52 protein-coding genes and 1 riboswitch are annotated in these 55,160 nt (G+C 45.6%); of the genes, 50 read left to right on the top strand and 2 right to left on the bottom strand.

Annotation, left to right across the window (positions count from 1 at the left end):
- Positions 1–268: 268 nt before the first annotated feature.
- The 20 genes from ylyA (at position 269) to sirC (ending at position 20,091) form a co-directional block, all read left to right on the top strand.
- A complete protein-coding gene (gene ylyA / locus MOB98_RS13575) occupies positions 269–643 on the top strand; it encodes a sporulation-related RNA polymerase-binding protein YlyA (protein WP_268362003.1) in 375 nt (124 codons plus the stop codon).
- A 102-nt stretch (positions 644–745) separates the two neighbouring features.
- Positions 746–1,210, top strand: coding sequence for a signal peptidase II (gene lspA / locus MOB98_RS13570; RefSeq protein WP_268362000.1), 465 nt, complete (start codon positions 746–748; stop codon positions 1,208–1,210).
- Position 1,211: 1 nt separating this feature from the next.
- Positions 1,212–2,123 carry an RluA family pseudouridine synthase gene (locus MOB98_RS13565; protein ID WP_268361998.1) on the top strand — a complete coding sequence of 304 codons (912 nt, stop codon included), beginning with the start codon at positions 1,212–1,214 and terminating at the stop codon, positions 2,121–2,123.
- Between the two features lie 181 nt (positions 2,124–2,304).
- Positions 2,305–2,850, top strand: a complete 546-nt coding sequence (gene pyrR / locus MOB98_RS13560; RefSeq protein WP_268361996.1) for a bifunctional pyrimidine operon transcriptional regulator/uracil phosphoribosyltransferase — start codon at positions 2,305–2,307, stop codon at positions 2,848–2,850.
- Positions 2,851–3,023: 173 nt separating this feature from the next.
- A complete protein-coding gene (gene pyrP, locus MOB98_RS13555) occupies positions 3,024–4,331 on the top strand; it encodes a uracil permease PyrP (protein ID WP_268367109.1) in 1,308 nt (435 codons plus the stop codon).
- Between the two features lie 145 nt (positions 4,332–4,476).
- The gene (locus MOB98_RS13550) at positions 4,477–5,391 is read left to right on the top strand and encodes an aspartate carbamoyltransferase catalytic subunit (protein WP_268361991.1); all 915 of its coding nucleotides are present in this window, start codon (positions 4,477–4,479) and stop codon (positions 5,389–5,391) included.
- The gene (locus MOB98_RS13545) at positions 5,375–6,661 is read left to right on the top strand and encodes a dihydroorotase (protein WP_268361989.1); all 1,287 of its coding nucleotides are present in this window, start codon (positions 5,375–5,377) and stop codon (positions 6,659–6,661) included. The genes MOB98_RS13550 and MOB98_RS13545 overlap by 17 nt, the downstream gene beginning before the upstream one ends.
- Positions 6,658–7,752, top strand: a complete 1,095-nt coding sequence (locus MOB98_RS13540; protein ID WP_268361986.1) for a carbamoyl phosphate synthase small subunit — start codon at positions 6,658–6,660, stop codon at positions 7,750–7,752. Before MOB98_RS13545 ends, MOB98_RS13540 begins: the two co-directional genes overlap by 4 nt.
- Positions 7,737–10,952 (top strand): carbamoyl-phosphate synthase (glutamine-hydrolyzing) large subunit, encoded by a 3,216-nt coding sequence (gene carB / locus MOB98_RS13535; protein ID WP_268367108.1) that lies wholly within the window; start codon positions 7,737–7,739, stop codon positions 10,950–10,952. Before MOB98_RS13540 ends, carB begins: the two co-directional genes overlap by 16 nt.
- On the top strand, positions 10,949–11,719 hold the full coding sequence (pyrK, locus tag MOB98_RS13530) for a dihydroorotate oxidase B electron transfer subunit (RefSeq protein ID WP_268361983.1): 771 nt from the start codon (positions 10,949–10,951) through the stop codon (positions 11,717–11,719). The genes carB and pyrK overlap by 4 nt, the downstream gene beginning before the upstream one ends.
- The gene (locus tag MOB98_RS13525) at positions 11,719–12,654 is read left to right on the top strand and encodes a dihydroorotate dehydrogenase (RefSeq protein ID WP_268361980.1); all 936 of its coding nucleotides are present in this window, start codon (positions 11,719–11,721) and stop codon (positions 12,652–12,654) included. Before pyrK ends, MOB98_RS13525 begins: the two co-directional genes overlap by 1 nt.
- Entirely contained in the window at positions 12,623–13,342 is a 720-nt protein-coding gene (gene pyrF, locus MOB98_RS13520) for an orotidine-5'-phosphate decarboxylase (protein ID WP_268361977.1), read from the top strand. Before MOB98_RS13525 ends, pyrF begins: the two co-directional genes overlap by 32 nt.
- The gene (pyrE, locus tag MOB98_RS13515) at positions 13,339–13,971 is read left to right on the top strand and encodes an orotate phosphoribosyltransferase (RefSeq protein ID WP_284439654.1); all 633 of its coding nucleotides are present in this window, start codon (positions 13,339–13,341) and stop codon (positions 13,969–13,971) included. The genes pyrF and pyrE overlap by 4 nt, the downstream gene beginning before the upstream one ends.
- A 144-nt stretch (positions 13,972–14,115) precedes the next feature.
- Positions 14,116–14,221: riboswitch (SAM riboswitch) on the top strand.
- A gap of 161 nt (positions 14,222–14,382) precedes the next feature.
- Positions 14,383–15,084: a phosphoadenylyl-sulfate reductase gene (locus MOB98_RS13510; protein ID WP_003238646.1), complete on the top strand. Its 702-nt coding sequence runs from the start codon at positions 14,383–14,385 to the stop codon at positions 15,082–15,084.
- 11 nt (positions 15,085–15,095) lie between these two features.
- The gene (cysP, locus tag MOB98_RS13505; protein ID WP_268361973.1) at positions 15,096–16,160 is read left to right on the top strand and encodes a sulfate permease; all 1,065 of its coding nucleotides are present in this window, start codon (positions 15,096–15,098) and stop codon (positions 16,158–16,160) included.
- 48 nt (positions 16,161–16,208) lie between these two features.
- Positions 16,209–17,357, top strand: coding sequence for a sulfate adenylyltransferase (sat, locus tag MOB98_RS13500; protein WP_268361971.1), 1,149 nt, complete (start codon positions 16,209–16,211; stop codon positions 17,355–17,357).
- Positions 17,358–17,369: 12 nt separating this feature from the next.
- Entirely contained in the window at positions 17,370–17,963 is a 594-nt protein-coding gene (cysC, locus tag MOB98_RS13495; RefSeq protein ID WP_268361969.1) for an adenylyl-sulfate kinase, read from the top strand.
- A 98-nt stretch (positions 17,964–18,061) separates the two neighbouring features.
- On the top strand, positions 18,062–18,835 hold the full coding sequence (gene cobA, locus MOB98_RS13490; RefSeq protein WP_268361967.1) for a uroporphyrinogen-III C-methyltransferase: 774 nt from the start codon (positions 18,062–18,064) through the stop codon (positions 18,833–18,835).
- A 1-nt stretch (position 18,836) separates the two neighbouring features.
- Positions 18,837–19,622, top strand: a complete 786-nt coding sequence (gene sirB, locus MOB98_RS13485; protein ID WP_268361965.1) for a sirohydrochlorin chelatase — start codon at positions 18,837–18,839, stop codon at positions 19,620–19,622.
- Complete coding sequence (gene sirC / locus MOB98_RS13480) at positions 19,603–20,091, top strand: precorrin-2 dehydrogenase/sirohydrochlorin ferrochelatase family protein (RefSeq protein WP_268362005.1); 489 nt, start codon at positions 19,603–19,605, stop codon at positions 20,089–20,091. The genes sirB and sirC overlap by 20 nt, the downstream gene beginning before the upstream one ends.
- Positions 20,092–20,128: 37 nt before the next feature.
- On the opposite strand, the gene rqcH is transcribed toward sirC, so the two are convergent.
- Positions 20,129–21,841, bottom strand: coding sequence for a tRNA modification protein RqcH (gene rqcH, locus MOB98_RS13475; protein ID WP_268358667.1), 1,713 nt, complete (start codon positions 21,839–21,841; stop codon positions 20,129–20,131).
- Positions 21,842–21,961: 120 nt separating this feature from the next.
- Here rqcH and MOB98_RS13470 point away from each other — a divergent pair, with 120 nt between their 5' ends.
- From MOB98_RS13470 to spoVM, 17 genes are all read left to right on the top strand, one after another.
- Positions 21,962–24,634, top strand: a complete 2,673-nt coding sequence (locus MOB98_RS13470) for a calcium-translocating P-type ATPase, SERCA-type (RefSeq protein ID WP_268358668.1) — start codon at positions 21,962–21,964, stop codon at positions 24,632–24,634.
- 82 nt (positions 24,635–24,716) lie between these two features.
- Positions 24,717–25,592 (top strand): YicC/YloC family endoribonuclease, encoded by an 876-nt coding sequence (locus MOB98_RS13465; RefSeq protein WP_268358669.1) that lies wholly within the window; start codon positions 24,717–24,719, stop codon positions 25,590–25,592.
- Positions 25,593–25,668: 76 nt separating this feature from the next.
- Positions 25,669–25,938: an extracellular matrix/biofilm regulator RemA gene (gene remA / locus MOB98_RS13460; protein WP_003154355.1), complete on the top strand. Its 270-nt coding sequence runs from the start codon at positions 25,669–25,671 to the stop codon at positions 25,936–25,938.
- A gap of 7 nt (positions 25,939–25,945) precedes the next feature.
- Positions 25,946–26,560, top strand: coding sequence for a guanylate kinase (gene gmk / locus MOB98_RS13455; protein ID WP_268358670.1), 615 nt, complete (start codon positions 25,946–25,948; stop codon positions 26,558–26,560).
- Between the two features lie 3 nt (positions 26,561–26,563).
- On the top strand, positions 26,564–26,767 hold the full coding sequence (gene rpoZ / locus MOB98_RS13450; RefSeq protein ID WP_003221520.1) for a DNA-directed RNA polymerase subunit omega: 204 nt from the start codon (positions 26,564–26,566) through the stop codon (positions 26,765–26,767).
- A gap of 80 nt (positions 26,768–26,847) precedes the next feature.
- Entirely contained in the window at positions 26,848–28,068 is a 1,221-nt protein-coding gene (coaBC, locus tag MOB98_RS13445; protein ID WP_268367107.1) for a bifunctional phosphopantothenoylcysteine decarboxylase/phosphopantothenate--cysteine ligase CoaBC, read from the top strand.
- Complete coding sequence (priA, locus tag MOB98_RS13440; RefSeq protein ID WP_268367106.1) at positions 28,065–30,482, top strand: primosomal protein N'; 2,418 nt, start codon at positions 28,065–28,067, stop codon at positions 30,480–30,482. The genes coaBC and priA overlap by 4 nt, the downstream gene beginning before the upstream one ends.
- A gap of 26 nt (positions 30,483–30,508) precedes the next feature.
- The gene (gene def, locus MOB98_RS13435; RefSeq protein ID WP_268367105.1) at positions 30,509–30,991 is read left to right on the top strand and encodes a peptide deformylase; all 483 of its coding nucleotides are present in this window, start codon (positions 30,509–30,511) and stop codon (positions 30,989–30,991) included.
- Between the two features lie 4 nt (positions 30,992–30,995).
- Positions 30,996–31,949: a methionyl-tRNA formyltransferase gene (fmt, locus tag MOB98_RS13430; protein WP_268367104.1), complete on the top strand. Its 954-nt coding sequence runs from the start codon at positions 30,996–30,998 to the stop codon at positions 31,947–31,949.
- Positions 31,936–33,279, top strand: a complete 1,344-nt coding sequence (gene rsmB / locus MOB98_RS13425) for a 16S rRNA (cytosine(967)-C(5))-methyltransferase RsmB (protein WP_268360652.1) — start codon at positions 31,936–31,938, stop codon at positions 33,277–33,279. Before fmt ends, rsmB begins: the two co-directional genes overlap by 14 nt.
- 3 nt (positions 33,280–33,282) lie before the next feature.
- On the top strand, positions 33,283–34,374 hold the full coding sequence (gene rlmN / locus MOB98_RS13420; RefSeq protein ID WP_268367103.1) for a 23S rRNA (adenine(2503)-C(2))-methyltransferase RlmN: 1,092 nt from the start codon (positions 33,283–33,285) through the stop codon (positions 34,372–34,374).
- 6 nt (positions 34,375–34,380) lie between these two features.
- A complete protein-coding gene (gene prpC, locus MOB98_RS13415) occupies positions 34,381–35,145 on the top strand; it encodes a protein-serine/threonine phosphatase PrpC (protein WP_268360655.1) in 765 nt (254 codons plus the stop codon).
- A complete protein-coding gene (gene prkC, locus MOB98_RS13410; protein WP_268360657.1) occupies positions 35,139–37,085 on the top strand; it encodes a serine/threonine protein kinase PrkC in 1,947 nt (648 codons plus the stop codon). The genes prpC and prkC overlap by 7 nt, the downstream gene beginning before the upstream one ends.
- A gap of 14 nt (positions 37,086–37,099) precedes the next feature.
- Positions 37,100–37,996 (top strand): ribosome small subunit-dependent GTPase A, encoded by an 897-nt coding sequence (rsgA, locus tag MOB98_RS13405; protein WP_268360659.1) that lies wholly within the window; start codon positions 37,100–37,102, stop codon positions 37,994–37,996.
- 4 nt (positions 37,997–38,000) lie between these two features.
- The gene (gene rpe / locus MOB98_RS13400; RefSeq protein ID WP_268360661.1) at positions 38,001–38,654 is read left to right on the top strand and encodes a ribulose-phosphate 3-epimerase; all 654 of its coding nucleotides are present in this window, start codon (positions 38,001–38,003) and stop codon (positions 38,652–38,654) included.
- A gap of 70 nt (positions 38,655–38,724) precedes the next feature.
- Positions 38,725–39,369 (top strand): thiamine diphosphokinase, encoded by a 645-nt coding sequence (locus tag MOB98_RS13395; protein WP_268360663.1) that lies wholly within the window; start codon positions 38,725–38,727, stop codon positions 39,367–39,369.
- 69 nt (positions 39,370–39,438) lie between these two features.
- A complete protein-coding gene (gene spoVM, locus MOB98_RS13390; RefSeq protein WP_003221545.1) occupies positions 39,439–39,519 on the top strand; it encodes a stage V sporulation protein SpoVM in 81 nt (26 codons plus the stop codon).
- A gap of 73 nt (positions 39,520–39,592) precedes the next feature.
- Here the strand turns inward: spoVM and rpmB are convergent, their stop codons facing one another.
- Positions 39,593–39,781, bottom strand: a complete 189-nt coding sequence (gene rpmB, locus MOB98_RS13385; protein ID WP_003221548.1) for a 50S ribosomal protein L28 — start codon at positions 39,779–39,781, stop codon at positions 39,593–39,595.
- Positions 39,782–40,059: 278 nt separating this feature from the next.
- Here rpmB and MOB98_RS13380 point away from each other — a divergent pair, with 278 nt between their 5' ends.
- From MOB98_RS13380 to ftsY, 13 genes are all read left to right on the top strand, one after another.
- Positions 40,060–40,422: an Asp23/Gls24 family envelope stress response protein gene (locus MOB98_RS13380; RefSeq protein WP_003238605.1), complete on the top strand. Its 363-nt coding sequence runs from the start codon at positions 40,060–40,062 to the stop codon at positions 40,420–40,422.
- Between the two features lie 15 nt (positions 40,423–40,437).
- Entirely contained in the window at positions 40,438–42,099 is a 1,662-nt protein-coding gene (locus MOB98_RS13375; protein WP_268360665.1) for a DAK2 domain-containing protein, read from the top strand.
- 138 nt (positions 42,100–42,237) lie between these two features.
- Entirely contained in the window at positions 42,238–42,900 is a 663-nt protein-coding gene (gene sdaAB, locus MOB98_RS13370) for an L-serine ammonia-lyase, iron-sulfur-dependent subunit beta (RefSeq protein WP_268360666.1), read from the top strand.
- A 23-nt stretch (positions 42,901–42,923) separates the two neighbouring features.
- On the top strand, positions 42,924–43,826 hold the full coding sequence (gene sdaAA, locus MOB98_RS13365; RefSeq protein WP_268360667.1) for an L-serine ammonia-lyase, iron-sulfur-dependent, subunit alpha: 903 nt from the start codon (positions 42,924–42,926) through the stop codon (positions 43,824–43,826).
- The gene (gene recG, locus MOB98_RS13360; protein ID WP_268360669.1) at positions 43,804–45,852 is read left to right on the top strand and encodes an ATP-dependent DNA helicase RecG; all 2,049 of its coding nucleotides are present in this window, start codon (positions 43,804–43,806) and stop codon (positions 45,850–45,852) included. The genes sdaAA and recG overlap by 23 nt, the downstream gene beginning before the upstream one ends.
- 108 nt (positions 45,853–45,960) lie before the next feature.
- Complete coding sequence (gene fapR, locus MOB98_RS13355) at positions 45,961–46,527, top strand: transcription factor FapR (protein ID WP_003221561.1); 567 nt, start codon at positions 45,961–45,963, stop codon at positions 46,525–46,527.
- Positions 46,528–46,540: 13 nt separating this feature from the next.
- A complete protein-coding gene (plsX, locus tag MOB98_RS13350; RefSeq protein WP_268360670.1) occupies positions 46,541–47,542 on the top strand; it encodes a phosphate acyltransferase PlsX in 1,002 nt (333 codons plus the stop codon).
- Positions 47,543–47,560: 18 nt separating this feature from the next.
- Positions 47,561–48,514 (top strand): ACP S-malonyltransferase, encoded by a 954-nt coding sequence (fabD, locus tag MOB98_RS13345; RefSeq protein WP_268367101.1) that lies wholly within the window; start codon positions 47,561–47,563, stop codon positions 48,512–48,514.
- Entirely contained in the window at positions 48,507–49,247 is a 741-nt protein-coding gene (gene fabG, locus MOB98_RS13340) for a 3-oxoacyl-[acyl-carrier-protein] reductase (RefSeq protein ID WP_268360672.1), read from the top strand. Before fabD ends, fabG begins: the two co-directional genes overlap by 8 nt.
- Positions 49,248–49,330: 83 nt before the next feature.
- On the top strand, positions 49,331–49,564 hold the full coding sequence (acpP, locus tag MOB98_RS13335; RefSeq protein ID WP_003154310.1) for an acyl carrier protein: 234 nt from the start codon (positions 49,331–49,333) through the stop codon (positions 49,562–49,564).
- Positions 49,565–49,703: 139 nt separating this feature from the next.
- Complete coding sequence (gene rncS / locus MOB98_RS13330; RefSeq protein ID WP_003232030.1) at positions 49,704–50,453, top strand: ribonuclease III; 750 nt, start codon at positions 49,704–49,706, stop codon at positions 50,451–50,453.
- Between the two features lie 100 nt (positions 50,454–50,553).
- Positions 50,554–54,114 carry a chromosome segregation protein SMC gene (smc, locus tag MOB98_RS13325; protein WP_268367100.1) on the top strand — a complete coding sequence of 1,187 codons (3,561 nt, stop codon included), beginning with the start codon at positions 50,554–50,556 and terminating at the stop codon, positions 54,112–54,114.
- A 19-nt stretch (positions 54,115–54,133) separates the two neighbouring features.
- The gene (gene ftsY / locus MOB98_RS13320) at positions 54,134–55,123 is read left to right on the top strand and encodes a signal recognition particle-docking protein FtsY (protein WP_268363010.1); all 990 of its coding nucleotides are present in this window, start codon (positions 54,134–54,136) and stop codon (positions 55,121–55,123) included.
- Positions 55,124–55,160 lie beyond the last annotated feature (37 nt).

Here is a 55,160-nt window from a genome sequence, read left to right as displayed (position 1 = left end):
CCGCTTTCATCTTGAATTCTTTGGTATAGTGCTGAAAGTGTTGTCCTTTTCGCGCCATAAAAAATCCCCTCCAAGTATAGTGTAACAGCCACTTTTGAAAAGTGGGCTTTTTACACTGTCTACTTAGAGGGGATAATATCACAAAAGCCGGGCTTTTTTTGTGCCAAGAGTGACATCGTTTAGAATGGCAGGAAAATTCTTATGGGCTTTAGATCATCATTCGCAGGCAACAATATAGGTATTACGTTAAGAGCAGGAGTTGTGATGAATGAATGATCAACTGACCGCAATTTATACGGAACTTCTTCTGATGAAAGAAGAATTACAGTCGAGATTATTTGAGTATTCTTGCTTTCAGGTTTCAACAAACCCGCAAGGAGCAATCAATCATAAACAAAAAGCAACTCTGATCTATCACATTAAAGAAGAGCTTCAAGATGTTCTACTCGCATTGTCCAAAATCGAAAACGGCACATTTGGATACTGTGAAGAAACCGGGGCTCCCATTCCCCTTTCAAAGCTGGCTGTGCTTCCAACTGCCCGCACAGCAAATGATTTTCTTTATTCTGTCCAATTTGAAAAAAAGACGCTCCCGCTGTGGAAATCAACTGATATCGAATATGGACAGGCACTGTACGAATAACAGTGTCTGTCCGGTTTATATGCCTGATATTTCTTTACTCCAGTGCTTTTTATTGATAAAATGCATAATGGATTAAAGTAACCGTAAACTGGAGGAACGTTTGTGCTGTATTATGTAATCGCACTACTTATTATTGCAGCCGATCAATTGACAAAATGGCTTGTCGTTAAGAACATGGACCTTGGACAAAGCATTCCGATCATTGATCAGGTATTCTATATCACCTCCCATCGCAATACGGGTGCTGCATGGGGGATATTAGCCGGTCAGATGTGGTTTTTCTACCTCATTACAACCGCGGTTATTATTGGCATTGTTTATTACATACAGCGTTACACAAAAGGGCAAAGGCTTCTTGGCGTGGCCCTCGGTCTTATGCTTGGCGGTGCCATCGGCAACTTCATTGACCGGGCAGTCAGACAGGAAGTTGTGGATTTTATCCATGTCATTATTGTCAATTATAATTACCCGATTTTTAACATCGCGGACTCTTCACTATGTGTCGGCGTAATGCTTTTATTTATACAAATGCTGTTGGACAGCGGGAAAAAGAAAAAGGAGCAATAGCATGAATCAAATTGATATAACCGCTTCAGAAGAACAAAAGAGCGAGCGGATTGATAAATTTCTGGCATCGGCTGAGAATGATTGGTCGAGAACCCAAGTGCAGCAATGGGTGAAAGACGGACAAGTTGTCGTAAACGGAAGCCCGGTAAAAGCGAATTATAAAATTCAGCCGGGTGATCAGGTGACCGTCACTGTACCTGAGCCGGAAGCACTCGACGTGCTGGCAGAACCGATGGATCTGGATATATACTATGAAGATCAAGATGTGCTGGTTGTCAATAAACCTCGCGGAATGGTTGTACACCCAGCACCCGGGCATCTTACAGGCACACTAGTGAACGGCCTTATGGCACATTGCACGGACCTTTCCGGAATAAATGGCGTGATGCGTCCGGGGATCGTTCACAGGATCGATAAGGATACGTCCGGATTATTAATGGTGGCGAAAAATGATATGGCACATGAGTCACTTGTGAACCAATTGGTCAACAAAACGGTCACGCGGAAATATACGGCGGTTGTCCATGGGCTTATTTCTCACGATGACGGCACAATTGATGCGCCGATCGGACGGGACAAGAAAGACCGTCAAAGCATGACTGTGACGCGTGATGGCAAAAACGCCGTCACTCATTTTCACGTGCTTGAGCGTTTTCAGGATTTTACGTTGGTGGAATGCCAGCTTGAAACAGGGAGAACGCATCAAATTCGTGTTCATATGAAATATATCGGATTCCCATTGGCGGGCGATCCAAAATATGGTCCGAGAAAAACGATCGACTTTAATGGCCAGGCTCTTCATGCGGGCGTTTTAGGTTTTGACCATCCGCGTACTGGAGAATATGTCGAATTTGAAGCGCCGCTTCCTGAGGATATGGCAGAATTAATCGAAAACCTCAGAAAAAACAGTTGACAGTGTGTTTCTTTTCTGAAATAATAAACGAAGCTGAATAGATTCTTTAAAACAGTCCAGAGAGGCTGAGAAGGATAACGGATAGACGGGATGCGTGTATACGCGCGCACCTTGTCCTAAAACCCCTCTATGCTCTGGCAGGAGGGGTTTTTTCTTCTATATGAACTGTGAGGTGTCACCATTGAATCAAAAAGCTGTCATTCTAGACGAACAGGCGATCAGACGGGCGCTGACAAGGATTGCTCACGAAATGATCGAACGCAATAAAGGAATGAATAACTGCATCCTTGTCGGCATCAAGACAAGAGGAATTTACTTGGCAAAACGCCTTGCGGAACGAATCGAGCAGATTGAAGGGAATCCTGTAACAGTTGGAGAAATCGATATTACCCTATACAGAGATGATCTTTCCAAAAAAACGAGCAACGAAGAACCGCTTGTAAAAGGTGCAGATATTCCGGTGGACATCACAGATCAAAAAGTCATTCTCGTTGACGATGTCCTGTACACCGGAAGAACAGTAAGAGCAGGTATGGATGCGCTTGTTGATGTGGGCAGACCTTCCTCCATTCAGCTGGCTGTGCTTGTTGACAGAGGACACAGGGAGCTGCCGATCCGAGCGGATTACATCGGAAAAAACATCCCGACATCGAAGGCTGAAAAGGTTATGGTTCAGCTTCATGAGGTAGATCAAAACGATCTCGTCGCCATTTATGAAAATGAATAATAGATCACCTTTTTAAAGGCAATCCAGAGAGGTTGCAAAGAGGTGCACAACAAAGTCCCGATAGTATTCGGCAGGTCTTTGTATGCCTCTTTGCGTAAAAATAGCAAAGAGGTTTTTTTATACAGTCAATGAGTCATTCTAAAATGAAAGTCAACAATCAGGGGGAAATCATCATGAGTAAGAAAAAAGTAAATTTAGGGGTCAGGGATATCCCAACACCTTTCTCTTGGGTTTCGTTCAGCCTGCAGCATTTGTTTGCTATGTTTGGCTCAACGATTTTGGTTCCGAAGCTGGTCGGAATGAGTCCTGCTGTGGCTTTGGTGACAAGCGGCATCGGTACACTGGCTTACCTGCTTATAACAAAAGGGCAAATTCCGGCGTATCTCGGATCATCCTTCGCTTTTATTTCTCCGATCATACTGGTAAAAGCGACCGGCGGGCCGGGAGCGGCAATGGTCGGGGCGTTTCTTGCAGGGTTAGTGTACGGGCTGATTGCCTTATTGATCAGGCAGCTTGGCACTGGATGGCTGATGAAGATTCTCCCGCCTGTAGTCGTAGGCCCTGTTATAATCGTCATCGGGCTTGGGCTGGCCAGCACTGCGGTAAACATGGCGATGTATGCTGACCCAAACGCAAGTGAATTGGTCTACAGCTTAAAGCATTTCAGTGTTGCAGGAGTTACGCTGGCGATTACAATTATTTGCGCGATTTTCTTACGAGGATTTTTAAGTCTGATACCGGTTTTGATCGGAATTATCGGCGGATACCTGTTTGCCCTTACTCAAGGGATTGTCAACTTCCAGCCGGTTCTTGACGCGAAATGGTTTGCAGTGCCTGAATTTATCATCCCGTTCAAAGACTATACACCGTCGGTAACACTCGGCATCGCAGCAGCAATGGTTCCTGTCGCTTTTGTCACAATGTCAGAGCATATCGGCCACCAAATGGTGCTTAGCAAAGTCGTAGGACAAGATTTCATTAAAAAGCCGGGGCTTCATCGCTCCATTATGGGTGACAGCGTGGCGACAATTCTAGCTTCCCTGATAGGCGGTCCGCCGACAACGACTTACGGGGAAAACATTGGCGTGCTGGCCATCACAAGAGTATTCAGCGTTTTTGTCATCGGCGGTGCGGCAGTGATTGCTTGTTGCTTCGGCTTTATCGGCAAAATCTCAGCGCTGATCAGTTCAGTGCCGTCAGCGGTCATGGGAGGCGTCTCCTTCCTGCTGTTCGGAATTATCGCTTCGAGCGGTCTGCGAATGCTGATTGACAACAAAATTGATTATGAAAACAACAGAAACCTCATTATCACATCGGTTATCCTTGTGATCGGTGTAGGAGGCGCATTTATCCAAGTGTCTCAAGGGGGATTCCAAGTGTCGGGAATGGCGCTTGCCGCAATTGTCGGTGTCATCTTAAACCTGGTTCTTCCGCAGTCGAAGGAAGAGCAGGCAGACACATCTGAACAACATCATATCTAAAACCTTTTAAAGAAAGTCCAGAGAGGCTTGGAAGGGTTATAAGAGAAGGAAGCTTCAATGCTGCCCTCTATTTAACCATACCCCGAGTCTATCTTAGACCGGGGTTTTTTTTCAGCCTTCAAGTTGAAATGAGAGGGGAAAAAACATGAAGCATTTAACGACGATGAGCGAGCTCAGTGTTGAGGAAATTAAAGATTTGCTTCAAACAGCACAAGACCTCCAAAGCGGAAAAACAGACAATCAGCTTACAGGGAAATTTGCAGCAAACCTGTTTTTCGAACCGAGCACGAGAACGCGGTTCAGTTTTGAGGTCGCAGAAAAAAAGCTGGGCATGAATGTGCTTAACCTTGATGGAACAAGCACAAGCGTGCAAAAAGGCGAAACCTTATATGACACCATCAGGACGCTCGAATCAATTGGTGTGGACGTGTGCGTCATCAGGCACAGTGAGGATGAGTATTATCAAGAGCTTGTCAGCCAGGTGAATATCCCGATTCTGAATGCAGGAGACGGATGCGGGCAGCATCCGACACAATCACTGCTTGATTTAATGACGATTTATGAAGAATTCAATTCATTCAGAGGGCTTACCGTCTCCATTCACGGCGATATCAAGCATAGCAGAGTGGCTAGGTCAAATGCGGAAGTGTTGACAAGATTGGGTGCCCGGGTCCTGTTTTCCGGTCCTTCGGAATGGCAGGATGAAGAAAATACATCCGGCACATATGTTTCAATGGACGAAGCAGTTGAGTCTTCTGATGTCGTCATGCTGCTGCGCATTCAAAATGAACGACATCAGTCCGCTGTCAGCCAGGAAGGCTATTTAAACAAATACGGCTTGACTGTAGAACGGGCTGAGCGGATGAAGCAGCATGCGATCATTATGCATCCTGCTCCGGTCAACAGAGGAGTGGAGATTGATGACAGCTTAGTAGAAAGCGGAAAATCAAGAATTTTCAAGCAAATGAAAAACGGCGTATTTATCAGAATGGCAGTGATACAGCGTGCCTTACAAACCAATGTGAAAAGAGGAGAAGCAGCATATGTCATATCTCATTAAAAACGGCTGGATACTGAACGAAAATGGTGAAAAAACAGAAGCGGATATTCGAGTGACAGGAGACACGATCTCCGAAATCGGCAAGCTTGATGCAGGGGATAATGAAACGGTAATTGATGCAAAAGGGTTGCTTGTTTCACCTGGATTTGTTGATCTTCACGTACACTTCAGAGAGCCGGGCGGAGAGAAAAAAGAAACCATTGAAACCGGTGCAAAAGCAGCGGCGCGCGGAGGTTATACAACTGTAGCAGCAATGCCGAATACGCGGCCCGTTCCTGATACGAAAGAGCAAATGGACTGGGTGCAAAACCGTATTAAAGAAACATCCTGCATCAGAGTTCTTCCGTATGCATCCATTACGATCAGACAAATCGGCGATGAGATGACAAACTTTGAAGCGTTAAAAGAAGCCGGGGCATTTGCCTTTACAGATGACGGCGTCGGTATACAGACAGCAGGAATGATGTATGAAGCGATGAAACGGGCAGCCGCAATTGACAAAGCGATTGTTGCACATTGCGAAGACAACTCCTTAATTTACGGAGGAAGCGTACATGAGGGGACATTCTCCAAAGCAAACGGGCTCAACGGCATTCCTTCTGTGTGTGAATCGGTTCATATTGCCCGCGATGTGCTGCTGGCTGAGGCGGCAAACTGCCATTATCATGTATGCCATATCAGCACGAAAGAGTCTGTCAGGGTCGTACGCGATGCGAAAAAAGCGGGAATCAGAGTGACGGCAGAAGTATCACCGCATCATTTGCTGCTTTGTGATGAGGACATTCCTGGGCTGGACACAAATTATAAAATGAATCCTCCGCTCCGCAGCGCAGAAGACAGAGCCGCTTTAATTGAAGGCCTTTTAGACGGAACAATTGATTTTATTGCAACAGACCATGCGCCGCATACAGAAGAAGAGAAAAACACGGAAATGAAGCTGGCGCCATTTGGAATTGTCGGCTTAGAAACAGCATTCCCGCTTCTTTACACAGACTTCGTCAAAAATGGCAGCTGGTCGCTGAAACAGCTGATTGACTACATGACAATCAAGCCATGCGAAGCTTTCGGTCTCCCATACGGAACATTACAAACGGGACAAATAGCTGACATTACATTAATCGATTTAGAAAAAGAAGCAGTCATAGACAAAGAGACATTTTTATCAAAAGGAAAAAATACACCATTCAACGGCATCAGCTGCGCCGGCTGGCCGGTCGCTACAATGGCAGCAGGGAAGCTTGCTTATGAGGAAGGGAGACTTGTCAAATGAAGAGACGATTAGTACTGGAAAACGGAGCGGTATTCGAGGGAGAGGCCTTCGGGAGCTTAGAGCACAGCGTGGGAGAAGTCGTTTTTAACACTGGGATGACAGGCTATCAGGAAATTTTATCTGATCCTTCTTACTGCGGACAGATCGTAACATTAACATACCCGCTTATCGGAAATTACGGCATTAACCGGGATGATTTTGAATCGATTACCCCTTTTGTGAAAGGGCTGATCATCAAAGAATTATGTGAATTGCCTTCCAACTGGCGTTCAGCGTACACATTAGACGAGTATTTAAAAATGAAAAGCATTCCGGGACTGCAGGGAATTGATACAAGAAAGCTGACAAGAATGATCCGCACGGCAGGCGCGCTAAAAGGAACATTCGCTTCACCTGAAGAAGACATCGAAGCAGTGCTGAATAGACTGAACGAAACGGAACTGCCGAGAAATCAAGTATCCCAAGTATCAGCCAAAACAGCATATCCGAGCCCGGGAAGAGGCAAACGCATTGTCTTGGTTGACTTCGGTATGAAACATGGGATCCTAAGAGAGCTAAACAAGCGGAAATGTGACGTCATCGTTGTGCCTTACAACATTACAGCGGAAGAAGTGCTTCAGCTGAAACCGGACGGCATCATGCTTTCTAACGGACCCGGAGATCCGAAAGATGTGCCAGAAGCGATTGAAATGATTAAAGGTGTTCTCGGAAAAGTGCCATTATTCGGAATATGTCTTGGCCACCAGTTATTCGCGCTGGCGTGCGGGGCGAATACTGAAAAAATGAAATTCGGCCACAGGGGCTCAAACCACCCGGTAAAAGAGCTGGCTACCGGAAAGGTCGCCTTAACATCTCAAAACCATGGCTATACAGTGTCATCCATCAGCGAAACAGAACTGGAAGTGACCCATATCGCAATTAACGACGATACGATTGAAGGGCTGAAGCATAAAACATTGCCGGCATTTACGGTTCAATATCATCCTGAAGCCTCGCCTGGTCCTGAGGATGCTAACCATCTATTTGACAGATTCATTGAAATGATCGAAACAACAGAGAAAGAAGGGGAAGCGGTATGCCAAAACGCGTAGACATTAACAAAATTTTAGTAATCGGATCCGGACCAATCATCATCGGACAAGCCGCAGAATTTGACTATGCAGGAACGCAAGCCTGTCTTGCTTTGAAAGAAGAAGGCTATGAAGTCATCCTTGTCAACTCAAACCCTGCCACGATCATGACAGATACAGAAATGGCTGACCGGGTTTACATCGAACCGCTCACACCTGAATTCCTGACACGAATCATCAGAAAAGAACGCCCAGATGCTATTCTTCCCACTCTCGGTGGCCAAACCGGTTTGAATCTTGCGGTTGAGCTTTCAGAAAGAGGCGTCCTGGCAGAATGCGGCGTTGAAGTTCTCGGCACAAAGCTGTCTGCGATTCAGCAGGCTGAAGACCGTGACTTGTTCAGAACACTAATGAATGAGCTGAATGAACCGGTGCCTGAAAGTGAGATCATCCACTCTCTGGAAGAGGCAGAAAACTTCGTCAGCCAAATCGGTTTCCCTGTCATTGTCCGCCCTGCATATACATTAGGCGGAACAGGCGGAGGCATCTGCTCGAATGAAACCGAATTGAAAGAAATTGTTGAGAACGGCTTGAAATTAAGCCCTGTGCATCAATGTCTGCTTGAAAAAAGCATCGCCGGCTATAAAGAAATCGAGTATGAAGTCATGAGAGACAGCCAGGATCACGCCATTGTCGTTTGTAACATGGAAAACATTGATCCAGTCGGAATTCATACTGGAGACAGCATTGTTGTCGCACCGAGCCAAACGCTCAGCGACCGCGAATATCAGCTCTTGCGGAATGTATCGTTAAAGCTGATTCGCGCACTTGGAATCGAAGGCGGCTGTAACGTACAGCTCGCTTTAGATCCAGACAGCTTCCAATACTACATTATTGAAGTAAACCCGCGTGTCAGCCGTTCATCTGCCCTTGCATCAAAAGCGACGGGATATCCTATTGCAAAGCTCGCTGCTAAAATAGCTGTCGGCCTTTCATTAGATGAAATGATGAACCCGGTGACAGGAAAAACATACGCAGCATTTGAACCGGCTCTTGACTATGTCGTATCTAAAATTCCGCGCTGGCCGTTTGATAAGTTTGAATCAGCAAACAGAAAGCTCGGCACGCAAATGAAAGCGACAGGAGAGGTCATGGCGATCGGCCGCACGCTTGAAGAGTCATTGCTGAAGGCTGTACGTTCACTGGAGGCAGACGTGTATCATCTCGAATTAAAAGACGCAGCTGATATTTCCAATGAGCTTCTTGAAAAACGAATTAAAAAGGCCGGTGATGAACGCTTATTCTACTTAGCTGAAGCGTACAGAAGAGGTTACACAGTAGAAGAGCTTCATGAATTTTCCGCTATCGATGTCTTCTTCCTGCATAAGCTGTTCGGAATCGTACAGTTTGAAAAAGAACTGAAGGCGCATGCGGGCGATACGGATGTGCTGAGACGGGCGAAAGAACTCGGATTCTCTGATAAGTACATCAGCCGTGAGTGGAAAATCAAAGAATCGGAGCTTTACAGCTTGAGAAAACAAGCGGGCATCGCGCCGGTATTCAAAATGGTGGATACGTGCGCGGCAGAATTTGAATCAGAAACACCATACTTCTACAGCACATACGAAGAAGAAAATGAGTCTGTCGTTACGGATAAGAAAAGTGTGATCGTACTTGGCTCCGGTCCGATTCGAATCGGCCAGGGTGTTGAGTTCGACTACGCAACTGTTCACTCTGTGTGGGCCATTAAACAAGCAGGCTATGAAGCCATTATTGTCAATAACAACCCGGAAACCGTTTCAACAGATTTCAGTATCTCAGACAAGCTGTACTTTGAACCGCTTACGATTGAAGATGTTATGCACATTATTGACCTCGAACAGCCGATGGGCGTTGTCGTACAATTTGGCGGACAAACAGCGATTAATCTTGCTGACGAGCTTTCTGCACGCGGAGTGAAAATTCTTGGGACTTCATTAGAAGATTTAGATCGTGCGGAAGACCGGGATAAATTTGAACAAGCGCTTGGAGAACTTGGTGTTCCGCAGCCGCTTGGCAAAACAGCGACATCAGTTGATCAGGCAGTAAGCATCGCGAGTGATATCGGCTATCCGGTACTTGTGCGCCCTTCCTATGTGCTTGGCGGCCGGGCGATGGAGATTGTGTATCATGAAGAAGAACTGCTTCATTACATGAAAAACGCAGTCAAAATCAATCCGCAGCATCCTGTATTAATTGACAGATATCTAACGGGGAAAGAAATTGAAGTGGATGCAGTATCTGACGGTGAAACAGTTGTCATACCGGGAATCATGGAGCACATTGAACGTGCAGGCGTTCACTCCGGGGACTCAATAGCTGTTTATCCGCCTCAGTCTCTCACAAATGATATTAAGAAAAAAATTGAACAATACACGATCGCACTAGCTAAAGGATTGAACATTGTCGGTTTGCTCAATATTCAATTCGTCTTATCACAAGGCGAGGTGTATGTGCTTGAAGTGAACCCGAGATCAAGCAGAACTGTACCGTTCTTAAGCAAAATTACGGGTATCCCAATGGCGAATCTCGCAACCAAAATCATTCTCGGTCAAAAGCTGGCTGCGTTTGGCTATACAGAGGGCCTTCAGCCTGAACAGCAAGGTGTATTTGTCAAAGCGCCGGTCTTCTCCTTCGCCAAGCTGAGAAGAGTGGACATTACGTTGGGGCCTGAAATGAAATCAACAGGTGAGGTCATGGGGAAAGATTCGACCCTTGAGAAGGCCCTCTATAAAGCCTTGATTGCTTCAGGCATTCAAATTCCAAACTACGGTTCCGTGCTCTTAACAGTAGCTGATAAGGACAAAGAAGAAGGGCTTGCTATCGCAAAACGGTTCCACGCGATCGGCTACAACATTTTAGCGACGGAAGGAACGGCAGGCTACCTGAAAGAAGCTTCCATTCCAGCGAAGGTCGTCGGAAAAATCGGCCAGGACGGCCCGAACTTGCTTGACGTCATCAGAAATGGAGAAGCACAGTTTGTCATCAATACGCTGACAAAAGGAAAGCGGCCGGCTAGAGACGGATTTAGAATCAGACGTGAATCAGTAGAAAACGGTGTTGCCTGCTTAACATCTTTAGATACGGCAGAAGCGATATTGCGAGTGCTGGAAAGCATGACATTCCGTGCTGATCAAATGCCGGCAGTCAACACAAATCAGGAGGCGGCAGTCACTATATGAAGAAAGCGTATTTGACAGTATGTTCTAACCAGCAAATTGCAGACCGGGTGTATCGAATGGTTCTGAAAGGGGAGCTTGTCCAAGGGTTTACAACCCCCGGACAGTTCCTTCATCTAAAAGTGAGCGAAGCGGTTACGCCTCTTTTGAGAAGACCAATCAGCATCGCCGACGTCAACTTTGAAAAAAATGAAGTGACCATCATTTATCGAGTAGATGGGGAAGGAACAAGGCTCTTGTCGCTGAAGCAGCAGGGAGAGCTTGTGGATGTCCTCGGGCCTTTGGGAAACGGCTTTCCTGTCAATGAAGTCCAACCCGGAAAGACGGCTTTGCTGGTAGGAGGCGGTGTAGGTGTGCCGCCTCTCCAAGAGCTGTCGAAACGCTTGAACGAAAAAGGGGTAAAGGTCATACACGTTTTAGGATTCCAATCGGCAAAGGATGTCTTTTACGAAAAAGAATGCCGGCAGTACGGCGACACATATGTGGCAACAGCTGACGGAAGCTACGGGGAAACCGGGTTTGTCACAGATGTCATAAAACAGAAGAATCTGGAGTTTGACATTCTCCTCAGCTGCGGGCCGACACCGATGCTGAAGGCATTAAAACAGGAATACGCCCATAAAGAAGTTTACCTGTCCATGGAGGAACGAATGGGCTGCGGTATCGGCGCCTGCTTCGCATGTGTGTGCCATACAAATGAAAGTGAGACATCCTACGTAAAAGTATGTCTTGACGGGCCTGTATTTAGAGCTCAGGAGGTGGCGCTGTAATGCTAGAGGTGAAGTTGCCGGGACTTAATTTGAAAAATCCGATCATTCCTGCATCAGGCTGCTTTGGTTTTGGTAAAGAGTTTGCCCGTTTTTATGACTTGTCTTGTCTCGGTGCAATCATGATTAAAGCTACGACAAAGGAGCCTCGCTTCGGGAATCCGACCCCTAGGGTAGCTGAGACTGGCGCTGGAATGCTCAATGCGATCGGTCTGCAAAATCCGGGGCTTGAAAGCGTCTTGCAAAATGAGCTGCCTTGGCTTGAGCAGTTTGATACGCCGATCATTGCCAATGTCGCAGGTTCTCAAGTTGAGGATTATGTTGAAGTTGCAGAGCATATCAGCAAAGCGCCTAATGTTCATGCTCTTGAATTGAACATTTCCTGTCCAAATGTGAAAACAGGCGGAATCGCTTTCGGCACAAACCCTGAAATGGCTGCTGATTTGACAAAAGCGGTAAAAGAGGTTTCAGATGTGCCCGTTTATGTAAAGCTTTCACCGAACGTGGCAAATATCACAGAAATTGCATCAGCGATTGAAGAGGCTGGAGCGGACGGTCTTACGATGATCAACACATTAATCGGCATGAGGCTTGATTTAAAAACAGGCAAGCCGATATTAGCGAATAAAACAGGAGGACTTTCCGGCCCTGCTGTGAAGCCGGTTGCCATTCGCATGGTGTATGAAGTCAGCCAGGCGGTCAATATCCCGATTATCGGAATGGGAGGCGTGCAGGCGGCTGAAGATGCACTGGAGTTTCTTCTCGCGGGAGCAAGCGCGGTCGCTGTCGGAACAGCAAACTTTGTGAATCCTTTTGCATGTCCGGACATTATTGAACAGCTCCCTGCTGTTTTGCGCCAATACGGCTATCAATCAATTGAAGAATGCATCGGAAGGAGCTGGAATCATGAAAAACAACCTGCCCATCATCGCGCTTGATTTTGCATCAGCTGAAGAAACACTTGCATTCTTAGCGCCTTTTCAGCAAGAACCGTTATTTGTAAAGGTTGGAATGGAGCTTTTTTATCAAGAAGGGCCATCTATCATTACACAACTAAAAGAAAGAAATTGCGAGCTGTTTTTAGATTTAAAGCTTCATGACATCCCGACCACTGTAAACAAAGCGATGAAGCGCCTCGCCGGTCTCGGAGTCGACCTCGTCAATGTTCATGCGGCCGGAGGCAAAAAAATGATGCAAGCAGCTCTGGAAGGCTTAGAAGAAGGGACGCCGGCCGGAAAAAAACGCCCGTCACTTATCGCGGTCACCCAGTTGACAAGCACATCTGAACAAATCATGAAAGCTGAATTGCTGATCCAAAAGCCTCTGATCGACACGGTTGTGCACTACAGCAAATTGGCGGAAGAAAGCGGCCTGGATGGAGTGGTCTGCTCGGTTCATGAAGCAGAAGCCATTTATCAGGCGGTATCGCCTTCATTTCTGACTGTCACTCCGGGCATCAGGATGTCAGAGGACGCTGCGAATGACCAAATCCGTGTAGCGACACCTGCAATAGCGAGAGAGAAAGGGTCATCAGCGATTGTAGTAGGCCGCTCGATTACAAAAGCGGCAGACCCAGTAAAAGCCTATGAAGCTGTCAGACTCGAATGGGAGGGAATCAAATCATGAAACAAATCATCGCAAAACATCTATTAGACATCCAAGCTGTATTTTTACGCCCGAACGAGCCATTTACATGGGCAAGCGGCATATTATCGCCAATCTACTGTGACAACCGCCTTACGCTATCTTTCCCGGAGGTCAGAAATGATGTCGCCTCAGGCATCAGCAAGCTGATCGAAGAGCATTTTCCTGAAGCTGAAATGATTGCGGGAACAGCAACTGCCGGTATTCCTCATGCTGCTCTGGCGGCTGACCGATTGAATCTTCCGATGTGTTATGTAAGGAGCAAGCCGAAAGCACACGGGAAAGGCAATCAGATTGAGGGGGCTGTTCAAGAAGGCCAAAAAACGGTCGTCATTGAAGACTTAATCTCAACAGGAGGCAGCGTGCTTGAAGCTGCGGCAGCTTTACAAGCGGCTGGCTGTGAAGTGCTTGGTGTCGTCTCGATCTTTACGTACGGGCTGCCTAAAGCACAGGAAGCGTTTGCGAAGGCGGAACTGCCATACTACTCATTAACTGATTATGATACTTTGACAGAGGTCGCTCTTGAAAACGGAAATATTCATTCGGACGATCTAGAAAAGCTTAAAACGTGGAAACGAAATCCCGAGTCAAAAGATTGGTTTAAAAAATAAAAAATAAATTTTAGTGATGTACAGGGGCGTTAAAGCCTTGCTGTACTTGAAAACAGGCCATCCGGCCTGTTTTTTTATTAATCCTATAAAAAAAGTCGGGTTGACTTATGTTAGAATTGTGCTAAAATTTACTACAAATCTAAAAACTTATCAAGAGCGGCTGAGGGACTGGACCTATGAAGCCCGGCAACCTGCACAGTGTGTAAGGTGCTACCTCCAGCAAAATGAATTCCATTTTGAAAGATAAGGGCGCCATGCAGTTCCTGTCTTTCTTTCCGCCGGATTGAAAGTTTTTTATTTTAAGAGGAAAAAAGGCTGTTTGCATAACACAGCCCGCATCACATTACAATTTGGAAAAGACAACCGGCAGAAAGCTACTGTTTGTTTGTCTCCGAAAGGAGGAAAGAAGAAATGTTAACGTACGATAATTGGGAAGAACCAACCATTACATTTCCGGAAGACGATCCTTATAAAGGAGCGCTGTCAGTTTTAAAGTGGGCATACGGCCATTACGGCAATCAGCTAGTTTATGCCTGCAGTTTCGGAATTGAAGGAATCGTTTTGATTGATTTAATTTATAAAGTGAAAAAAGACGCAGAGATTGTGTTTCTTGATACAGGACTTCATTTTAAAGAAACCTATGAAACGATTGAACGGGTAAAAGAGCGCTATCCGGGCCTTAACATCATCCTGAAAAAACCAGATCTGACCCTTGAGGAGCAAGCCGAAGAATACGGTGACAAACTGTGGGAAAGAGAACCGAATCAGTGCTGCTATCTGAGAAAGGTCGTTCCTTTAAGAGAGGCGCTTTCTGGACATCCGGCTTGGCTTTCCGGCCTGCGCCGCGATCAAGGGCCGAGCCGTGCCAATACGAATTTCTTGAACAAAGATGAAAAATTCAAATCAGTAAAAGTATGTCCGCTTATCCATTGGACTTGGAAAGACATTTGGAGATACACATCTCGTAATGAGCTGGACTACAATCCGCTTCATGATCAAGGATATCCAAGCATTGGCTGCGCGCCTTGCACGGCTCCTGCTTTTACTGCAGAGGATTTACGCTCAGGCAGATGGAATGGTATGGCGAAAACAGAATGCGGACTGCATGAATAAGGAGCTGCAAAATGGAACTAGCCGCTATTTTATTTAGCTTGTTTTTCGCAATGAATATTGGTGCAAGCGGCGCTGCGGCTTCGATGGGAGTTGCTTACGGCTCTGGAGCCATCAAAAAGAAAACCTACGCTTTGATCATATGTGCAGTCGGTGTGCTGGCCGGGGCGGTCATTGGCGGAGGCGAGGTTGTAAAAACCATCAGCTCCGGCATTATCCCCGAGCAGACGATTACACTGCCGATTGTTTGCATCATTATTGGAGCCGCTGCGCTGTCGCTCTTTACGGCTAATCTGCTCGGCATTCCTTTGTCGACAAGTGAAGTAACAGTCGGCGCGGTTGTCGGAGTGGGAGTGGCTTACAAAGTATTGTTTGTGAACAATCTTCTGGTCATTGTGGCGTTTTGGGTTTTTGTCCCGCTGTTTGCTTTCGGCTTTACCTATTTGGTTTCAAAGCTGTTTAGTTTTTTAAAGATTGAAATTAAATCTGCTAAAAAGCAAAAAATCCTCGGCATTGTTTTGTTAGTTGCCGGATTTTTCGAGGCATTCTCTGCCGGCATGAATAACGTGGCCAATGCTGTTGGCCCGTTGGTAGCGGCGGGTGTGCTTGATGTCGCAAAGGGAACCTTGTACGGGGGAGCTTTTGTTGCTCTTGGCGCGCTGTTATTAGGCCGGCGTGTGTTAGAAACAAACGGAAAGAAAATCACGAGATTCTCAAAAGGGGAAGGCATTCTCTTATCCGGTACAGGAGCGGGTCTGGTGATCGTCAGTTCAGTATTTGGGATGCCGGTGCCCTTGGCGCAAGTCACGTCATCGTCTATTATCGGAATAGGCATGGCCAAAAACGGTCCGAACGTGTTCCATAAACAGGTTGTTCAAACGATGCTGAAGGTATGGATTGTATCGCCGTTTTTATCTTTATCGATTTCTTATCTGCTTGTATCATTGTTTTTAAAAGCGGATTATTATTCAATCTTTATCATGGTAAGCGTGCTTTTAGCGGCGGGCGGTGCGGTCAGCCTGACGAAGGCCATACGTAAAGAGAGACGCTCTGTCCACGAACAAGGCGGGGGAATCTGATTATTAATCTGAGTAATTTTATATGTTAAATAGGAGGAGATGGATAGTATGAGCTTAGCACCACACGGAGGAACATTAGTAAACAGAGTAGATGAATCGTATGATGTAAGCAGTATTCAAAAAGAAATCGAACTTGATTTGATTTCTTTTGCAGATTTAGAATTAATCGGAATCGGTGCGTACAGCCCAATCGAAGGTTTCTTTAATGAAAAAGATTACGTATCTGTTGTCGAAAACATGCGTCTTTCTTCCGGTGTTGTCTGGTCTCTTCCGATCACGCTTCCGGTGAACGCGCAAAAAGCAGCGGAACTGTCAGTCGGTGAAACGGTCAAGCTGACGTATGAAGGAGAAACATACGGTGTTATCCAAATTGAAGACCTGTATGTGCCTGACAAACAAAAAGAGGCTGTTAATGTGTATAAAACGGATGATCAGGAACACCCGGGTGTTAAAAAGCTGTTCAGCCGCGGCGATACATATGTCGGCGGACCGATCACATTGATTAAAAAAGCTTCAAAACAGTTCCCAGAGTTTACGTTCGAACCGGCGGAAACAAGACGCCAGTTTGCGGAAAAAGGCTGGGAAACCATTGTCGGTTTCCAAACAAGAAACCCTGTTCACAGAGCGCATGAATATATTCAAAAAACTGCTCTTGAAACAGTAGACGGCTTGTTTTTGAACCCGCTGGTAGGCGAAACAAAATCTGATGACATCCCAGCTGATGTTCGCATGGAAAGCTACCAGGTGCTTCTTAACAATTATTACCCGAAAGAGCGCGTATTTCTCGGTGTCTTCTTAGCGGCGATGCGTTATGCAGGGCCGAGAGAAGCAATTTTCCATGCGCTTGTCAGAAAGAACTACGGCTGCACGCATTTCATCGTCGGCCGCGATCACGCAGGTGTAGGTGACTATTACGGAACATACGAGGCACAGGAGCTTTTTGATACCTTTAAACCTGAAGAACTCGGCATTACACCGCTGAAATTCGAGCACAGTTTCTTCTGTGAAAAATGCGGAAATATGGGAACAGCGAAAACTTGCCCTCATGGCCGAGAGCATCACGTCATTTTATCAGGCACGAAGGTAAGAGGCATGCTGAGAGACGGTGTGCTGCCTCCTGCAGAATTCAGCCGCGCAGAGGTCGTAGAAGTGTTAATCAGAGGGATGAAGAAAAAAGAAGAAGCAGGCGTATCTTAAGGGGGACTGGCAGTGACAAATCGCGATATCGTATGGCATGAAGCCTCTATTACAAAAGAAGAATATCAGAAAAAAAACAAGCACAAAAGCTCCATTCTCTGGCTGACAGGATTAAGCGGTTCGGGCAAATCAACCATTGCCAATGCCGCTGCGAGAGAATTGTTTGAGCAGGGCTATCAGGTGATTGTGCTGGACGGGGATAATATCCGTCACGGCTTAAATAAAGACCTTGGGTTTTCTGATGAAGACCGAAAGGAAAACATCCGCCGAATCGGAGAGGTGGCAAAGCTTTTTGTTCAGCAGGGCACAATTGTCATTACTGCTTTTATCTCACCTTTCCGCGAGGACAGAGAACAGGTACGCCAGCTTGTAGAAGCAGGCGAATTCCATGAGGTATACATTAAATGCGACCTAGATATTTGTGAACAAAGAGATCCGAAAGGGCTCTACAAAAAAGCAAGAAACGGGGAAATTCCGTTCTTCACTGGAATCGATTCTCCTTATGAAGAGCCGGAAGCACCGGAACTTGTTCTTGATTCAGGACAGCATGACCGTGAAGCGTGCAAAAACCAGCTGATCGAGTTTGTCAAACAGCAATTGAGCTAAATATGATCTGCTGTGTTCTTCTCAGATGCCGGAATGCAAGCGAGAATAACATCACAGCGAATGTTCTGGAAGAACTCGAATAGATCGGGGGAAATACGATGGGGAAAGTATATATTGTAGGAGCGGGTCCCGGTGATCCTGATCTGCTGACAATTAAAGCGCTGAAAGCCATTAAAAAAGCTGATGTCATCTTATACGACAGATTAGTAAATAAAGAGATTTTACAATATGCCAAAGAGCAAGCAGACCTGATCTACTGCGGGAAGCTTCCAGATTTTCATACGATGAAGCAAGAAACCATCAATCGGTTTCTTGTAAAGTATGCGCAAAAAGGGAAAACCGTTGTCAGACTGAAAGGCGGAGACCCTTTTGTGTTCGGCAGGGGGGGAGAAGAAGCGGAATGTCTCTCTGAAAACGGAATTCCGTTTGAAATCATCCCAGGTATTACGTCAGGAATTGCGGCAGCCGCTTATGCCGGGATTCCTGTTACTCATCGGGATGCGGGCTCTAACGTCGCTTTTGTAACGGGTCATTATAAAAAAGAAGAAGATTTTGAGGAAAAGTGGAAAGCGCTGGCCACGGGAATTGATACACTTGTCATCTATATGGGTATCAAAAACGTGAAGCAAATCGAAAAAAAACTCCTTGAAAACGGGCGAGACGGTTCTACGCCTGCAGCCTTTATTCACTGGGGAACAACGGACAAGCAAAAATCTGTTTTTTGTACAGTTGACACCCTTTCAGAAACAGTGATAAAAGAAGACATTAAAAATCCGAGTTTAATTGTCATTGGAAATGTTGTAAATTATCACTATAAGCTGGAATGGTTTGAATCTGAACTGAAAAAACAAGATTTAAGCGAGGCGTTGTAAAATGAAACAAGCAATTTTATATGTCGGTCACGGCAGCCGGGTAAAAAAGGCGCAGCAAGAAGCCGCCGCCTTCTTGGAAGGATGCAAGGCGCACATCTCTGCGCCTATACAGGAAATCAGCTTTTTGGAGCTTCAGGAGCCGACAATTGAGACAGGGTTTGAAGCATGTGTAAAGCAAGGCGCCACTCATATTGCAGTGGTGCCTCTGCTTCTTTTAACAGCTGCCCATGCAAAACATGATATACCGGAAGAAATTGCGCATGCTGCATCCCGATATCCTTCAGTCCGCATTTCATACGGAAGGCCGATCGGAATTGATGAGGAAGTAGTCAAAGCTGTATATCATAGAATAAAAGATATAGGTGTTCCGTATGAAAATGCCAGAGTCGTGCTTATCGGGAGGGGCAGTTCAGATCCCGCTGTAAAAAGAGACGTAACCGGCATTGCCAATCTTCTTCAACACATGATTCCGGTCAAGGAAGTCATCCCGTGCTTTTTGACAGCATGCGGCCCGAGTTATAAAGAGATTTTTTCAGAGCTTAAAAAAGATGACGGCATGACAACCTTTGTTGTTCCCTATTTGCTCTTTACAGGTATGCTGATGAATGAAATAGAGCGAGAGGTTCAGGTATTAAAAGCTGAAAATCCGAATGTCTACCTCTCTTCCTATATCGGTTTCCACCCCCATGTGAAAAACGCATTTTTAAACCGTGTGAGAGAAACCGCCGCAAACCATGAGGGGCAATTTGATTTTGACGGAGATTCATATGCTTCCGCTGCACATTAGCCTGGAAAAGAAAAAGGTTGTCATTGCGGGGGGCGGCACCATTGCTCTCAGAAGGCTGAAAACGGTACTTTCTGAGGGAGCTGATATTACGCTTGTCAGTCCAGATGTTGAACCGGAAATCAAGGAGTTGGCAGACAACCGCCGCATCAGATGGGCCAGCCGCACGATTGAAAAAGAAGACTATCTCGATGCTTTTTTGATTATTGCCGCGACGGATAATGCGGCAGTGAACAAAGAAATTGCTCAAACCGCTTCACCTTTTCAGCTTGTCAATTGTGTCAGTGAAGCTGAGCTTGGCAACGTGTACATGCCGAAAATCGTAAAAAGAGGGCATGTTACGGTGTCTGTTTCTACAAACGGAGCCAGTCCAAAGCATACAAAGGAACTGGCTGGAAAAGTGGATGAGCTGATTGACGGCAATTTTGTTGCTGAAGTTGACAGGCTTTATCAAGTGAGAAGAAAGAAATAAGCCAGAGCATTCAATGCTCTGGCTTTTCTTTATGGATTCAGCTTTTTTTCAGCTTGATGACAGTATCAGCATCAGGTGTGACAAAGACGGTGTGCTGGCTGTCATAGGTGACGAAGCCGGGCTTCGCGCCGTTCGGTTTTTTGACATGCCTGATTTTTGTATAATCTACAGGCACTGAACTTGAATCTTTAGCTTTCGAATAATAAGCTGCAATTGTCGCGGCTTCAATGATTGTTTGCTCATCCGGTTCGCTGCTTCTGATCACAACGTGGGAGCCGGGAATATCCTTCGTGTGAAGCCAAATGTCATCTCTGGCTGCTGCTCTTGTCGTTAAATATTCATTTTGTCGGTTGTTTTTACCTACTAAAATCGTCAAGCCCGAAGAGGATTCATATGTTTCTAAAACAGGGTTGTGCGGTTTTTGTTTTTTCTGTCCTTTTTGCTGCTTAGGGCGTAAATATTTACCCTCCACAAGCTCCTCCCTGATTTCGCTGATATCTCGAGGAGAGGCGGACGAAAGCTGCTGAATCAGCTGGTCAAAGTATTCGACCTCTTCCTGTGCCAGCCTGATTTGCTCCTCAACAACTGCGACTGAATTTTTCGCTTTCTGATACCTTGTGAAGTAGGCCTGTGCGTTTTCGGAAGGCGTTTTGTTCGGGTTTAAAGGAATGGTGATGGTTGGACTTTCTTCATCGTAATAGTTGATAACCTCAGCCTGCTTATCACCTTTTTTCAGCATATATAAATTAGCAGTTAAAAGCTCTCCGTATAGCTGAAATTCCTTCGCCTGTTCCGAATACTCCAGTGTTTTCTCTAGTTTTTTGATTTTGTTGGCATTCTTCTTCCGTTCATTGACAACAAACCGTTCAAGGTCCTGGGCCTGCTGCTTAACCCGGTCTCGTTCAGCTTTTCCAAAATAAAAACGGTCAAGCAGCTCACTTAATGAATCAAACCGGCGCGCTTCGCCATTTAGATGAGTCAGCTCCAGCAGATAAAAATAGTCCTTTCCGCTTACAGTCGTAATGTTGGGAATAAAGCGGTGCTCTTTTACTTCAGCAAACAGTTCTAGCAGTGCTTTTGGCAGTGTGACTTTGTTGGTCAGGCCCGCTCTGTGAACCGCTTCTTTGGCAAAAAGCGGAGACACACCCGAAAAGTGGTCGACAATTTGTTTATCCAGCCTTCCTTCTTGAAAACTGAGATGACGTAAAATATCGTCTTCTGTCGCCTCAAGCGGTGAGATTTTGTCCTGGGCCGGCGGAAGCTTATAGCCGTAGCCGGGCAGTACAGTACGGTAGCTGTTCATTGACGGTGATAAATGCTTAAGCCCGTCGATGATCACATTTTCTGCAGCGTCTGTCAAAATGATATTGCTGTGGCGGCCCATAATTTCTACATAAAGCTTTCGAACGGTTTCATCGCCAATTTCGTTCCGGCTTTTAATATGAAAAATCATAATGCGGTCTAAGCCGGCCTGTTCAATTTTCTCAATAAATCCGCCTTCGATATGCTTTCTCAGCAGCATGCAAAACATTGGCGGTTCGCTTGGGTTTTCATAAGCTTGCGTCGTGATATGCACCCGTGAATAGCTCGGGTGTGCCGATAATAATAGTTTTTGGTTTTTTCCGTTGGCACGGATGTGAAAAATCACATCGTGTTTATATGGCTGATGGACTTTTGTAATTCGCCCGCCCATCATTTTCTCATTAAGCTCGTGTGTCATTCCGTATGTAAACATGCCATCAAACGACATATCAAAACACCCTCTCATTCTTCCTGCATTCGATAATTATAGCATGAAATGGGACGAGTCAGAATAAGCATGCTTATAGAGTGATATCTCTATATGAGCGCAGGGGAGTGGACGAGCGGAATGAAGTTTCATGAAATGGGACAAACAGATTTACTAGAGGCAACCAACACGTCCATGAAACAAGGATTAACAGAAAAAGAGGTGAAAAAACGCCTCGATAAGCATGGACCAAACGAGCTGCAAGAGGGAAAAAAAACATCAGCGCTTCTTTTGTTTTTGGCGCAGTTCAAAGATTTTATGGTGCTTGTGCTTCTGGCGGCAACGTTAATCTCAGGATTTCTTGGCGAATACGTAGACGCGGTTGCGATTATTGCGATTGTGTTTGTGAATGGCATACTCGGTTTCTTTCAAGAAAGGCGTGCTGAGCAATCTCTTCAGGCTTTAAAAGAGCTTTCAACACCACATGTTATGGCGCTCAGAGAAGGAAGCTGGACAAAGGTTCCTTCTAAGGAGCTTGTGCCGGGTGATATTGTGAAATTTACAAGCGGGGACAGGATTGGTGCAGACGTTCGAATTGTCGAAGCGAAAAGCCTTGAAATAGAAGAATCAGCGCTGACCGGGGAATCAATCCCAGTTGTGAAGCATGCCGATAAATTGAAAAAACCGGATGTTTCACTCGGCGATATTACGAATATGGCATTTATGGGAACCATTGTGACCCGCGGCAGCGGTGTCGGAGTCGTCGTTGGCACAGGAATGAATACGGCAATGGGGAAAATTGCCGACATGCTGGAATCGGCAGGAACACTGTCAACCCCGCTGCAAAGAAGACTGGAGCAGCTTGGAAAGATTTTAATTGTTGTTGCGTTGCTTTTGACCGTACTTGTCGTTGCTGTCGGTGTCATTCAGGGGCACGATCTGTACAGCATGTTTTTAGCGGGTGTGTCGTTAGCAGTTGCCGCTATTCCGGAGGGACTCCCGGCGATTGTGACAGTGGCGCTGTCGCTAGGCGTACAGCGGATGATTAAGCAAAAATCAATCGTAAGAAAGCTGCCTGCGGTTGAAACGCTTGGGTGTGCTTCTATTATTTGTTCAGATAAAACAGGGACAATGACGCAGAACAAAATGACAGTGACACATGTCTGGTCTGGAGGAAAAACATGGAGAGTAACTGGAGCCGGCTATGAACCGAAAGGAAGCTTCACACTAAACGAAAAAGAGATCAGTGTGAATGAGCATGCGCCGCTTCAGCAAATGCTGCTGTTCGGCGCGCTGTGTAACAACTCCAATATTGAGAGAAGAAATGGCGAATATGTGCTTGATGGAGATCCAACGGAGGGAGCGCTGCTCACCGCAGCAAGAAAAGGCGGTTTTTCAAAGGAATTTGTTGAATCTCATTACCGGGTGATTGAAGAGTTTCCGTTTGATTCTGCACGGAAAATGATGACTGTCATTGTCGAGGATCAGGACAGAAAGCGGTATATCATTACAAAAGGTGCACCGGATGTGCTGATGCAGCGCTCTTCCCGTATTTATTATGACGGCTCAGCGGCACTTTACTCTAATGAGAGAAAAGCAGAAACTGAGGCGGTATTAAGACAGTTGGCCTCCCAGGCGCTCAGAACGATAGCAGTTGCCTACAGGCCGATAAAAGCAGGGGAAACACCGTCTATGGAGCAGGCTGAAAAAGATTTGACGATGCTCGGCCTTTCGGGCATTATTGATCCGCCGCGGCCGGAAGTCAGACAGGCAATTAAAGAATGCCGTGAAGCGGGAATTAAAACCGTCATGATTACAGGCGATCATGTGGAGACCGCGAAAGCGATTGCGAAAGATTTGCGTCTCCTCCCGAAAAGCGGCAAAATCATGGACGGACAGATGCTGAACGAACTTTCCCAGGAAGAGCTTTCTCATGTAGTGGAGGATGTGTATGTATTTGCCCGCGTTTCTCCTGAGCATAAACTAAAAATCGTAAAAGCCTATCAGGAGAACGGGCATATTGTGGCGATGACGGGAGACGGCGTTAATGATGCTCCTGCCATTAAACAAGCCGATATCGGAGTCTCTATGGGCATTACCGGGACAGATGTGGCCAAAGAAGCGTCATCTCTTGTTCTTGTGGACGATAATTTTGCGACGATCAAATCAGCCATAAAAGAGGGCAGAAACATCTATGAAAATATCAGAAAGTTTATTCGGTACCTGCTGGCGTCTAACGTCGGAGAAATTCTTGTCATGCTGTTTGCAATGCTGCTTGCCCTTCCGTTGCCGCTCGTGCCAATTCAGATTTTATGGGTCAACTTGGTGACGGACGGATTGCCGGCAATGGCGCTCGGCATGGATCAGCCGGAAGGAGACGTGATGAAACGGAAGCCGCGTCATCCGAAAGAAGGGGTGTTTGCCCGCAAGCTTGGATGGAAGGTCGTATCCAGGGGATTTTTAATCGGGGCTGCCACTATTTTAGCCTTTATCATTGTATATCACCGGAATCCGGAGAATTTGGCTTATGCTCAGACGATCGCGTTTGCCACATTGGTGCTGGCTCAGCTTATTCACGTTTTTGACTGCCGCAGCGAAACCTCTGTTTTTTCCAGAAATCCGTTTGAAAATCTGTACTTACTCGGCGCGGTATTGTCATCAATTTTGCTGATGCTAGTCGTGATCTATTATCCGCCGCTTCAACCGATTTTCCATACGGTTGCCATCACGCCGGGAGACTGGATGCTTGTCATCGGTATGTCCGCCATCCCTACTTTTTTGCTGGCTGGGTCACTTTTGACAAGAAAAAAATAAATTCATATGATATAATCTTAGGGGTAATAGCATGTCTATTGCCCTTTTATTATGAGAACAGGGAAGAATTGGGTGTTTTAAAATGATACGAAGTATGACAGGCTTCGGCAGTGCAAGCAAAACACAAGATGATCTCTCTGTAAGCGTTGAACTTAAATCTGTGAACTACAGATTTAAAGAAGTGAACGCTCGTTTGCCAAGGCCTTTGCTATATTTTGAAGATAAGCTGAAACAGACCATTCTGCAGCATATCCAGCGCGGAAGAATTGAGCTTTTCGTATCCGTTGACAGCGATATGCTTGTTGAGAAAAGGCTTGACATTGATTGGCCGCTGCTCGATGAATATGTCGCAGCTGCGGGAGAAATGAAGAAAAGGTATCAATTGTCTGCAGAGCCTGATGTAATGGATTTCTTTAAGCTTGACCATGTCGTCCAGATTCATGAAGAACAGGCGCAAAATGACAAGCTGGAGGCGTTAATCACAGCTGCTGCAGAGGAAGCGGTAAAAGAACTCTGTGAAATGCGTGAAAAAGAAGGGCAGCTTTTAGCAAAAGACTGTCTGCTGCATATTGATCAGCTTGAAGAGCTGGTGAAAGAGACCGAATTGCTGGCAGCGGATGTCGTATCTCGTTACCGGGAACGGCTGTACGCCAGAATAAAAGAATGGACTGAAGACGTGTTAGACGAGAGCCGGCTTGTAACAGAATGCGCTATTTTTGCAGACCGCTCTGATATCTCTGAAGAGATTACAAGGCTGAAGAGCCACTTTGCCCAGTTTCGTGATATATTAGCTGGAGGCGGAGCTGTCGGGCGCAAACTCGACTTTCTCGTTCAGGAGCTGAATCGGGAAGCAAATACAATTGGCTCAAAAGCAAATGATCATCAGATCACAAAGCTTGTCGTCGAAATGAAAAGTTCTATTGAAAAAATAAAAGAACAAGTGCAAAATATAGAATAGTGACTGTGCGTATTGTTTACAGACGGTCTTACTAGGCTAAACTAGAGACGTCTATTTTACAGGGGGAACGTAGAAGATGACGATTAAACTGATTAATATCGGATTTGGCAATATTATCTCCGCCAATCGGATGATTTCGATTGTCAGCCCGGAGTCTGCGCCAATCAAACGGATGATCCAGGATGCAAGAGACCGCGGAATGCTAATTGACGCTACATACGGGCGAAGAACCCGTGCAGTTGTCGTCATGGATAGTGATCACATTATCTTATCTGCCGTCCAGCCTGAGACAGTTGCACACAGACTTTCTGTTAAAGAAGAAATTATGGATGAAGGGCAGGGATAGTTGCCGCATGAAAGAAAGAGGGTTATTAATCGTTCTCTCAGGTCCCTCAGGAGTTGGTAAAGGAACGGTTCGGCAAGCGATCTTTTCGCAGGAAGACACAAAATTTGAATACTCGATTTCAGTAACCACAAGAAACCCGCGTGAGGGCGAAGTGAACGGAGTCGATTATTTTTTCAAAACAAGAGAAGAATTTGAGCAAATGATTGCAGACAACAAGCTGCTTGAATGGGCGGAGTATGTCGGCAATTATTACGGCACGCCTGTCGATTATGTTGAACAGACGCTTCAAGAAGGAAAAGACGTCTTTTTAGAAATCGAAGTTCAAGGGGCTCTTCAAGTAAGAAATGCTTTCCCGGAAGGCCTGTTTATTTTCCTTGCGCCTCCAAGCCTTTCTGAACTGAAGAACAGAATCGTGACAAGAGGAACGGAAACTGACGCTCTCATTGAAAATCGAATGAAAGCCGCAAAAGCTGAGATCGAAATGATGGATGCTTATGATTATGTCGTTGAAAACGATAATGTCGAAACGGCTTGCGATAAAATCAAAGCAATCGTTCTCGCTGAACATTTGAAGCGCGAGCGCGTTGCACCAAGATATAAGAAAATGCTGGAGGTTGAATAACAAATGTTAGATCCGTCAATTGACTCTTTAATGAATAAATTAGATTCCAAATACACGCTCGTGACGGTTTCTGCGAGACGTGCCCGTGAAATGCAAATCAAAAAAGACCAAATGATTGAACATACGATTTCACACAAATATGTAGGCAAAGCTTTAGAAGAAATTGATGCAGGCCTGCTTTCGTTTGAAAAGGAAGACCGCGAATAGTAGCACAAGTAGCAACCTATATCATGTAGGTTGTTATTTTTTTCCGTGCGGTTTTGTAAAGTGCAGAGGGGGAGAATTCATTGCTTAACAATCGAAATGTGTTACTTTGCGTGAGCGGAGGCATCGCTGTCTATAAAGCCTGTGCATTAACGAGCAAGCTTGTTCAGGCAGGAGCAAATGTCAAAGTGATTATGACTGAGTCAGCTTGCCGATTCGTTTCACCGCTGACATTTCAGGCATTGAGCCGCCACGAAGTCTATACAGATACATTTAAAGAACAAAATCCAAGCGTCATTTCTCATATTGATGCTGCAGACTGGGCCGACTTGGTTATCGTGGCGCCGGCTACGGCTAATGTGATTGGAAAAATGGCTAACGGCATCGCTGATGATATGCTGACGACGACATTGTTAGCAACGACGGCCCCCGTTTGGATCGCGCCGGCCATGAACGTTCACATGTATGACCATCCGGCAGTCAAACGGAATATTTCTGTCCTTTATCAGGACGGTTATCGTTTTATCGAGCCTAGTGAGGGCTATTTAGCATGCGGTTACGTCGGTAAAGGCAGATTGGAAGAACCCGAAAATATCGTGAAACTGGCCGAAAAGCATTTTGCTGACGAAAAAGTCGCTCCTTTAGAAGGCAAACATGTAGTTATCACAGCTGGCCCGACAAGGGAAGCGGTTGATCCTGTCCGATTTTTCACCAATAAATCAACGGGCAAAATGGGATACGCATTAGCGGAGGCGGCTGTCCAGCTCGGCGCGCGGGTAACCTTAATCTCTGGCCCTGTTTCGCTTGATCAGCCTAAAGGCCTTGCTCAGTTTATCCCTGTTCAATCGGCTGCAGATATGCGCGAAGCGGTGCTCTCTGTGTATGGCTCAAGCGATATTGTCATCAAAACAGCTGCGGTAGCCGATTTTACGCCGAAAACAGTTTTTGATCATAAAATGAAAAAACAAGACGGCGGCATGACCTTAGAACTGAAAAGAACGGTCGATATATTAAAAGAATTAGGCGAGAAAAAGCAGGAGCAGCTATTGGTCGGATTTGCAGCTGAAACCCAAGACGTTGAACACTATGCCCGTAAAAAGCTCGCCTCCAAAAATCTTGATATGATTGTGGCAAATGATGTGAAAGCAAATGGAGCCGGTTTTGGTGCTGATACGAATATCGTGACAATCTTTTTCAAAGACGGGCGCAAACGCGAGCTTCCGATCATGTCTAAGCTTGATGTTTCCTTTGAAATCCTTCAGGAAATTGCAGCCCTCTCAAAACAAACCGGAGAGCACTCATGAATTTTGCCGAAGTCATTGTTGATGTCAGCACCAAAAATATAGACAGGCCTTTTGATTACAAAATCCCAGATCATCTCAAAGGCATGATCAAAACGGGCATGCGGGTCATTGTTCCGTTTGGCCCCCGTAAAATTCAAGGGTTTGTGACAGCTGTCAAAGAAGCATCTGATCTCACGGGGAAATCTGTCAAGGAAGTGGAGGACTTATTAGATCTTACACCTGTTTTGACAGAGGAGCTTATGAATCTGTCATCATGGCTGTCCGACAAAACGCTGTCTTTTAAAATAACGGCGCTTCAAGCGATGCTGCCAGCCGCATTAAAGGCAAAATATGAAAAAGAGTTAAAAATCGCACACGGCGCCGATCTTCCGCCGCAAGTGGAACGGCTGTTTTCTGAAACAAAGACTCTGCTGTATTCAGATATACCCGATCATGATACGCTGAAAATGATTCAAAAGCATGTTCAAAAAGGCAGCATTGACGTGACGTATAAAGTCGCGCAAAAAACCAATAAAAAAATGGTCAGACACATTCAGGCCAATGCAAGCAAAGAAGAGCTGGCCAAGCAGGCTGAGGGACTATCCCGCCAAGCCGCCAAGCAGCAGGCAATTCTTCACTTTTTCATCGCTGAGCCGGAAGGTGTAAAGATCCCTGCAGCAGATTTGTGCAAAAAAACGGACGCGAGCTCTGCGACCATTAAAACACTTATCCAAAAGGGGCTATTGAAGGAAACGTATGAAGAGGTTTACAGAGATCCCTATCAGGACAAAATGTTCAAAAAAACAGAGCCGCTGCCGTTGACAGACGAACAGAGCGCAGCCTTTGAGCCAATACGTCAGACATTGGACAACAATGAGCATAAAGTGTTCCTCCTTCACGGCGTGACAGGAAGCGGAAAAACGGAAATTTATCTGCAATCGATTGAAAAAGTACTGGCGAAAGGAAAAGAAGCCATCGTCCTTGTGCCGGAAATATCGCTGACGCCGCAGATGGTTAATCGCTTCAAGGGACGTTTCGGCTCTCAGGTGGCAGTCATGCACAGCGGATTATCCACAGGGGAAAAATATGACGAGTGGCGTAAAATCCACCGGAAGGAAGTGCGGCTTGTCGTCGGCGCCAGGTCGGCTATTTTTGCCCCGTTTGAAAATCTCGGAATGATTATCATCGATGAAGAGCATGAATCCTCGTATAAACAAGAGGAAATGCCGCGCTATCATGCGAAAGAGGTGGCAATCAAACGGGCTGAGCATCACAGCTGTCCTGTTGTGCTAGGCAGTGCTACGCCAACATTAGAGTCATATGCGCGGGCGCAAAAGGGTGTGTACGAGCTTCTTTCGCTCAAGCATCGCGTTAACCGCCAGGTGATGCCTGAGGTTTCGCTTGTCGATATGAGAGAGGAGCTCAGAAATGGCAATCGTTCAATGTTTTCAGTTGAATTGATGGAAAAGCTTGAAGAAACGATTGCCAAGGGTGAGCAGGCTGTCCTGTTTTTAAATAAAAGGGGCTATTCTTCCTTTGTGATGTGCAGAGATTGCGGATATGTCCCGCAATGCCCGCACTGCGACATTTCCATGACGTACCATCGTTACGGCCAAAGGCTGAAATGCCATTATTGCGGACATGAAGAGCCTGTTCCGCATACTTGTCCCGAATGCGCAAGCGAGCATATCCGCTTTTTCGGAACGGGAACGCAGCGAGTGGAGGAAGAGCTGACAAAAGTGCTGCCAAGTGCGAGAGTGATTCGGATGGATGTTGACACGACATCGCGGAAAGGCGCCCATGAAAAGTTATTGTCAGTTTTCGGAGAAGGAAAAGCGGATATTCTTCTCGGAACGCAAATGATCGCGAAAGGGCTTGATTTTCCGAATGTCACACTTGTCGGAGTGCTAAGTGCCGATACAACACTTCATATTCCTGATTTCAGGTCAGCCGAAAAAACATTTCAGCTGTTAACGCAAGTCAGCGGCCGGGCAGGCAGGCATGAAAAGCCCGGACACGTCATCATTCAAACGTACACGCCATCCCACTACAGCGTCCAGCTGACGAAGACGCACGATTATGAAACGTTCTATCAGCATGAAATGGCGCACAGGAGAGAGCAATCTTATCCGCCCTATTACTATTTGGCTCTTGTGACTGTTTCTCATGAGGAAGTGGCGAAAGCTGCTGTCACAGCTGAAAAAATTACCCACTTTTTAAAAGCAAACTGCGGAGCTGACACGAAAATTCTCGGACCGAGCGCGTCGCCGATAGCCAGGATCAAAGATAGATATCGCTATCAATGCGTGATAAAATACAAACAGGAAAACCAGTTATCCGCTTTATTAAAGAGGATACTGGAACATTATAAACGCGAAATTGAACAAAAGCATGTAATGATTTCAATTGATATGAATCCTTATATGATGATGTAAGATCTCACGTCTTGGAGGGTAACAAATTGGCAGTAAAAAAGGTTGTCACACATCCTGCTGAGGTGTTGGAAACACCTGCGGAAACCGTGACTGTTTTTGATAAAAAATTAAAAAAACTGCTTGACGACATGTACGACACCATGCTTGAAATGGATGGAGTAGGGCTGGCAGCGCCGCAGATCGGCATTTTAAAAAGAGCGGCTGTCGTAGATATCGGGGATGACAGCGGCAGAATTGATCTCGTTAATCCCGAAATTTTAGAAAAAAGCGGTGAGCAAACCGGAATTGAAGGATGCCTGAGCTTTCCTGGCGTCTATGGTGATGTCACACGTGCCGATTATGTCAAAGTGCGTGCGTTTAACCGTCAGGGAAAACCGTTTATTCTGGAAGCGCGGGGCTTTTTGGCGAGGGCCGTGCAGCACGAAATGGACCATTTAGACGGTGTGCTGTTTACATCTAAAATCAGTAAATACTATACAGAAGATGAACTAGCGGATATGGAAGGATGATTTGATGACGAGAATCGTATTTATGGGGACGCCGGATTTTTCAGTTCCTGTTCTAAGAACCCTGATTGAGGACGGATATGAGGTAGTGGGGGTCGTCACACAGCCGGACCGTCCGAAGGGCAGAAAAAAAGTACTGACACCTCCTCCGGTAAAGGAAGAGGCTATGCGTCACGGCATCCCGGTTCTTCAGCCGGAAAAAGTCAGATTGAAAGAAGAAATTGAGAAAGTGCTGGCATTAAAGCCGGATCTTATCGTAACGGCAGCGTTCGGACAAATTCTGCCTAAGGAGCTTCTTGACAGCCCGAAATACGGCTGCATTAACGTTCACGCGTCTCTTTTGCCGGAACTGCGGGGCGGGGCTCCGATCCATTACTCTATTTTGCAGGGAAAGAAAAAAACCGGTGTCACCATTATGTATATGGTAGAAAAATTGGATGCCGGCGATATGATCTCAAAAGTGGAAGTGGACATTGAGGAAACCGATAATGTTGGAACGCTGCACGATAAATTAAGCGTAGCTGGCGCGAAGCTATTGTCTGAAACGATACCAAACGTCATTGCCGGAACCATATCACCTGAAAAGCAGGATGAAGAGAAAGCGACATATGCGCCTAATATCAAAAGAGAGCAAGAGCTGCTCGACTGGTCCAGAACGGGCGAAGAGCTTTACAACCAGGTCCGCGGCTTAAATCCTTGGCCAGTTGCCTATACGACGTTAAACGGGCAAAACTTGAAAGTATGGGCGTCGAAAAAAACACCCGCACAAACAAAAGCTGAGCCCGGCACAGTCGTTGCAGTTGAAAAGGAAGGAATTATTGTTGCCACAGGTAATGATACGGCCCTGTTATTAACCGAACTTCAGCCGGCCGGCAAAAAACGCATGAAAGGCGAGGACTTTGTGCGCGGCGCTCATGTTGAAGCCGGTGATGTGTTAGGAGTATACAATGAAAAAAACTAGTGTTCGTGATATCGCCCTAGAGGCGCTGATCAAGCTGGAACAAAACCAGGCATACAGCAACCTTCTACTGAAATCGGTCATTAAATCAAATGAACTGAGTGATCAGGACAGAGGGCTTTTGACTGAACTTGTCTATGGTACATTGCAAAACAAGATCGCGCTCGATTATATGCTCAAACCGTTTATCAATAAGCCTCAAAAAGTAAAGCCTTGGGTGATTCAGCTTCTGCGCCTATCCTTATATCAAATGGAGTATCTGGAGAAAATTCCAGACAGGGCGGCCATTCATGAAGCGGTTGAGATTGCTAAAATCCGCGGGCATAAAGGCATTGCTTCATTTGTCAACGGTGTGCTTCGTTCTATTCAGCGCGAAGGTGTTCCATCCTTTGACGCTATCGAAGATCCTGTCCGCCGGCTGGCGACAGAGACAAGCCATCCGATATGGCTTGTGAAAGAGTGGGCGGATGCATATGGATTTGATGCGGCCGAAAAGATTTGCCGGATCCACCTCATTCCGCCGAAGCAGACACTGCGTGTCAATCAAATGAAAACAGACAGAACGCATTTGCTTGATCAAATGGCTGCCGAGGGAATCGAAGTTGAAAAAGGCGATCTCGCTGAAGACGCTGTGAAGCTCTTAAAGGGAACAATTGCTGGAACTCATTTCTTCCAAAACGGCGAAGTTTCCATCCAGGATGAGAGCTCCATGCTCGTCGCCCGCGCCCTTGACCCTAAGCCTGGTGAAACGGTGCTTGACGCGTGTGCGGCGCCTGGCGGGAAATCGGCTCATATTGCAGAATTAATGGAGAACAAGGGAAGTGTTACGTCGCTTGATCTTCACAAACATAAAGTGAAGCTCATCAAAGAAGCGGCAGACCGGCTTGGCCTTACAATCATTGACCCGAAAACAATGGATGCGAGAAAAGCTGGGGAAACGTTTGAAAACGAAAAGTTTGACCGGATATTGGTTGATGCCCCATGCTCAGGCTTCGGCGTCATAAGAAGAAAGCCGGACATGAAATACACGAAAAAGCCTGACGACAGTGCGCGGCTTGCTGAAATCCAGCTGTCGATTTTAAGGGAAATCGCTCCATTAGTAAAAAAAGGTGGCAATCTTGTCTACAGTACGTGTACAATGGATCGGACAGAAAATGAAGAAGTAATACATGCGTTTATACAAGAACATCCTGATTTTGAACCCGATTTGTCTCTTGAAAAGCGGCTGCCCGAAAAGGCGAGACCCTTTGTTCGGGATGGAAGGCTACAAATCCTTCCTCATTATTTCGGAACAGATGGTTTCTTTATTTGCAGCATGAGAAAGAAGGGATAAGCAATGGCAGAACTTAAAAAAACAAAAGTAAGAAAAGAATTGCGGACAGAGCGTCCGTCTATTTATTCTTTTGAATTAGATGAAATCAAACAATGGCTGACAGACAACGGAGAGAAACCTTTCCGTGCTGCTCAGATCTTTGAATGGCTATATGAAAAACGCGTATCTTCTTTTGATGAAATGACAAACCTGTCAAAGGATCTGCGCGAGAAATTAAACACTCATTTTGTGTTAACTACGCTGAAAACAGCTGTTAAACAAACATCCCAAGACGGTACAATGAAGTTTTTGTTCGAGCTTCATGACGGTTATACGATCGAAACCGTTTTAATGAGACACGAGTATGGCAATTCTGTATGTGTAACGACACAAGTCGGCTGCCGTATTGGCTGTACATTCTGTGCATCAACGCTCGGAGGTTTAAAACGAAACCTTGAGGCTGGTGAAATTGTCGCTCAAGTAGTCAAAGTTCAAAAAGCACTTGATGAAACGGATGAACGTGTCAGCTCAGTCGTCATCATGGGTATCGGTGAACCTTTTGATAACTTTAATGAAATGCTCGCTTTCCTGAAAATCATTAACCACGACAAAGGCTTGAACATCGGTGCGCGCCATATTACGGTCTCTACAAGCGGAATCATCCCGAAAATTTACGAATTCGCTGATCAGCAAATGCAGATTAACTTTGCGATTTCACTGCACGCGCCAAATACAGAAATCCGTAGCCGTTTGATGCCGATTAACAGAGCATATAAATTGCCTGATTTAATGGAAGCCGTTAAATATTACATTAACAAAACGGGACGCCGTATCAGCTTTGAATATGGACTGTTCGGAGGCGTAAACGACCAGGTCGAGCACGCTGAAGAGCTTGCCGACTTGCTGGAAGGAATCAAATGCCATGTGAACTTGATTCCGGTAAACTATGTGCCTGAACGGGACTATGTGCGCACACCGCGTGATCAGATTTTTGCTTTTGAAAAAACGCTGAAATCCCGCGGAGTAAATGTCACAATCCGAAGAGAGCAAGGACATGACATTGACGCAGCCTGCGGTCAGCTTCGCGCGAAGGAGCGTCAAGACGAGACGAGGTGATGAGGGTTGTTAACAGCCTTAAAAACAGATACAGGAAAAATCCGCCAGCATAATGAAGATGATGCGGGGATATTCAAAGGAAAAGACGAATTTGTATTAGCGGTTGTCGCTGATGGCATGGGCGGCCATCTTGCTGGAGATGTTGCAAGCAAGATGGCTGTAAAAGCCATGGGGGAAAAGTGGAATGAGGCTGAAACGATTCCAGCTGCGCCCTCGGAATGTGAAGAGTGGCTTATAAAACAGATCCTTGCGGTAAACAGCAAAATATACGATCATGCCCAAGCCCATGAAGAATGCCAAGGCATGGGGACGACGATAGTATGTGCGCTTTTTACAGGGAAAACGGTTTCTGTTGCCCATATAGGTGACAGCAGATGCTATTTGCTTCAGGATGATGATTTCATTCAAGTGACAGAAGACCATTCACTTGTAAATGAACTGGTTCGCACTGGAGAAATTTCCAGAGAAGACGCTGAACATCATCCACGAAAAAATGTGTTGACGAAGGCACTTGGAACAGACCAGTCAGTCAGCATTGACACACGTTCCTTTGACATCGAACCGGGGGACAAGCTGCTTTTATGTTCTGACGGACTGACGAATAAAGTGGAAGGCACTGAATTAAAAGACATCCTGCAAAGCGATTCAGCTCCTCAGGAAAAAGTGAACCTGCTTGTAGACAAAGCCAATCAGAATGGCGGGGAAGACAACATTACAGCAGTTTTGCTTGAGCTTGCTTTACATGTTGAAGAGGGTGAAGATCAGTGCTAATCGGCAAGCGGATCAGCGGGCGTTACCAAATTCTCCGCGTTATAGGCGGCGGGGGAATGGCCAACGTGTATTTAGCTGAGGATATCATTCTAGACCGTGAAGTCGCCATCAAAATCCTGCGGTTTGACTATGTGAATGACAATGAGTTTATCAGGCGTTTCCGCAGAGAAGCCCAATCGGCATCAAGCCTTGATCACCCGAATATCGTCAGCATTTACGATTTGGGCGAGGAGGGTGATATTTATTATATTGTCATGGAATACGTTGAGGGCATGACGCTCAAAGAATACATAACAGCAAACGGGCCGCTTCACCCTAAAGAAGCGCTGAACATCATGGAGCAAATTGTCTCAGCCATCGCTCATGCCCATCAAAATCAGATTGTTCACAGAGACATCAAGCCGCATAACATTTTGATTGACCACATGGGAAATATCAAAGTGACGGATTTCGGAATTGCGACGGCACTCAGTTCGACAACAATCACCCATACCAATTCTGTGCTGGGCTCAGTCCATTACTTATCGCCTGAACAGGCGCGGGGCGGTTTGGCAACAAAAAAATCGGATATTTATGCGCTTGGAATCGTTTTATTTGAGCTTCTAACCGGCCGTATCCCCTTTGATGGAGAATCTGCAGTCAGCATCGCCTTAAAGCATCTTCAAGCGGAAACTCCTTCGGCGAGAAGATGGAATCCGTCAGTACCCCAAAGCGTTGAAAACATCATCCTAAAGGCAACTGCCAAAGATCCTTTTCATCGCTACGAAACGGCTGAAGACATGGAAGCAGATATAAAAACAGCTTTTGATGCCGATAGACTCAATGAAAAGAGATTTACGATTCAAGAAGACGAAGAAATGACGAAAGCGATTCCTATCATTAAAGATGAAGAGCTTGCTAAGGCTTCTGATGAAAAAGAATCAGAATTGACATCTGCCAAAAAAAATGAAACAAAGAAAAACGGTAAAAGAAAAAAGTGGCCGTGGGTTTTGCTCACGGTATGCATCGTTTTTATTACGGCTGGAATTCTCGCTGTCACTGTTTTTCCGTCGCTATTTATGCCTAAAGATGTCAAAATACCCGATGTCTCCGGAATGGAATACGAAAAGGCGGCAGAGCTCTTAGAAAAAGATGGATTGCAGGTTGATTCCGAGGTGCTGGAAATTTCGGATGAGAAAATTGATGAAGGCCTAATGGTAAAAACGGATCCTAAAGCAGATTCCACGGTCAAAGAAGGCGCAACGGTCACGCTTTATAAGAGCACGGGAAAAGCAAAAACGGAGATCGGTGATGTAACTGGACAAACGGTCGATCAGGCAAAAAAAGCGTTAAAGGACCAGGGGTTTAAACATGTAACCGTAAATGAAGTAAATGACGAGAAAGACGCGGGTACTGTCATTGACCAGAATCCGTCGGCAGGGACTGAACTTGTGCCGGGTGATGATCAAGTCAAACTCACAGTCAGCATAGGACCTGAAGACATTACGCTTAGAGACTTGAAAACGTACAGTAAAGAGGCAGCGTCTGGTTATCTGGAGGACAACGGACTGAAGCTGATAGAAAAAGAAGCACATTCGGATGACGTTCCAGAAGGACAGGTTGTCAAACAAAAACCAGCAGCAGGCACGGCAGTAAAGCCGGGAAATGAGGTTGAAGTGACATTTTCCCTCGGACCTGAGAAAAAACCGGCGAAAACAGTGAAAGAAAAGGTCAAGATCCCCTACGAGCCAGAAAGTGAAGGGGACGAACTTGAAGTGCAAATCGCGATTGACGATGCAGATCACAGCATCTCTGACACTTACGAAGAATTTAAGATAAAAGAGCCGACTGAACGGACGATCGAACTAAAGATTGAACCCGGCCAAAAAGGGTACTATCAAGTGATGGTAAACAATAAAGTTGTCAGCTACAAAACCATTGAGTATCCGAAAGATGAATAACAAGGAGGGAAAATATGCCTGAGGGCAAAATTATTAAGGCGCTAAGCGGCTTTTACTATGTACTGGATGAATCTGAGGATTCAGATAAAGTGATACAATGCAGAGGAAGAGGCATTTTCAGAAAGAACAAAATCACCCCTCTCGTCGGCGATTACGTTGTGTATCAGGCTGAAAATGATAAAGAGGGATATCTGATGGAAATTAAAGAAAGAACCAATGAGCTGATCAGGCCGCCAATTTGCAACGTTGATCAAGCAGTCCTTGTTTTCTCAGCGGTTCAGCCTTCTTTCAGTACGGCATTGCTCGACCGTTTCTTGGTTCTCGTTGAGGCCAATGAGATTCAGCCGATTATATGCATTACAAAAATGGATCTGATAGAAGATCAAGATACACGGGATGCGATTCAAGCCTATGCAGAGGATTATCGGAATATTGGGTATGACGTGTATCTCACCTCCTCTAAGGACCAAGACAGTTTATCGGACATTATCCCGCATTTTCAGGACAAAACAACGGTATTTGCCGGTCAGTCCGGTGTTGGAAAATCCTCGCTTCTCAACGCGATCAGCCCGGAGCTTGGTTTGAGAACAAACGAGATTTCCGAGCATTTGGGCCGCGGGAAACATACAACCCGCCATGTGGAGCTGATTCACACGTCCGGAGGTTTGGTTGCAGATACTCCGGGGTTCAGCTCGCTTGAATTTACAGACATTGAGGAAGAAGAGCTGGGTTATACATTCCCTGATATCAGAGAAAAAAGCTCTTCATGCAAATTTAGAGGATGTCTGCATTTAAAAGAGCCGAAATGTGCGGTGAAACAAGCAGTTGAAGACGGGGAATTAAAGCAGTACCGCTATGACCATTATGTTGAATTTATGACGGAGATTAAAGACAGAAAGCCGAGGTATTAGCATAATGATAAAGGTTGCACCATCTATTCTTTCCGCTGATTTTGCCGCTTTAGGCAATGAGATTAAAGATGTAGAAAAAGGCGGAGCCGATTGTATTCATATTGATGTTATGGACGGCCATTTTGTCCCGAATATCACGATTGGTCCGCTGATTGTAGAAGCGGTCCGGCCGGTAACAGATCTGCCGCTTGATGTTCATTTAATGATAGAAGAGCCGGATCGTTATATTCCGGCTTTCGCGAAAGCGGGCGCAGATATCCTGTCTGTGCATGCTGAAGCATGTCCGCACCTGCACCGTACCATCCAGCTCATTAAAGAGCAGGGCGTGAAGGCTGGTGTTGTTCTGAACCCGCATACGCCTGTTCAAGTCATTGAGCATATTTTCGACGATCTTGATCTTGTGCTTTTAATGACGGTGAACCCGGGATTTGGCGGGCAGAAATTTATTCATTCCGTCCTTCCTAAAATAAAAGAGGTTAAGCGAATGGCGGATGAAAGAGGGAAACAGGATCTGCTAATTGAAGTGGACGGCGGCGTCAACAAAGAAACCGCTCCGTTAGTGATTGAAGCGGGTGCAAATTTACTTGTTGCCGGTTCAGCTGTGTATGGCCAGCCTGACCGCAAGAAAGCGATTTCTGAAATCAGAGGAAGCAAATAAGCAGATGAAAAAAGAGCTGGGCATACTAAGCCCAAGCTCTTTTTCCTGTATGTAGAGAAAGGGATCAGAAATGAAAACAATCAATATCGTAGCCGGAGGCCCGAAAGATTTAATTCCCGATCTAACCGGCTGTCCGGCTGAGCACATCCTCTGGGTAGGTGTTGACAAAGGCACAGTCACTCTTTTAGATGCCGGGATCATTCCTGATGAAGCCTTTGGGGATTTTGACAGCATAACAGAGCATGAACGCTGCCGAATTGAAAAAGCCGCTCCCGCACTCCATGTATACCAAGCGGAAAAAGACCAAACAGATTTAGATCTCGCTCTTGATTGGGCACTGGAAAAGCAGCCGGATGTCATTCAGATTTTCGGCATTACAGGCGGCAGAGCTGATCACTTTTTAGGAAACATCCAGCTTCTATATAGAGGTGTAAAAACAAATATAAAAATTAGGCTGATAGACAAACAAAATCATATTCAAATGTTCCCTCCCGGTGAATATGATATTGAGAAGGATGAAAACAAGCGATATATCTCCTTTATACCGTTTTCCGAAGAAATACATGAGCTGACGCTGGACGGTTTTAAATATCCGCTAAATAAGTGTCATATTACGCTTGGTTCAACACTATGTATTAGTAACGAACTCATTCATTCACGAGGTACTTTTTCGTTTGCAAAAGGCATATTAATAATGATAAGAAGCACGGATTAGCATGTGCTTTCATTCATTTGCTGAAATCAATGAACAGGCGGTTACGGGACGTTATAGGAGGGGACAAAAATGAAATTTTACACCATTAAATTGCCGAAGTTTTTAGGAGGAATTGTCCGGGCGATGCTGGGCTCATTTAGAAAAGATTAATTGCCCAGGGGTTCAAAGCCCTCTTTCACCACATAAAAACGCCTGCCACATATCGGGGCAGGCGTTCATTTTGTTATACACGCTCAACTTTACCGGATTTCAAAGCTCGAGCAGATACATATACTTTTTTAGGTTTCCCGTTCACAAGGATACGAACCTTTTGAAGATTCGCGCCCCAAGTGCGCTTAGAAGCGTTCATTGCGTGAGAACGGTTATTCCCAGCTGTTGTTTTTTTACCTGTGATAACGCATTTACGTGCCATTTGTTTCCCTCCTCACTTGCACAAAACATCTACTTTTAAACATTCAAATGATCTTAGATGCTTTCGATATGGATACTTTAAATAATTTACCACAGCTAAAAAACGTTTGCAACTATTGTTTCATCATCTTTCAAGAAAATTCACTTGACATCTTGCAGAAACAGCGGTGCTATAGTATATGTAGAGGGACGGGCAGCGATACCCGGGTCTTTTCTTTCCTTAATGGAAACCATATAGTAGAATAGCTGTAACTCTATGCATTCGAAGGAGGAACTAGTGTGTCCATTGAATTAAGAACGAAGTACGGGCAGATTGATATATCTAATGAAGTCATTGCGATGGTTGCAGGAGGGGCGGCGATTGACTGTTACGGCATTGTCGGCATGGCCTCTAAAAACCAGATTAAAGACGGACTGACTGAAATCCTTCGGAAAGAGAATTTCAGCAGGGGTGTCCAAGTTCGCCAAGAAGGAGAACAGATACATATTGACATGTATATCATTGTCAGCTACGGCACGAAAATTTCTGAAGTGGCACATAATGTCCAAACAAAAGTAAAGTACACAGTAAATCAAACGATCGGACTGGCAGTAGACTCTGTCAATATTTATGTCCAAGGCGTACGAGTGACGAACCCGTAGTTAGGAGGAGTAGGATTGTCTATCAGAACATTAGACGGCAGAACCTTTGCCGAGATGATTCTTGCGGGAGCGCAGAATCTGTCTCAAAACGCGAGTGCGGTTGATGCGCTGAACGTGTTTCCGGTGCCGGACGGCGATACGGGAACGAACATGAACCTGTCAATGACTTCCGGAGCAAGAGAAGTGGAGCAAATGAATACGGATGATATCGGTAAGGTGGGCTCCGCGTTATCTAAAGGACTGCTCATGGGAGCACGCGGAAATTCAGGAGTTATCCTGTCTCAATTGTTCCGCGGATTCAGTAAAAGCATTGAAACAAAAAAAGAAATTAATGCGTTAGAGTTTGCACAAGCACTGCAAGCAGGTGTTGATATGGCGTATAAAGCTGTCATGAAACCTGTAGAGGGCACTATTTTAACAGTTGCAAAAGACGCTGCAAAAAAAGCGATGGAACTGGCAGAAAAAGAAACCGATATCACAGCGCTGATGACTGCCGTGATAGAAGAAGCAGAGGCGTCACTAAACCGGACCCCTGAATTGCTTCCAGTCCTGAAGGAAGTAGGCGTTGTCGACAGCGGCGGCAAAGGGCTGCTTTGTGTGTATGAAGGTTTTCTCGCTTCATTAAAAGGTGAAACTGTGCCCCAGAAAGCCGTTCTTCCGTCACTTGACGACATGGTCAGCGCAGAGCATCATAAGAGCGCACAAAGCATGATGAATACCGAAGATATTGAATTCGGTTTTTGTACCGAAGTGATGGTTAGGCTTGATCAGACAAAACGAGAATTCGACGAAGGCACCTTCAGACAAGACCTCAGCCAGTTCGGTGATTCTCTGTTAGTCATTGCGGATGAATCGCTGGCGAAGGTTCATATTCATGCGGAAGAGCCGGGAAACGTATTAAACTATGCCCAGCATTACGGTGAATTGATCAAAATTAAAATCGAAAATATGAGAGAGCAGCATACCTCCATCATCAGCCAAGAAAGCAAGCCTGCAGATAACGAAACACCGCCTGCAAAGCAGCCGTACGGCATTGTGACTGTAGCAATGGGAGAAGGCATTTCTGACTTATTCAAAAGCATCGGGGCTTCTGTTGTGATCGAAGGCGGGCAGACTATGAACCCGAGCACTGAGGATATTGTCGAAGCCGTGAAGTCTGTAAATGCAGAAACGGTGTTTATCTTACCGAATAACTCGAACATCATTATGGCTGCTAATCAAGCGGCCAGCGTAATGGATGAACAGGTTTTTGTCATTCCGGCTAAAACGGTTCCGCAAGGGATGTCAGCCCTGCTGGCATTTCATCCTGATCAAGAAGCTGAAGCGAACAAAGCCAATATGCTCAGTGCCATTCAGCAAGTAAAAAGCGGGCAGGTGACGTACTCAGTCAGAGACACTCATATCGACGGCAAAGACATTAAAAAAGGCGACTTTATGGGCATTCTGAATGGAACGATTATCGGAACTGCTGAAGATCAGCTGTCAGCCGCGAAAATGCTGCTGGCAGAAATGATCGGAGAAGACGACGAAATTGTCACTATCCTTTATGGTGAGGATGCGTCCCAGGAAGAAGCTGAGGAGCTTGAAGCGTTTCTTAGTGAAAAGTACGAGGATATTGAGGTTGAGGTCCACAATGGAAAACAGCCGCTGTATTCGTATATCGTTTCCGCAGAATAGAAGGGCGATTCGCCCTTCTATTCTTATGTCTGCTTTTAAGTGCGGCAGCGCTGTAACGCGCCCGCTTGCCATTTTATATCTGATCAATTAGTCTAGAAGCAAAGCGCTTATAAGCTCAGGTTCATAAGGAGGAATAGCATGAAATACAGAAGCGTTTTTGATATTATTGGCCCGGTTATGATCGGTCCATCCAGTTCGCATACGGCGGGAGCGGCTAGAATCGGGAGAGTGGCCAGAAGTTTATTTGGCAGAGAGCCTGAGCGCATCGTCGTATCCTTTTACGGCTCTTTTGCAGAAACGTATAAGGGCCACGGTACAGATGTCGCGATTATCGGCGGATTGCTTGATTTTGATACATTCGACGAGCGGATTAAAACTGCTATACAACTTGCAGAGGGTAAAGGAATTGATATAGAGTTTCGGGTTGAAGACGCTGTCCCGGTCCATCCGAATACAGCCAAAATCACCATATCTGATGAAAAGGGAGAGCTTGAGCTGACGGGTATTTCGATTGGCGGGGGAAAGATCGAAATCACAGAATTGAATGGTTTTGAACTCCGGCTGTCAGGAAACCATCCGGCCATATTAGTTGTTCATAATGACAAGTTTGGCACAATTGCCGGTGTTGCCAATGTCCTCGCGAAATTTTCAATCAACGTAGGCCATATGGAAGTAGCCCGCAAAGATATCGGGCAGCTTGCGCTGATGACAATAGAGGTGGATCAAAATATTGACGACCACGTTCTCGACGAGCTGTCGAAGCTGCCGAATATTATTCAAGTGACAAAGATTGCTGACTAGCGAAGGGTCAGGAGGAGCCAGTTATGTTTCGTAATGTAAAAGAATTAATTGAGATTACCAAAGAAAAGCAAATATCGATCTCTGATGTAATGATCGCGCAAGAGATGGAAGTTACAGAAAAAACAAAAGAAGAGATTTTTCAGCAGATGGATCACAATCTGACTGTCATGGAAGCAGCGGTTCAGAAAGGACTTGAGGGCGTTACGAGCCAAACGGGCTTAACAGGCGGGGATGCCATTAAATTGCAGGCCTACATTCAATCAGGTAAAAGCCTGTCTGGTCCGCTGATTCTAGATGCAGTATCGAAAGCTGTTGCAACAAATGAAGTAAATGCAGCCATGGGAACCATCTGTGCGACACCGACTGCAGGTTCTGCCGGGGTGGTGCCTGGCACGTTATTTGCTGTAAAAGAAAAGCTGAATCCGACAAGAGAACAAATGATCCGCTTTTTATTTACGGCCGGGGCTTTCGGATTTGTCGTGGCGAATAACGCAAGTATTTCCGGTGCCGCCGGGGGATGTCAGGCAGAGGTTGGATCAGCCTCAGGCATGGCTGCAGCGGCTATTGTTGAAATGGCAGGCGGAACACCCGAGCAAAGTGCGGAGGCCATGGCTATTACATTAAAAAATATGCTCGGCCTTGTGTGCGACCCTGTTGCAGGGGTAGTTGAAGTGCCTTGTGTGAAACGGAATGCAATGGGCGCTTCAAATGCAATGATTGCTGCTGATATGGCATTGGCGGGCATTACAAGCCGCATTCCATGTGATGAAGTTATCGATGCAATGTATAAAATTGGCCAAACGATGCCGACTGCACTTAGAGAAACAGGCCAGGGCGGTTTAGCAGCAACACCGACTGGAAGAGAGTTAGAGAAAAAAATTTTCGGAGGAGCGCTAGGTTCACGTGAAACAACATCAGCAAACTAGTATAGCTAACATTAAGGGTATTGGGCCGGAAACAGAAAAAACATTACATGAACTCGGTATATATGACATTTCTGATCTTCTGAATTATTTCCCTTATCGCTATGATGACTACGAGCTGAGGGACTTAGAAGAAGTAAAGCATGATGAAAGAGTCACAGTCGAAGGGAAGGTTCATTCAGAGCCTTCTCTTACCTATTACGGAAAGAAACGAAACAGGCTGACATTCAGGCTTCTTGTCGGCCGCTATTTAATCACAGCCGTATGTTTTAACCGGCCTTACTTGAAGAAGAAGCTTTCACTGGGCTCTATTGTGACGGTCTCCGGTAAATGGGACAAGCACCGCCAAACCATCTCTGTTCAGGAGCTGAAAAATGGGCCGCATCAAGAGGATAAAAGCATTGAACCAGTGTATTCTGTGAAAGAAAATGTTACCGTCAAAATGATGAGACGATTTATTCAGCAGGCGCTGACCCAATATGCAGACTCACTTCCTGATCCTCTTCCGGAAAAGCTAAGAAATAGCTATAAGCTGCCGGATTATCACGAGGCGTTAAAAGCAATGCACCAGCCTGAAACTAGAGAAGCATTAAAGCTTGCCAGACGCCGGTTTGTTTACGAAGAATTTTTGCTGTTTCAGTTGAAAATGCAGGCGTTCCGAAAGGCGGAAAGAGAGCAGACACAAGGGATACGGCAGCGTTTTTCAAATGAAGAACTCATGAAATTTATCAACAGCCTCCCGTTCCCCCTCACAAATGCCCAGTCACGCGTGCTTCGCGAAATAACAGCAGACATGTCTTCTCCATACAGAATGAACCGTCTTCTTCAAGGGGACGTAGGGTCAGGAAAAACAGCAGTCGCCGCCATTGCACTGTATGCCGCAATCCTGTCCGGATACCAGGGAGCACTCATGGTGCCGACAGAAATTCTGGCCGAACAGCATGCTGATTCGCTCGTTTCATTATTTGAAAAGTGGGATGTCAGTGTGGCGCTTTTGACAAGCTCTGTCAAAGGGAAGCGGCGAAGAGAACTGCTTGAGCGCCTTGCCGCAGGAGAGATTGATATTCTTGTAGGAACCCACGCCTTAATCCAGGATGAGGTGGAGTTTAAGGCGCTGAGTCTCGTCATTACAGATGAACAGCATCGATTTGGGGTTGAACAGCGCAAAAAACTTCGAAACAAAGGTCAGGATCCCGATGTTCTCTTTATGACAGCGACTCCAATCCCAAGAACGTTAGCCATCACAGTGTTTGGTGAAATGGATGTATCTGTCATTGATGAAATGCCAGCAGGCCGGAAACAAATCGAGACCTATTGGGTAAAGCATGACATGCTGGACCGTATTTTGGCATTCGTCGAAAAAGAATTAAAGCAGGGCAGACAGGCTTATATCATCTGCCCGCTGATTGAAGAATCAGACAAGCTCGATGTGCAAAACGCCATTGACGTGTACAATATGCTTTCTGACATTTTCCGGGGGAAATGGAACGTCGGCCTCATGCATGGAAAGCTGCATTCGGAGGAAAAAGATCAGGTGATGAGAGAATTCAGCGCAAATCACTGTCAAATTCTCGTATCGACCACTGTTGTTGAGGTTGGCGTGAATGTTCCGAATGCAACTATTATGGTGATTTATGATGCCGACCGCTTCGGGCTGTCACAGCTTCACCAGCTGCGCGGCCGTGTCGGACGGGGAGAGCATCAATCTTTCTGTATTCTGATGGCCGATCCTAAATCAGAAACAGGAAAAGAACGGATGAGAATTATGTCCGAGACCAATGATGGCTTCGAGCTTTCTGAAAAAGACCTCGAGTTGAGAGGTCCCGGAGATTTCTTCGGGAAAAAACAAAGCGGAATGCCTGAATTTAAGGTGGCGGACATGGTTCATGACTACAGAGCGCTTGAAACGGCAAGGCAGGATGCTGCGAATCTTGTGGCCTCTGACGCGTTCTGGAAGGAGCCGGAATACGGGGTGTTGAGAGAGGAATTGCTGAAGAGCGGAGTATTAGACGGGGAAAAATTGAGCTGAACACCATAAGTTTTTGGTGCTCAGTCAGAAACAATCGTTGCATTCCAATCTATGAAATTATATACTACTATTAGTACCTAGTCTTAATTATCCGGATGGTGTTTAGATATGAGAAGAAATAAGAGAGAACGCCAGGAATTACTTCAGCAGACAATTCAAGCAACCCCCTTTATTACAGATGAAGAATTAGCGGGTAAATTTGGGGTGAGCATCCAGACGATACGTTTGGACCGTTTAGAGCTTTCCATACCGGAGCTGAGAGAAAGAATTAAGAACGTGGCAGAGAAGACGCTTGAAGATGAAGTGAAATCCCTGTCACTTGACGAAGTTATCGGAGAAATTATTGACCTTGAGCTGGATGATCAGGCGATATCTATTTTAGAAATCAAACAGGAGCATGTGTTCAGCCGGAATCAAATTGCGAGAGGACACCATTTATTTGCACAGGCGAATTCTTTGGCCGTTGCAGTCATTGATGACGAGCTGGCGCTGACTGCAAGTGCAGACATCCGCTTTACAAGACAGGTAAAGCAGGGGGAACGTGTTGTAGCGAAAGCAAAAGTGACGGCGGTTGAAAAAGAAAAAGGAAGAACGGTTGTCGAAGTGAACAGCTATGTCGGCGAAGAAATTGTTTTTTCTGGACATTTTGACATGTACCGTTCAAAACATTCATAAAGGTGGAGCATGCATGAGAATAGCTGTAGATGCAATGGGAGGAGACCACGCTCCCAAAGCTGTTATTGACGGAGTTAAAAAGGGTATAGAGGCATTTGATGATCTCCATATCACACTTGTCGGTGACAAAACAACGATAGAATCACATTTAACAACAACATCAGATCGCATCACGGTGCTGCACGCAGATGAAGTGATTGAGCCGACGGATGAACCGGTTCGCGCCGTGCGAAGAAAAAAGAACTCATCTATGGTCTTGATGGCTCAGGAAGTTGCGGAAAACAGAGCTGACGCCTGCATTTCAGCAGGAAACACCGGTGCGTTAATGACAGCCGGTCTGTTTATTGTCGGAAGAATTAAAGGGATTGACCGCCCGGCGCTTGCCCCTACACTTCCGACCGTTTCAGGAGACGGATTTCTTCTCCTTGATGTCGGCGCCAATGTCGATGCCAAACCGGAGCATCTCGTTCAATACGCCATCATGGGTTCTGTTTATTCTCAGCAAGTGCGTGGTGTTTCTTCACCGAGAGTCGGTCTTTTAAATGTCGGAACAGAAGATAAAAAAGGAAACGAACTCACGAAGCAGACGTTTCAATTACTAAAAGAAACAGCAAACATCAATTTTATCGGAAACGTGGAGGCGCGAGACCTATTAGATGATGTAGCGGATGTTGTAGTAACAGACGGTTTTACCGGGAATGTTACACTCAAAACGCTGGAAGGCTCTGCGTTGTCTATTTTTAAAATGATGAAAGAAGTGCTGATGTCTAATTTCACATCTAAGCTTGCGGCAGCCGTATTAAAGCCGAAGTTGAAAGAAATGAAAATGAAAATGGAGTATTCGAATTATGGCGGAGCAAGTCTTTTCGGCTTGAAAGCACCTGTGATCAAGGCGCACGGCTCTTCAGATTCGAATGCAGTTTTTCATGCGATTCGTCAAGCAAGAGAGATGGTCAGCCAAAATGTGGCTGCGCTCATTCAGGAAGAAGTTAAAGAAGAAAAAACAGATGAGTAGTCTGGAGGTTTTTACATCATGAGTAAGATTGCATTTTTATTCCCGGGTCAGGGATCACAATTTATCGGCATGGGAAAAGAGCTTTATGATCAGGTGCCTGCTGCAAAGCGTCTGTTCGATGAAGCGGATGAAACGTTGGAAACAAAACTCAGCTCATTGATTTTTGAAGGTGACGCTAAAGAATTAACACTTACATACAATGCGCAGCCTGCTTTGCTAACAACAAGCATTGCTGTTCTTGAAAAATTCAAAGAATCAGGCATTACACCTGATTTCACAGCAGGGCACAGCCTTGGCGAATATTCCGCACTGGTCGCGTCTGGCGCACTGTCTTTCAAAGATGCTGTTTATACTGTCAGAAAACGCGGAGAATTTATGAATGAAGCGGTGCCGGCTGGTGAAGGAGCTATGGCTGCGATTCTTGGCATGGACGCTGAAGCATTAAAGCAAGTAACTGATAAAGTTACGGAAGAAGGCCATCTTGTACAGCTTGCGAATCTCAACTGTCCCGGACAAATCGTTATTTCCGGAACAGCTAAAGGGGTAGAGCTTGCATCTGAACAGGCAAAAGAGAACGGCGCAAAACGTGCAATTCCGCTTGAAGTAAGCGGTCCGTTCCATTCTGAACTGATGAAGCCTGCTGCTGAAAAGCTGAAGGAAGTATTAGACGCCTGTGCCATCCAAGACGCTGATGTCCCGGTCATCTCTAATGTTTCTGCTGATGTTATGACTGATAAAGCAGAAATCAAAGAGAAACTGATTGAGCAGCTCTACTCTCCGGTTCGTTTTGAGGAAAGCATTAACAAGCTGATTGCAGAGGGTGTTACGACTTTTATTGAAATCGGTCCCGGAAAAGTGCTTTCAGGCCTAGTGAAAAAAGTAAACAGACGCTTAAAAACAATTGCTGTATCAGATCCGGAAACGATCGAGCTGGCAATTCAAACGCTCAAGGAGGAGAATGAAAATGCTTAATGACAAAACGGCTATTGTCACTGGCGCATCCCGCGGTATCGGCCGCTCAATCGCCCTTGACCTGGCAAAAAGCGGCGCCAATGTTGTCGTGAACTACTCCGGCAATGAAGCGAAAGCAAATGAAGTGGTAGATGAAATCAAATCTATGGGCAGAAACGCAATTGCTGTCAAAGCGGATGTATCAAATCCCGAAGATGTACAAAACATGATAAAAGAAACGCTATCAGTTTTTTCTACGATTGACATTCTTGTTAATAATGCCGGGATTACAAAAGACAATCTTATCATGAGAATGAAAGAAGACGAATGGGATGACGTTATTAACATTAACCTGAAGGGTGTTTTCAACTGCACGAAAGCTGTTACAAGACAAATGATGAAACAGCGTTCAGGCCGCATTATTAACGTATCGTCTATCGTCGGCGTCAGCGGAAATCCTGGACAGGCCAACTACGTGGCTGCAAAAGCCGGCGTGATCGGTTTAACAAAATCATCTGCTAAGGAGCTTGCAAGCCGCAATATTACAGTAAATGCGATTGCGCCTGGATTTATCTCAACCGATATGACAGATAAGCTTACAAAAGACGTTCAAGACGAAATGCTGAAACAAATTCCGCTCGCGCGCTTTGGGGAACCTAGCGATGTCAGCAGCGTTGTCACGTTCCTTGCTTCAGAGGGAGCCCGTTACATGACAGGCCAAACGCTTCATATTGACGGCGGAATGGTGATGTAAGTTTTTTCTCGAAAATTTCATCATAGTTTCTCTAGTTTTTTAAAAACGAATCCACTATAATACTTGAGGGGAGGTGAATTGCTATGGCAGATACATTAGAGCGTGTAACGAAAATCATCGTAGATCGCCTTGGCGTTGATGAAGCAGACGTCAAACTTGAAGCTTCTTTCAAGGAAGACTTAGGTGCTGATTCCCTAGATGTAGTTGAGCTTGTTATGGAACTTGAAGACGAGTTTGATATGGAAATTTCTGACGAAGATGCTGAAAAGATTGCAACAGTCGGCGACGCTGTGAACTACATACAAAACCAGCAATAAGCTGATGCTAAAAGTCCCGCCGAAATGCGGGGCTTTAGCCCTTTATTCGTGCAGTTATTACAGCATGCCGCTTTTACGCGCGCTGTATCCGGTTTAGTCAGAGAAGCGCGGTGAACCTGATGTGCCTATGGAGGTTACTATGTCAAAACACTCACATTATAAAGATAAAAAAAAGTTCTATAAAAAAGTAGAACAATTTAAAGAGTTTCAAGAACGGATTTCGGTTCACTTTCAAAATGAAAAGCTTTTGTATCAAGCATTTACACATTCATCTTATGTGAATGAGCATCGGAAAAAGCCGTATGAAGATAATGAAAGGCTTGAATTTTTAGGTGACGCTGTTTTGGAACTGACGATCTCCAGATTCTTATTTGCCAAGTACCCGGCTATGAGTGAAGGAGATTTGACGAAATTGAGAGCCGCGATTGTATGCGAACCGTCTCTCGTTTCATTGGCTCACGAACTGTCATTTGGCGACCTTGTCCTCTTGGGGAAAGGTGAGGAAATGACAGGAGGAAGAAAGCGTCCTGCTCTATTAGCGGATGTTTTTGAGGCATTTATCGGAGCCTTGTATCTTGACCAAGGATTAGAGCCGGTCGAAAGTTTCTTAAAAGTTTATGTGTTCCCTAAAATTAACGATGGTGCTTTTTCTCATGTGATGGATTTCAAAAGCCAGCTGCAGGAATACGTGCAGCGGGACGGCAAAGGCTCTCTGGAGTATAAAATCTCCAACGAAAAAGGACCTGCGCACAACCGTGAATTTGAAGCCATCGTATCTCTAAAAGGTGAACCACTCGGAGTCGGAAACGGCCGTTCAAAGAAAGAAGCCGAACAGCACGCAGCTCAGGAAGCTTTAGCTAAATTGCAAAAACACCATACGAAACAATAAAATCCCCCTTATGACTCAGGGGGATTTCAGTATGTATGCCGTCTTATTTCACCAATGTTTATGATAGAATTGAAATACTTATTACATAAGGAGGATCGCTATGTTCCTCAAACGTTTAGACGTTATAGGATTTAAATCATTTGCAGAACGGATTTCCGTAGATTTTGTAAAAGGCGTTACAGCGGTTGTCGGCCCGAACGGAAGCGGAAAAAGCAATATCACAGATGCTATTCGCTGGGTTCTCGGAGAACAATCCGCCCGGTCTCTTCGCGGCGGAAAAATGGAAGATATCATTTTTGCCGGCAGTGATTCGAGAAAGCGATTAAATCTAGCTGAAGTTACGCTTACTCTTGATAATGATGACCATTTCTTGCCGATTGACTTCCATGAGGTCAGTGTCACAAGGCGTGTGTACAGATCAGGCGAGAGTGAGTTTCTGATTAACAATCAGCCGTGCCGCTTAAAAGATATTATTGATTTATTTATGGACTCTGGACTAGGTAAAGAAGCATTTTCTATTATCAGCCAAGGGAAAGTGGAAGAGATTCTGAGCAGCAAAGCAGAGGATCGCCGCAGTATCTTTGAAGAAGCGGCCGGGGTGCTTAAATATAAAACGAGAAAGAAAAAAGCAGAAAATAAACTGTTTGAGACACAGGACAATTTAAATCGGGTAGAAGATATATTACATGAGCTTGAAGGACAGGTTGAACCTCTTAAAATTCAAGCTTCAATAGCGAAAGACTACCTTGAGAAAAAGAAAGAGCTGGAGCATGTTGAAATTGCGCTGACTGCCTATGATATCGAAGAGCTGCATGGTAAATGGTCAACGCTTAAAGAGAAAGTGCAGCTTGCAAAGGAAGAAGAGCTCGCTGAATCGTCTGCGATTTCTGCGAAGGAAGCAAAAATTGAGGATACGCGGGACAAAATTCAAGCACTTGATGAATCTGTAGATGAGCTTCAGCAGGTCTTATTGGTGACGAGTGAAGAGCTGGAGAAGCTTGAAGGCCGTAAAGAAGTCTTGAAAGAACGCAAGAAAAACGCTGTGCAAAACCAAGAACAGCTTGAGGAAGCCATCGTTCAGTTCCAGCAAAAGGAAACGGAGCTGAAAGAAGAGCTTGCGAAGCAGGAAGCAGTCTTCGAAACGCTTCAGGCAGAGGTGAAACAGTTAAGAGCTCAGGTAAAAGAAAAACAGCAGGCTCTCAGTCTTCACAATGAAAATGTCGAAGAGAAAATCGAGCAGCTGAAAAGCGATTACTTTGAGCTGTTGAACAGCCAGGCTTCAATTCGCAACGAGCTCCAGCTGCTGGATGACCAGATGTCCCAATCGGCTGTTATATTGCAGAGGCTTGCGGACAACAATGAAAAGCATCTACAGGAACGGCGCGATATTTCTGCGCGAAAAGCCGCATGTGAAACAGAGTTTGCCCGAATCGAGCAGGAGATTCACAGCCAAGTCGGTGCATATCGTGACATGCAGACAAAATATGAGCAGAAAAAGCGCCAATACGAAAAAAATGAATCGGCTCTCTATCAGGCATACCAATATGTTCAGCAGGCGAGATCGAAAAAGGACATGCTTGAGACGATGCAGGGGGATTTCTCAGGCTTTTATCAAGGTGTTAAAGAAGTGCTGAAAGCAAAAGATCGCCTTGGCGGCATTCGCGGAGCGGTCCTTGAGCTGATCTCAACAGAGCGAAAGTATGAAACGGCCATTGAGATTGCACTTGGCGCTTCTGCCCAGCATGTTGTGACCGACGATGAACAATCTGCCCGCAAAGCGATTCAATATTTAAAACAGAATTCCTTCGGCCGGGCGACGTTTTTGCCTCTATCTGTTATCAAAGACCGTCAGCTTCAAAGCCGGGACGCAGAAACCGCAGCACAGCACTTGTCATTTCTCGGAGTTGCCAGTGAGCTTGTCACATTTGATCCAACGTATCGGCGCGTCATCCAGAATCTTCTTGGAACGGTACTGATCACAGAGGATTTAAAGGGAGCAAACGAGCTTGCGAAGCTTCTCGGGCACCGGTACCGCATCGTGACCCTTGAGGGAGATGTCGTGAATCCTGGAGGTTCGATGACGGGAGGCGCAGTGAAAAAGAAAAACAACTCGCTGCTTGGAAGAAGCCGGGAGCTTGAAGATGTGACGAAACGGCTTGCTGAAATGGAAGAGAAAACAGCACTGCTTGAACAAGAAGTGAAAACCCTTAAGCAATCCATTCAGGATATGGAGAAAAAACTGGCTGATTTAAGAGAAACCGGGGAAGGCTTAAGGTTAAAACAGCAGGACGTAAAAGGACAGCTGTATGAACTTCAGGTTGCCGAGAAAAATATCAACACCCATTTAGAGCTCTATGATCAAGAAAAATCTGCTCTGGCAGAAAGCGATGAAGAGAAGAAAGCGCGTAAACAAAAGCTGGAAGAAGAGCTTTCTGCCGTGTCAGTAAAGATGAAACAGCTAGAAGAGAACATTGACAGACTGACGAAACAAAAACAAACCCAATCTTCAACGAAAGAGTCTCTCTCCAACGAGCTGACTGAGCTGAAGATCACAGCGGCCAAAAAAGAGCAGGCATGCAAGGGGGAAGAGGATAACCTTGCGAGATTAAAGAAAGAGCTCACAGAAACAGAGTTTGCATTAAAAGAAGCGAAAGAAGACTTAAGCTTCTTAACGTCAGAAATGTCATCAAGCACCAGCGGCGAAGAGAAGCTGGAAGAAGCCGCAAAACATAAATTGAATGACAAAACGAAAACGATCGAACTGATTGCGTTAAGACGCGATCAGCGTATCAAGCTTCAGCAGGGGCTTGATACGTATGAGCGTGAGCTGAAAGAAATGAAACGCCTGTATAAACAAAAAACAACGCTTCTCAAAGACGAAGAAGTCAAACTCGGGCGAATGGAAGTCGAGCTTGATAATTTACTCCAGTACTTACGGGAGGAATACAGCCTGTCCTTTGAGGGGGCAAAAGAGAAATACCAGCTTGAAACTGATCCAGAGGAAGCGCGAAAGCGCGTGAAGCTGATTAAACTCGCAATCGAAGAGCTGGGCACCGTAAACCTCGGAAGCATAGATGAGTTTGAGAGGGTCAACGAACGGTATAAGTTTCTGTCAGAACAAAAAGAAGATTTGACAGAAGCGAAAAATACCCTGTTCCAAGTGATTGAAGAAATGGATGAAGAAATGACGAAGCGCTTTAACGACACATTCGTCCAAATCCGCTCACACTTTGATCAAGTCTTCCGCTCATTATTTGGAGGAGGAAGAGCTGAACTCAGACTCACCGACCCTAACGACCTGCTTCACTCAGGAGTCGAAATTATTGCACAGCCGCCGGGGAAAAAACTGCAAAACTTAAATCTGCTGTCTGGCGGAGAGCGTGCGCTTACTGCTATAGCGCTCTTATTCTCAATCTTAAAGGTCCGTCCTGTGCCGTTCTGCGTCCTTGACGAAGTAGAGGCTGCGCTTGACGAAGCGAATGTGTTCCGATTTGCGCAGTATTTAAAAAAATACAGCAGCGATACTCAGTTTATTGTGATTACCCACAGAAAAGGGACGATGGAGGAAGCGGATGTGCTTTATGGCATAACAATGCAGGAATCCGGTGTTTCCAAGGTAATCTCAGTGAAGCTGGAAGAAACAAAAGAATTCGTTCAGTAACGAGGAAAGAGGTTAAAAGATGAGCTTTTTTAAAAAATTAAAAGAGAAAATCACAAAACAGACAGATTCCGTATCTGAGAAGTTTAAGGATGGCCTTGAAAAAACAAGAAACTCCTTTCAAAACAAAGTGAATGATCTTGTGTCCCGTTACCGTAAAGTGGATGAGGATTTCTTTGAAGAGCTTGAAGAGGTTCTCATCAGCGCGGATGTCGGTTTTACAACCGTTATGGAATTAATAGATGAGCTGAAAAAAGAAGTCAAACGCCGGAATATTCAAGATCCAAAGGATGTTCAGTCTGTTATTTCTGAGAAGCTGGTCGAGATTTATAACAGCGGAGATGAGCAAATTTCTGAGTTGAACATCCAGGACGGGCGTTTAAATGTAATCCTTCTGGTAGGTGTAAACGGGGTCGGCAAAACGACAACGATCGGAAAGCTTGCCCATAAACTGAAGCAAGAAGGAAAATCTGTTGTACTTGCTGCCGGAGACACATTTAGAGCGGGCGCCATTGAACAGCTGGAAGTATGGGGAGAACGCACGGGAGTGCCTGTCATTAAGCAGACGGCCGGAAGCGATCCAGCGGCTGTCATCTACGATGCTGTTCATGCTGCTAAAGCCAGAAATGCAGATGTATTAATCTGTGATACGGCAGGGCGTCTCCAAAACAAAGTAAACCTGATGAAAGAGCTTGAAAAGGTGAAGCGCGTTATCGAAAGAGAAGTTCCTGAAGCGCCGCATGAGGTACTGCTAGCCCTTGATGCCACTACTGGCCAAAACGCAATGGCGCAGGCGAAGGAATTCTCTAAAGCAACAAACGTGACCGGCATTGCTTTAACGAAGCTTGATGGTACGGCAAAAGGCGGTATTGTCCTTGCGATCCGCAACGAGCTACACATCCCGGTTAAACTAGTCGGATTAGGCGAAAAAGTTGATGATCTTCAGGAATTTGATCCTGAATCGTATGTGTACGGACTCTTTTCAGATTTAGTGGAAAAAGCCGACGATTAAAAAAAGGCCCCCACCTTGATATTATCCCCTCTAAGTA

The organism is Bacillus sp. N13C7, from assembly GCF_026790065.1.
Lineage (GTDB): Bacteria > Bacillota > Bacilli > Bacillales > Bacillaceae > Bacillus.
The sequence above is the reverse complement of the archived record's forward strand: the minus strand, read 5'-3'. Positions and strand labels throughout refer to the sequence as shown.

Excerpts from the sequence above, each read along its gene's own strand:
- plsX (WP_268360670.1), top strand. The coding sequence starts at position 46,541 with ATGAGAATAGCTGTAGATGCAATGGGAGGAGACCACGCTCCCAAAGCT.
- sdaAA (WP_268360667.1), top strand. The coding sequence starts at position 42,924 with ATGTTTCGTAATGTAAAAGAATTAATTGAGATTACCAAAGAAAAGCAA.
- MOB98_RS13550 (WP_268361991.1), top strand. The coding sequence starts at position 4,477 with ATGAAGCATTTAACGACGATGAGCGAGCTCAGTGTTGAGGAAATTAAA.
- rlmN (WP_268367103.1), top strand. The coding sequence starts at position 33,283 with ATGGCAGAACTTAAAAAAACAAAAGTAAGAAAAGAATTGCGGACAGAG.
- MOB98_RS13465 (WP_268358669.1), top strand. The coding sequence starts at position 24,717 with ATGATACGAAGTATGACAGGCTTCGGCAGTGCAAGCAAAACACAAGAT.
- MOB98_RS13545 (WP_268361989.1), top strand. The coding sequence starts at position 5,375 with ATGTCATATCTCATTAAAAACGGCTGGATACTGAACGAAAATGGTGAA.
- rsgA (WP_268360659.1), top strand. The coding sequence starts at position 37,100 with ATGCCTGAGGGCAAAATTATTAAGGCGCTAAGCGGCTTTTACTATGTA.
- MOB98_RS13395 (WP_268360663.1), top strand. The coding sequence starts at position 38,725 with ATGAAAACAATCAATATCGTAGCCGGAGGCCCGAAAGATTTAATTCCC.
- sirC (WP_268362005.1), top strand. The coding sequence starts at position 19,603 with ATGCTTCCGCTGCACATTAGCCTGGAAAAGAAAAAGGTTGTCATTGCG.
- sdaAB (WP_268360666.1), top strand. The coding sequence starts at position 42,238 with ATGAAATACAGAAGCGTTTTTGATATTATTGGCCCGGTTATGATCGGT.
- cobA (WP_268361967.1), top strand. The coding sequence starts at position 18,062 with ATGGGGAAAGTATATATTGTAGGAGCGGGTCCCGGTGATCCTGATCTG.
- MOB98_RS13565 (WP_268361998.1), top strand. The coding sequence starts at position 1,212 with ATGAATCAAATTGATATAACCGCTTCAGAAGAACAAAAGAGCGAGCGG.
- fapR (WP_003221561.1), top strand. The coding sequence starts at position 45,961 with ATGAGAAGAAATAAGAGAGAACGCCAGGAATTACTTCAGCAGACAATT.
- fabD (WP_268367101.1), top strand. The coding sequence starts at position 47,561 with ATGAGTAAGATTGCATTTTTATTCCCGGGTCAGGGATCACAATTTATC.
- rqcH (WP_268358667.1), bottom strand. The coding sequence starts at position 21,841 with ATGTCGTTTGATGGCATGTTTACATACGGAATGACACACGAGCTTAAT.
- rpoZ (WP_003221520.1), top strand. The coding sequence starts at position 26,564 with ATGTTAGATCCGTCAATTGACTCTTTAATGAATAAATTAGATTCCAAA.
- fmt (WP_268367104.1), top strand. The coding sequence starts at position 30,996 with ATGACGAGAATCGTATTTATGGGGACGCCGGATTTTTCAGTTCCTGTT.
- pyrP (WP_268367109.1), top strand. The coding sequence starts at position 3,024 with ATGAGTAAGAAAAAAGTAAATTTAGGGGTCAGGGATATCCCAACACCT.
- sirB (WP_268361965.1), top strand. The coding sequence starts at position 18,837 with ATGAAACAAGCAATTTTATATGTCGGTCACGGCAGCCGGGTAAAAAAG.
- rpmB (WP_003221548.1), bottom strand. The coding sequence starts at position 39,781 with ATGGCACGTAAATGCGTTATCACAGGTAAAAAAACAACAGCTGGGAAT.
- rncS (WP_003232030.1), top strand. The coding sequence starts at position 49,704 with ATGTCAAAACACTCACATTATAAAGATAAAAAAAAGTTCTATAAAAAA.
- priA (WP_268367106.1), top strand. The coding sequence starts at position 28,065 with ATGAATTTTGCCGAAGTCATTGTTGATGTCAGCACCAAAAATATAGAC.
- acpP (WP_003154310.1), top strand. The coding sequence starts at position 49,331 with ATGGCAGATACATTAGAGCGTGTAACGAAAATCATCGTAGATCGCCTT.
- MOB98_RS13525 (WP_268361980.1), top strand. The coding sequence starts at position 11,719 with ATGCTAGAGGTGAAGTTGCCGGGACTTAATTTGAAAAATCCGATCATT.
- carB (WP_268367108.1), top strand. The coding sequence starts at position 7,737 with ATGCCAAAACGCGTAGACATTAACAAAATTTTAGTAATCGGATCCGGA.
- spoVM (WP_003221545.1), top strand. The coding sequence starts at position 39,439 with ATGAAATTTTACACCATTAAATTGCCGAAGTTTTTAGGAGGAATTGTC.
- fabG (WP_268360672.1), top strand. The coding sequence starts at position 48,507 with ATGCTTAATGACAAAACGGCTATTGTCACTGGCGCATCCCGCGGTATC.
- pyrE (WP_284439654.1), top strand. The coding sequence starts at position 13,339 with ATGAAACAAATCATCGCAAAACATCTATTAGACATCCAAGCTGTATTT.
- smc (WP_268367100.1), top strand. The coding sequence starts at position 50,554 with ATGTTCCTCAAACGTTTAGACGTTATAGGATTTAAATCATTTGCAGAA.
- sat (WP_268361971.1), top strand. The coding sequence starts at position 16,209 with ATGAGCTTAGCACCACACGGAGGAACATTAGTAAACAGAGTAGATGAA.
- ftsY (WP_268363010.1), top strand. The coding sequence starts at position 54,134 with ATGAGCTTTTTTAAAAAATTAAAAGAGAAAATCACAAAACAGACAGAT.
- MOB98_RS13510 (WP_003238646.1), top strand. The coding sequence starts at position 14,383 with ATGTTAACGTACGATAATTGGGAAGAACCAACCATTACATTTCCGGAA.
- cysP (WP_268361973.1), top strand. The coding sequence starts at position 15,096 with ATGGAACTAGCCGCTATTTTATTTAGCTTGTTTTTCGCAATGAATATT.
- MOB98_RS13540 (WP_268361986.1), top strand. The coding sequence starts at position 6,658 with ATGAAGAGACGATTAGTACTGGAAAACGGAGCGGTATTCGAGGGAGAG.
- MOB98_RS13470 (WP_268358668.1), top strand. The coding sequence starts at position 21,962 with ATGAAGTTTCATGAAATGGGACAAACAGATTTACTAGAGGCAACCAAC.
- pyrF (WP_268361977.1), top strand. The coding sequence starts at position 12,623 with ATGAAAAACAACCTGCCCATCATCGCGCTTGATTTTGCATCAGCTGAA.
- rsmB (WP_268360652.1), top strand. The coding sequence starts at position 31,936 with ATGAAAAAAACTAGTGTTCGTGATATCGCCCTAGAGGCGCTGATCAAG.
- ylyA (WP_268362003.1), top strand. The coding sequence starts at position 269 with ATGAATGATCAACTGACCGCAATTTATACGGAACTTCTTCTGATGAAA.
- gmk (WP_268358670.1), top strand. The coding sequence starts at position 25,946 with ATGAAAGAAAGAGGGTTATTAATCGTTCTCTCAGGTCCCTCAGGAGTT.
- pyrK (WP_268361983.1), top strand. The coding sequence starts at position 10,949 with ATGAAGAAAGCGTATTTGACAGTATGTTCTAACCAGCAAATTGCAGAC.
- remA (WP_003154355.1), top strand. The coding sequence starts at position 25,669 with ATGACGATTAAACTGATTAATATCGGATTTGGCAATATTATCTCCGCC.
- rpe (WP_268360661.1), top strand. The coding sequence starts at position 38,001 with ATGATAAAGGTTGCACCATCTATTCTTTCCGCTGATTTTGCCGCTTTA.